The organism is Kocuria aegyptia (assembly GCF_039530085.1).
In the GTDB taxonomy this organism is placed as follows: domain Bacteria; phylum Actinomycetota; class Actinomycetes; order Actinomycetales; family Micrococcaceae; genus Kocuria; species Kocuria aegyptia.
On record NZ_BAAAOA010000005.1, the window covers coordinates 153,031 to 208,896 of the forward strand.

A 55,866-nucleotide genomic window follows, 5' to 3' on the forward strand; every position below is an offset into this window, starting at 1 on the left:
AGCGCCCGCCCGTGCCGCCGCCCCCGTTCCAGCCCGGTTCCCGCCTCGATGCCAGCACGACACCGAGCACCACCCCGTCCCGACCCGAGGAGCACCCACCATGGCCGACGCAGCACGCGCCGCCCGACTCGCAGACCGGATCAAGGTCGTCGTGGCCCAGGCGCTCGAGCGCCGGGTCAAGGACCCCCGGCTGGGCTTCGTGACCATCACGGACGCCCGCGTCACCAACGACCTCCAGCACGCCACCCTGTACTACACGGTGTTCGGCACCGCGGAGGAGCAGGAGAGCACCCGCGCCGCCCTGGAGTCCGCCAAGGGCGTCCTGCGCAGCGAGGTCGGCCGCAACATCACGGCCCGCCTGACCCCCACCCTGACCTTCGTCCCGGACGAGATCCCGGTCAACGCCTCCCACCTCGAGGAGGTGCTGCGCGCCGCCAGGGAGAAGGACGCCGAGGTCGCCGCCCAGGCCGCCGGCGCCAGCTGGGCCGCCGGGGAGGACCCCTACCGGAAGCCGGCCGAGGAGGACGACGAGTCCTCCCCGGACCGCTGAGCACGCGGAGGCACCGGGGACGTGACCCGCACGAATCCTGACGTCCCGAGCCCGGACCCGTCGCTGCCGACGCCGTCCGGGCTCGTGGTCGTGGACAAGCCCGCCGGCTGGACCAGCCACGACGTCGTCGCCCGCACCCGCCGTCTCGCGGGCACCCGCAAGGTCGGCCACGCCGGGACCCTGGACCCCATGGCCACGGGCGTGCTGGTCCTCGGCGTCGACCGGGCCACCCGCCTGCTGACCTGGGTCGTCGGGCAGCACAAGACGTACGCGGCGACGATCCGGCTCGGCGTGGCCACCGTGACCGACGACGCCGAGGGAGAGGTCCTCGACGTCGCCGACCCCGGGGCCGTCGCCGCGGTGGACGAGGACGCGGTGGCCGCCGGCGTCGCCCGGCTCACCGGGGACATCCAGCAGGTCCCCGCGAAGGTCAGCGCCATCAAGGTGGAGGGCCGCCGCGCCTACGCCCAGGTGCGCGCCGGGCAGGACGTGGAGCTCGCCGCGCGCCCCGTCACCGTCTCCGAGTTCGCCGTGCACCGGCTCGTGCGCACCGCCGACGACGCCGGGCGGGCGGTCCTCGACGCCGAGGTCACCGTGACCTGCAGCTCCGGCACCTATGTCCGGGCCCTGGCCCGGGACCTCGGCGCCGGCCTCGGCGTGGGCGGTCACCTGACGGCGCTGCGCCGCACCCGGGTGGGCGCGTGGACCCTCGAGGACGCCTCGACCCTCGACGAGCTCGCCGCTGCGGTGGCCGCCGGCCGGCCGCTGCCCGTGACGAGCCTCGAGGAGGCCGCCGCCGGGCTGTTCCCCGCCCGCCCGCTGAGCACCGCGGAGGCCGAGGACGTCGCCCACGGCCGCCGGATCGGGCCCAGCGCCGCGGACGCCGGCGAGGGTCCGCTCGACAACGACGCGGTCACGGCCGGCTTCGCCCCCGACGGGCGGCTCGTGGCCCTGCTGTGCGACCGCGGACACCGTGGCGAGCGCACCGCCAAGCCCGTCCTCGTCTTCCTGCCGGGGGAGCGGTTTCCCTCGCCGGAGGCCTCCCGGGAGGAGCACTGATGCTCTGGGGCTACGACGGCTGGTTCTGGGCCGCGGCGCTGCTGGGCGGCCTCTCCTTCCTCGTGTGCGCCGTGCAGGCCCTGCGCGGACGGCGGCCCGACGACTGGACTCAGGGCTCCGTGCTGCTGCTCGAGGCGTTCCTGCTGGTCTACGCCGTGGGCACGGTCGTGATGCAGGTGCTGGGCCCCGGTCCCACCGGATCGGCCCTGGAGTACTGGGGCTACCTGCTGACCGCCCTGCTCATCCCGGCCGGAACCTTCGTGTGGTCGCTCGTGGAGCGCTCGAGCTGGTCCAACTGGGTGCTCGCGGCCGCGGGACCCGTGGTCGCGATCATGGTGTACCGGATGAACTACATCTGGTACTACCAATGAGCCCCCGCACCCGCCCCCGGACCGCCACGACCCCGCAGGAGACGTCCCGATGACGCACCAGTCCCCGCAGAACGGCCCCACCCGGCTGCAGCAGCGCTTCGGGCCGCGCGCCGCCACGGCCCGCGGCGACCGCAAGTCCTCGGGCTTCGGCCGGCTGGTCGTCGTGGTCTACGCCGTCTTCTCCCTCTCGGCCGGGGTCCGCTCGCTCTACCAGATCGCGACCGACTTCGGGGCCGCGCCCCTGCCGTACCTGCTCTCCGCGTTCGCCGCGGCCGTCTACGTGGTGGCCACCGTGGCCCTGGCCCGGCCCGGCCCCCGCTGGCACCGGCTGGCCACGGCCGCCGTGGCCGTCGAGCTGCTCGGCGTGCTCGGCGTGGGCGCGCTGTCGGTGCTCGCCCCGGGGCTGTTCCCCGAGGCCAGCGTGTGGTCCCACTTCGGGCGGGACTACGGCTACGTCCCCCTGGTGCTGCCGGTGGTCGGCCTCGCCTGGCTGCGTCGGTCCCGGCCCCGGGGCGGGCACCCACCCGCCTGACCTGCCGCCGTCCGGCGCTGCGCCCCGGCACGCACCGGGTAGGCTCGGTCGCGGGCCGGAGCGCCCCGTGCCGCACGACTCCCGAAAGGATCCCCGCCGATGCCCGTACGCCCCGACGGCGCCGAGGACTACGACGTCCCCGTGCTCACCGACGGCACCGTGGTGCTGCGCCGGCTCGAGGAGCGCGACGTCCCGCAGCTGGCCCGCAACTGCGCGGACCCCGCGGCCGCGGAGTTCACCACCGTGCCCCTGGGCTACACGGAGGCCGATGCCCGCTGGTACGTCGAGGAGTTCGTCCCCACCGCCTGGCGCGCCGGCCGCGAGTACAACTGGGCGGTCGCGGACGCCCGGACCGACCGGCTGCACGGGACGGTGGGGCTCAACGCGCTGCGGGGGACCACCGCGGACGTGGGGCTCAACTTCGGCCCCCACGCCCGCGGCACCGGGACCGCGGAGGCCGCCTGCCGGCTGCTGCTCGAGCACGCCTTCGGGACCCTGGGCCTCACCTATGCTTACTGGATGGCGAAGGTCCCCAACTGGGCCAGCCGGAAGCTCGCCTGGCGGCTGGGCTTCCGCTCCCCGGTGCGGATCGACGGGTTCATGGAGCAGCGCGGGACCTCGGTGGACGCCTGGATCCTGACCCTCGGCGCGGAGGACCCCCGCTCCCCGCAGGCCCCGTGGGACGGCCCGCCGTCCCCGGCCGCCGCGCGCCCGGAGCACCCGGGCGGGCCGCCTCGGCCCGCCGCGCCCCGACCCTGACCTGCCTGTCCCGTTCCTGCGAGGAGAACCGTGTTCCGCTGGCGAGATCTCTCTGACGTCCCCCCGGGCTTCGGCCCGTCGGTGGTCACCATCGGCAATTTCGACGGTGTCCACCGGGGCCACCAGCGGGTGCTGTCCCAGCTCGTCGACTCCGCCCGCGAGCGGGGCTGGGCGTCGGTGGTCGTGACCTTCGACCCGCACCCGGCGCAGGTGCACCGCCCCGGGAGCCACCCGGGTCTGATCATGGGCACCGAGGACAAGCTGGACGCCCTCGAGCGGGCCGGCGCGGACGCCGCCCTCGTGCTGGAGTACACCCTCGAGCTCGCGGAGCAGTCCACCGAGCAGTTCGTGCTGGGCACCCTCGTGGGGCCGCTCGGGGCGGGCTGCCTGGTGGTGGGCGAGGACACGCGCCTGGGCAAGGACAACTCCGGCAACATCGACACGCTCCGGGAGCTCGGGCGGCGCCACGGGTTCGAGGTCCGGGTGGTCGACGACCTGCTGGACCCCCTGCACGAGGAGCACCCGGAGCACGCCCCGACCGCTGCCGGGGGGCGGCGGTGCTCCTCCACGTGGATCCGCGCCTGCCTGGAGGCCGGGGACGTGCACGCGGCGGCCCGGCTGCTCGGGCGCCACCACCGGATGCGCGGCGAGGTGGTCCACGGGGCCGCCCGCGGGCGGGAGCTCGGGTACCCCACGGCCAACCTGTCCCCGGACGCGGCCGGGTTCGTCCCCGCGGACGGGGTGTACGCCGGGTGGCTGGTCGACGCCCACGGCACGCGCTGGCCCACCGCGATCTCCGTGGGGTCCAACCCCACGTTCGAGAACGTGCCCCGGCAGGTCGAGGCGCACGTCATCGACCGCCCCGAGGAGCGGGTCGAGGACTTCGACCTCTACGGTCAGGAAGTGGTCGTGGAGTTCGTCGCCCGGCTGCGCGGGATGGTCGCCTACGAGGGCGTCGACAAGCTCGTGGCGCAGATGGACGACGACGTCGAGCAGACCCGGGAGATCCTGGCGGCCGAGGCCTGAGCCCCGGCCCGCCCGCTGCCTGCCCTCACATCTCCTGGTGCGTGTTCGGGTCGTAGCCGGACCCGCTGATCCCCGTGTGCAGCATCTGCATCCGGTGCATCTGCTCCTCGTCCAGCTCCCAGTCGAGGACGTCGAGGTTCTCGGCCATGCGCCGGGGGTCGGAGCTCTTCGGGACCGGCACGGTGTGCGACTGCAGGTGCCAGCGGAGCACGACCTGCGCCGGGGTGCGGCCGGTCCGCCGGGCGATCCGCGCGATCCAGTCGTGCTGGAGCAGGTCGGTCTTGCGGCCCAGCGGGGACCAGGCCTGGGTGATGATGCGGTGCTCCTCGTGGAACTCCCGCAGCCGCTCCTGCTGGTACTGCGGGTGCAGCTCCACCTGGTTGACCGCCGGCGTCCCGCCGGTCTCCTCGACCAGGCGCCGGATGTGGGCGGGCGTGAAGTTGGACACCCCCACCGAGCGGACGAGTCCCTCCTGCTGCAGCTCCAGCATCGTCCGCCAGGTCTCGACGTACCGGCCGACCGAGGGGTTCGGCCAGTGGATGAGGTAGAGGTCCACGTGGTCGGTGCCCAGGCGCCGGAGGGAGCCCTCCAGCGACCGGCGCACGGAGTCCGTGCCGTGGTCCCGGCCCGGCAGCTTGGTGGTGAGGAACAGCTCGTCGCGCGGCACGCCGGCCGCCGCGACCGCGCGCCCCACGCCGGTCTCGTTGCCGTAGTTCACCGCGGTGTCGACCATCCGGTACCCCAGCATCAGGGCCTCGGCGACGTTCACCTCGGCCTCGGCGTCGTCCATCGGGTAGGTGCCCAGCCCGATCGCGGGAATCCGCCGGCCGTCCCGCATCGTGTGCGTGCGGTCGGCGACCACCAGGCCCCGCCCGCCTTTCTCGTCCTTGCTCACGCGCTGCTCCTGCTCGTCTCGTGCTGCTCGTCTCGTCCTTCTGGTCCCGTCGCGGCCACCGGACGCCCGTGCGCCGGGCCCCCGCCGTCGTGCCCCTCCCATCTTGGCCCACGGACCGGGGGAGTCCCAGCGCAGCGCGCCGCGCCGCCAGGGGTGGGGCGGCGCGCCCGGGTCCGCTAGACTGGACGACGGTCCGACTGCAGTCCGTGGTTGTCGGGCCCCCGGGGCGCTCCCGGGACCCGGCGGCGAGCCCGTCGTCCGGGCCGCACGGTACTGACTCGAACGGAGTTACACGTGGCACTCGACGCCGCCATCAAGCAGGAGATCATCAAGGACTTCGCGACCCACGAGGGCGACACCGGTTCGCCCGAGGTGCAGATCGCGGTCCTGACCCGCCGGATCGCCGATCTGACGGAGCACCTGAAGCAGCACAAGCACGACCACCACACCCGCCGCGGCCTGATGGCCCTGGTGGGTCGCCGTCGCCGCATGCTGACCTACCTGCGCGACACCGACATCACGCGCTACCGCACGCTCATCGAGCGGCTCGGCCTGCGCCGCTAGTCGGCACCCGGCGGCGTCCGCCCGGCAACGGGAGGACGCCGCCGAGCACCACCCCCGCACGGCACAGCAGCCGGACGGGTTCGTCACACCACCACAGACAGCACCATCGAACACCAGACGGGGCCACCGCGCCGATCATTCGCGGTCCTCGGTAGTGATCTCCGGACACCGGACGGCCCCTGCGGCCCCGGCCCTTCCGTGGATCTCGATCGAAGACCGGGTGACGCGCGGACGGTCCCGCGGACACGAAACGGAGGTGACCCTTGGAGGGTCCCGAGATCCAGTACGCCGAAGCCGTCATCGACAACGGCTCCTACGGAAAGCGCGTCGTGCGCTTCGAGACCGGCCGCCTCGCCAAGCAGGCCGCCGGCTCCACCCTCGTCTCCATCGACGAGGACACCACCATGCTCGCGGCCACCACGGTCGGCAAGTCCCCCCGCGAGGGCTTCGACTTCTTCCCCCTGACGGTCGACGTCGAGGAGCGGATGTACGCCGCCGGGCGCATCCCGGGCTCGTTCTTCCGCCGCGAGGGCCGCCCCTCCACCGACGCGATCCTCACCTGCCGGCTCATCGACCGCCCGCTGCGCCCCGCCTTCGGCAAGGGCATCCGCAACGAGGTGCAGGTCGTCGTCACGATCCTGTCCATCAACCCGGACGAGATCTACAACACCGTGGCGATCAACGCCGCGTCGATGGCCACGACCCTGTCGGGGATGCCCTTCCAGGGTCCCGTCGGCGGCGTGCGCGTGGCCCTCATGGCCGGCGAGAACGGCCAGCACCAGTGGGTCGCCTTCCCGAAGCACTCGCAGCTCGAGAACGCCGTGTTCGACATGGCCGTGGCCGGCCGCGTCGTCACCGGCAAGGACGGCTCCGAGGACGTCGCGATCATGATGGTCGAGGCCGAGGCCACCGACAACTCCTGGAACCTGATCAAGAACAACGGCGCCGTGGCCCCCACCGAGGAGCTCGTGGCCCAGGGCCTCGAGGCCGCCAAGCCGGCCATCAAGGCCCTGTGCGACGCCCAGGCCGACCTCAAGGCCCGCGCCGGCAAGCCGGACCTGGAGCTGCCCCGCTTCGGCGGCTTCGGCGACGACGTCAAGGAGGCCGTCGCGGCCTCCGTCGGCACCAAGCTCGCCGAGGTGTACTCGATCGCCGCCAAGCAGGAGCGCGAGGTCGCGACCGACGAGCTGCACCAGAGCACCCTGGCCGAGCTGACCGGCGAGGGCAAGCCCTTCGCCGACCGCCGGGACGAGGTCAACGGCGCCTACCAGGCGCTGACCAAGCAGACCGTGCGCCAGCGGATCCTCACCGAGCAGGTGCGCATCGACGGCCGCGGCCTGACGGACATCCGCCAGCTCACCGCCGAGGTCGAGGTCCTGCCCCGCGTGCACGGCTCCGCGATCTTCGAGCGCGGCGAGACGCAGATCATGGGCGTGACCACGCTGAACATGCTGAAGATGGAGCAGCAGATCGACTCGCTGTCCCCCGTCAAGCACAAGCGCTACGTGCACCACTACAACTTCCCCCCGTACTCCACCGGCGAGACCGGCCGCGTGGGCTCACCGAAGCGCCGCGAAATCGGCCACGGCGCGCTGGCCGAGCGGGCCATCACCCCGGTGCTGCCCTCCCGCGAGGAGTTCCCCTACGCCATCCGCCAGGTCTCCGAGGCGCTGGGCTCCAACGGCTCCACGTCGATGGGCTCCGTGTGCGCCTCGACCCTGTCGCTGCTCAACGCCGGCGTGCCCCTGCGCGCACCGGTGGCCGGCATCGCCATGGGCCTGGTCTCGGACGAGGTGGACGGGGAGACCCGCTACGCCGCGCTGACCGACATCCTGGGCGCCGAGGACGCGCTGGGCGACATGGACTTCAAGGTGGCCGGCACCGCCGAGTTCGTGACCGCGATCCAGCTCGACACCAAGCTCGACGGGATCCCCTCCTCGGTGCTGGACGCCGCGCTGACGCAGGCCCGCGAGGCCCGGCTGCACATCCTCGGGGTGCTCAACGCGGCCATCGACCAGCCCGACGAGATGAGCGAGTTCGCGCCGCGCGTGATCTCCGTGACCGTCCCCGTCTCCAAGATCGGCGAGGTCATCGGCCCCAAGGGCAAGATGATCAACCAGATCCAGGAGGACACCGGCACCGACATCTCGATCGAGGACGACGGCACCGTCTACATCGGCGCCACCGACGGACCCTCGGCCGAGGCGGCCCGCGCGGCGATCAACGCGATCGCCAACCCGCAGGTCCCCGAGATCGGCGAGCGCTACCTGGGCACCGTGGTCAAGACCACGACCTTCGGCGCCTTCGTCTCCCTCACCCCCGGCAAGGACGGCCTCCTGCACATCTCGGAGCTGCGCAAGCTCAACGAGGGCAAGCGCGTCACCGACGTCGAGGACGTCCTCGGCGTGGGCCAGAAGGTCCAGGTGGAGATCACCAAGGTCGACGACCGCGGCAAGCTGTCCCTGGCGCCCGTGGTCGCCGAGGAGCCGAACGTCCCCGCCGAGGACGACGACGCCTCCGAGGCCTGAGCCGGGCCCGTCCCGCGCACGGCACCGCACGAGCACAGAAAGCAGCAGCACCGGATGACGGCAGTCGATCTGCCGCTGGAGGCGGGCGACCGCGGCCCGGGGAGCACCCCGGGCCCGGACGCCCGCCTCTCGGCGGTTCCCCGCAGTTCCCCCTCCGCCGCGGCCGCGGCCCTGACCACGGCCGCCGCGGGCTTCAGCCACACCCTTCACGAGGGCGCCGGCGGCAACGTGGTCCGCCGCACCGTGCTGCCGTGCGGCACCCGGGTGCTCACCGAGCGGATGCCCGCCCAGCGGGCCGTGACGGTCGGCTTCTGGGTCGGCGTCGGCTCCCGGGACGAGCAGCCGGGCCGGCTGGGCTCCACGCACTTCCTGGAGCACCTGCTGTTCAAGGGCACCGAGCGGCGCTCGGCGCTGCAGATCGCAGAGGCCTTCGACGAGGTGGGCGGGGAGTCCAACGCGGCCACGGCCAAGGAGCACACGTGCTACTACGCGCGGGTGCTCGCGGAGGACCTGCCGATGTCCATCGACGTCATCACCGACATGGTGACGTCGGCCGCCCTGGACCCCGATGAGCTCGAGCGGGAGCGGGGGGTGATCCTGGAGGAGCTCGCGATGGACAAGGACGACCCCGAGGACGTCGCCTTCGAGGAGTTCACCCAGCGGGTGCTGGGGACGCACCCCCTCGGCCGGCCCATCGGCGGCACCCCCGAGGAGATCCTCGCGGTGCCCCGTGACGCGGTGGTCGAGCACTACCGCCGCCACTACCGGCCCGAGGGCCTCGTGGTGACGGCCGCCGGCGGGCTGGAGCACGACGTCGTCGTCGCCCTCGTCGCCGAGGCCCTCGGGCGCGCGGGCTGGGACCCGGCCGTCCCCGCGGCCCCCGTCCCGCGGCGCGGGCGCACCCCGGCGCCCCTGGACCCGGACTGGGGCGAGCACTTCCTGGAGCGGCCCGTGGAGCAGACCAACGTGGTCGTCGGCCGGCCCGGGCTCGTGGCCGGGGACGACCGCCGGTTCGCGATGACCGTGCTCAACGCGGCCCTCGGCGGCGGGATGTCCTCCCGGCTGTTCCAGGAGATCCGCGAGAAGCGCGGCCTGGCCTACAGCACGTTCTCCTTCTCGGGGGCCTACTCGGACGCCGGCTACTTCGGGATGTACGCCGGGTGCTTGCCCGCGCGCACCGACGAGGTCGTGGCGCTCATGACCGGCGGGCTGGAGACGCTCGCCCAGGACGGCATCGGGGCGGACGAGCTGCGCAAGGTCGTGGGCCAGCTGGGCGGCGGCACCGTGCTCGCCCTCGAGGACACGGGCTCGCGGATGTCCCGGCTGGGCTCCGCGGAGCTGAAGTCGGGGGAGTTCCTCGACATCGACGAGTCCCTGGACCGGGTCCGCTCCGTGATCCCGGACCAGGTCCGTGAGCTCGCCGGGTGGCTGGCCGAGGGGCCCGTCGTGACCACCATCGTGGCGCCCACCCGCCGCTGACCGCGCGCCGCCGCCGGCCGTCCCGGCGGTGGCCCCACCCGTCCCGTGACCTAGAGTTGGAGCCATGACCGAGCGCACCGCCACCGAGACCACCACCGCCGCGGCGACCTCCGCCTCCGAGCTCAGGGTCGCCGTCCTCGGCGCCCGCGGCCGGATGGGCAGCGAGGCGGCGCAGGCCGTCCGGCGCGCCGACGGGCTGCAGCTCGTCGCGGAGCTGGACCACGAGGACTCCCTCGAGGTCCTGGTCGCGGCGGACGCGCAGGTCGTGATCGACTTCACCGTCCCCTCGGTCACGGAGCACAACGTGCGCTTCGCCGTGGAGCACGGCATCCACTGCGTGGTGGGCACCACCGGCTGGGACCACGAGGCCCTGGACCGGACCCGGGCGCTACTCGCCCGGCACCCGGGCGTGGGCGTGCTCATCGCCCCCAACTTCTCCATCGGCGCGGTCCTGGCCATGCGCTTCTCCGCTCAGGCCGCCCGGTTCTTCGAGTCCGTCGAGATCGTCGAGCTGCACCACCCGGACAAGGTGGACGCCCCCTCGGGCACGGCCGCGCGCACGGCCGCCCTCGTCGGCGAGGCGCGGCGGGCCGCGGGGGTGGGTCCGTCGCCCGACGCCACCGAGCAGGACCCGGACGGGGCCCGCGGCGCGCTCGTGGACGACGTCCGGGTGCACTCCGTGCGCCTGCGCGGACTGGTCGCCCACCAGGAGACGCTGCTCGGCAGCCTCGGCGAGCAGCTCACCATCCGGCACGACTCCTTCGACCGCGTCTCCTTCATGAGCGGCGTGGTGCTCGGCGTCCGGCAGGTCGTCTCCCACCCGGGGCTCACGCACGGGCTCGACGACTACCTCGACCTGGGCCTGTAGGGCCGATGGACTCGGTCCGCGCCTGGATCTGGGGCCTTCTCGCGGCGGCCCTGCTGACCCTGTGGCTGCTGCCGATCCCCGGCGGCTCGAAGCTGTGGATCCTCGCGGTGCTCGTCTTCGCGGGCGTCTTCACGCTCCTCGAGTCGACGAGCAAGGCGAAGCTGCTCGCCGCGGCCATGGTCACGCTGCTCGTCGTCTACCTGGGCCTGAGCCTGCACCGCGCGGTGCTCCTGCTGGGCACGGAGGGCTGGATGGCCAAGGCCTTCGGCGTCGCCATGCTGGTGCTGCCGGCCGTGGGCGTGTGGGCGCTGGTGCGCGAGATCCTGTTCGGGGTGCGGACGGAGCAGCTCGGCCGGGCCCTGCACGAGGAGGGCGGACTGCCGCCCGACGACCTCCCGCGCACCCCCGGCGGGCGCATCGTGCGGGAGGCCGCCGACGAGCGCTTCGGGACCTACCGGGCGCAGACCGAGGAGGACCCGGGCGACTGGCGCAACTGGTACCGGCTCTCCCTGGCCTACGCGGCCGCCGGGGACCGGACCCGCGCCCGCTCCGCGATGCGGGACGCCGTGGCCCTCTCGCGCGGGCGCCCCGCCCGCAACGTGGAGCCCGCCGACCCCCCGGGCGAGGGGCGGGCCTGACCGTCGCGGCCGAGTCCGTGGACGGCGCGGATCCCGCCCACCGCCCGGCCGGCCGGGAGCAGGTCACCGCGGCCGCGGCGGCCCGGTCCGGCCCTCCCGCCGGTGGCCCCGGCGTGGAGACGGTAACCTGGCACCCATGACTGCCAATGCCTCGCCCTCCTCCGCCGACCTCCCCGCGACCCGGTCCGAGCCCCTGTTCGGGACCCTGCTCACCGCGATGATCACCGTCTTCGCCGAGGACGGCGCCGTGGACCTGGACGCCACCGCGGCCGTGGCCGAGCAGCTCGTCGACGACGGCTGCGACGGCCTCGTGGTGTGCGGCACCACGGGGGAGTACTCCACCATGACGGACGAGGAGAACCTCTCCGTGTTCCGCGCGGTCAAGGACGCCGTCGGTTCCCGCGTGCCCCTGCTGGCGGGCACCGGCTCCAACGACACCGAGCACTCCCGCTACCTCTCCCGCGCGGCCGAGAAGCTCGGCATGGACGGGCTGCTCATCGTCACCCCGTACTACAACAAGCCCACGCAGGCGGGCGTCGAGGCCCACTTCCGCAGTCTCGCCGACTCCGTCGACCTGCCGATCATGCTCTACGACATCCCCGGCCGCGCCGGCATCCCGATCGCCACCGAGACCCTGATCTCCCTGTCCGGGCACCCCAACATCGTGGCCGTCAAGGACGCCAAGGCGGACCTGTTCGCCGCGACGCGCGTGCTGGCCGAGACGGACCTGCTCTACTACTCGGGCGACGACGGGCTGACCCTGCCCTGGATGGCCATCGGCGCCTCCGGGCTCATCGGCGTCACCACCCACGTGGCCACCGCCGAGTTCCGCCGGCTCATCGACGCCGTGCGCGCCCAGGACCTCACCACGGCCCAGCAGCTCCACCTGGAGCTCGAGCCCGTGGTCCGCGCCACCATGACCCGCGCCCCCGGCGCCGTCGCGGCCAAGACGATCCTCACGTGGCAGGGCCGGCTGCCGCACGGCACCGTGCGGCTGCCGCACGTCCCGCCCACGGAGGCCGAGGCCGCCCTGATCCGCGCAGACCTGAAGGGCTCGGTCATCGCCGACACCCTCCTCGAGACCATCGACTGACGAAAGGGGTCCCATGACCCAGTGGCACACCGACCTGTCGGCTCCCCCCGCCCTCGACCAAGACGTCCTGCGCGTCGTCCCGTTGGGCGGGCTGGGCGAGGTCGGACGGAACATGACGGTGTTCGAGATCAACGGGCAGCTGCTCGTGGTCGACTGCGGGGTGCTCTTCCCCGAGGAGACCCAGCCGGGCGTGGACCTCATCCTCCCGGACATCAACCACATCATCGACCGGCTCGACGACGTCGTGGCCGTGGTGCTGACCCACGGCCACGAGGACCACATCGGCGCCGTCCCGTACCTGCTCAAGCGCCGCCCCGACATCCCCGTGATCGGCTCGCGGCTGACGCTCGCGCTCATCGAGGCGAAGCTCCAGGAGCACCGGATCAAGCCCTACACCATGGCGGTGCGGGAGGGGCAGGTCGAGCGGCTCGGCGAGTTCGAGTGCGAGTTCGTGGCCGTCAACCACTCGATCCCCGACGCGCTCGCGGTGTTCCTGCGCACGAAGGCCGGCACGGTGCTGCACACCGGCGACTTCAAGATGGACCAGCTGCCGCTCGACGGCCGGATCACCGACCTGCGCCACTTCGCCCGGCTGGGGGAGGAGGGCGTGGACCTGTTCCTCACCGACTCCACCAACGCCGAGGTCCCCGGGTTCACCCCCACGGAGAAGCACATCGGCCCCGTCCTCGCGGACGTGATCGGGCGCGCGCCGAAGCGCGTGGTCGTGGCATCCTTCTCGTCGCACGTCCACCGCGTGCAGCAGGTGCTCGACGCCGCCGCCGAGCACGGGCGCAAGGTCGCGTTCATGGGCCGGTCCATGGTCCGCAACATGACCATCGCCGAGAAGCTGGGCTACCTCGAGGTCCCGCCGGACACCCTGGTCGACCAGAAGCGGATCGACGACCACGCGGACTCGCAGCTGGTCATCATGTGCACCGGCTCGCAGGGGGAGCCGATGGCCGCGCTGTCCCGGATGGCCAACGGGGACCACAAGGTCCAGCTCACCGAGGGCGACACCGTGATCCTCGCGTCGTCGCTCATCCCGGGCAACGAGAACTCCGTGTTCCGGATCATCAACGGGCTCCTGCGGCTCGGCGCGAACGTGGTGCACAAGAGCAACGCCAAGGTCCACGTCTCCGGGCACGCGGCCGCCGGCGAGCTGCTCTACTGCTACAACATCATCGAGCCCGAGTACGTCATGCCCGTGCACGGCGAGGTCCGCCACCTCATCGCCAACGGCAAGCTCGCCGAGGAGACCGGCGTCCCGACCGACCACGTGCTGCTCGCGGAGAACGGCACCGTGGTGGACATGGCCTCCGGCCAGGTCAGGATCACGGGCCAGGTCGAGTGCGGCGACGTCTACGTGGACGGGTCCTCCGTGGGCACCATCACCGACGCCGACCTCAAGGACCGCCTCGTGCTGGCCGAGGAGGGCTTCATCTCCGTCATCACCGTGGTGAACCGGGACACCGGCAAGGTCGTCTCCGGCCCGGACGTGCACGCGCGCGGCGTCGCCGAGGACGACAAGGTCTTCGACGACATCAAGCCGAAGATCACCGCCGCCCTCGAGGACGCCATCAACCACTCGGGCAAGAACCACACCACGCAGCAGCTCCAGCAGGTCGTGCGCCGCACGATCGGCTCGTGGGTCAGCCGCAAGCTGCGCCGCAAGCCCATGATCGTCCCGGTCGTCATCGAGGCCTGAGCGCCCGGCCTCCCCCCGTGCGGCACCGCGGACGGGGGGAGGCTGTGGTCTACCCTGGGAGCATGGCGACTCGTACTTCCCCTGCCCGCAAGGGCGCCTCGACGTCGCGTGGCAAGAACAGCACGTCTTCTGCGCGGTCGTCGGGAACCAGCCGGTCCACCCCCACCCGCCGTCCGTCGACCGCCGGACGTGGCTCCTCGGCGCCCGCCGGCAGCTCCGCCCGCGTGCTGCCCGGTCTGGGCGCCGCCCTGGCGTGGTGCGCCCGCGTCGTCGGCGGCGTCTGGATGGGCCTCGCGCACGTGGTCGGGGGCGCCGTGCGCCGCATGGGCACCCTGCGCACCGATGTGCCCGCGGAGGTGCTGCGGGACGGGGGCGCCCTGTTCCTGCTGCTGCTCGGCCTGCTCGCCGCGGCCGTCGAGTGGTGGAACCTGCCCGGTGCGTCCGCGCCGTGGCTGGCGATCCCCGCCATCGCCGTGCACGAGGTCCTCGCCGGGACCTTCGGCTGGACGGCCCTCGTGCTGCCGCTGCCGCTCGTGGGCTTCGCGCTGCGCCGCTTCCGCCACCCCGAGGACACCTCGGCCAACAACCGCATCGCGATCGGGCTGGGCGCCGCCGTCGTCGCGGGCTCCGGCCTCGCGCACGTGCTCCTGGGGCAGCCCTCCCCGAGCCAGGGCCAGGAGGCGCTCCGGAGCGCCGGCGGCTACGTGGGCTTCCTCGCCGCCGACCCGCTGAGCGCGCTCATCACCCCGGTCGGGGCCGGCGCCATCTTCGTCGCGGCCCTGTTCCTGTCGGTGCTCGTGGTCACCGCCACGCCCGTCAACCTCATCCTGCCGCGGCTGCGGCAGGGCTACTGGCGGCTCATGGGCCAGGACGGCCCGGTCTCCGCGACCGACGTCTCCGCGGCCCGGCACGACCGCTCCTACCTCGACGAGCACTCCGCGCGCGCCGAGGCCGCCAAGACCCGCCGCGAGAAGCGCCGCGAGCGCAAGGCGGCCGAGGCCGAGCGGCGCGCCCTCGACGGCTACCGCGGGGACGAGGCGTTCGAGCGCGCCGTCGTCGAGGAGGAGCCCGCCGACGGCCAGGCGCCCACCCGCGTCTTCGACGTCGACTCCGCCCGCGCCGCCCGCCGGCGGGCCGCCGCGGCCGGGACGGCGGCAGCGGCCGCGGCCGGACCCGCCGAGCCGGCCGAGCCGGCCGCCGGCGAGGGGGACGGGGACGACGCCCCGCGGCCGGGGCAGAAGCGGCCCACCCAGGAGCAGCTCGCCGCCCGCCGGCTCCGCCGGGAGCAGGGTCTCGAGCCGGCCGCGGACACCGCCGCGGGCTCCGGCTCCCCGGCGCTCGAGGACGTGGCCGCCGAACCCGCCGGCTCCACGTCGGTCACCGCCCGCACCCACACCCCCGAGTCGCCCATCCCCGCGCGCGCCGAGCAGCTCAAGCTGGAGGGGGACATCGCCTACTCCCTGCCCGTGCCCGGCGCGCTCGTGCAGGGGCCGCCGCCGAAGGAGCGCTCCGAGGCCAACGACGCCGTGGTCGCCGCCCTGACGAGCGTGCTGGAGCAGTTCAACGTGGACGCCGTGGTCACCGGCTTCTCCCGCGGGCCCACCGTCACCCGGTACGAGATCGAGCTGGGCTCCGGCACCAAGGTCGAGCGCGTCACGGCGCTGTCCAAGAACATCGCCTACGCCGTCGCCTCCGCGGACGTGCGCATCCTCTCGCCGATCCCCGGCCGGTCCGCGATCGGCATCGAGATCCCGAACACCGACCGCGAGACCGTGTCCCTGGGCGACGTCCTGCGCTCGCACAACGCCCGCAAGACCGAGCACCCCATGGTGATGGGCGTGGGCAAGGACGTCGAGGGCGGCTACGTCGTGGCCAACCTCGCGAAGATGCCGCACCTGCTCGTCGCCGGGGCCACCGGCGCGGGCAAGTCGAGCTTCGTGAACTCGATGATCGTCTCGCTCCTGATGCGCGCCACCCCCGACGAGGTGCGGATGGTCATGGTCGACCCGAAGCGGGTCGAGCTCACCGCCTACGAGGGCGTGCCCCACCTGATCACCCCCATCATCACCAACCCCAAGAAGGCCGCCGAGGCGCTGCAGTGGGTCGTGCGGGAGATGGACGCCCGCTACGACGACCTCTCGCACTACGGCTACAAGCACGTCGACGACTTCAACAAGGCGGTGCGCAACGGCAAGGTCCAGCCCGAGCCCGGCTCCAAGCGCGTGATCCGGCCGTACCCCTACCTGCTCGTGATCGTCGACGAGCTCGCGGACCTCATGATGGTGGCCCCGCGCGACGTCGAGGACGCGATCGTGCGGATCACCCAGCTCGCCCGCGCCGCCGGCATCCACCTGGTGCTGGCCACCCAGCGGCCCTCCGTGGACGTGGTCACCGGCCTGATCAAGGCCAACGTGCCCTCCCGGATGGCGTTCGCCACGTCCTCGGTCACCGACTCCCGCGTGGTCCTGGACCAGCCGGGCGCCGAGAAGCTCATCGGCCAGGGCGACGCCCTGTTCCTGCCCATGGGCGCCTCGAAGCCGATGCGCGTGCAGGGCGCGTGGGTCTCCGAGTCGGAGATCCACGAGGTGGTCGACCACGTCAAGGGCCAGATGAAGGCCCACTACCGCCAGGACGTGGTGCAGGAGGCCCCCAAGAAGGCCATCGACGAGGACATCGGGGACGACCTCGACGTCCTGCTGCAGGCCACCGAGCTCGTGGTGACCACCCAGTTCGGGTCCACCTCCATGCTCCAGCGCAAGCTGCGCGTCGGCTTCGCCAAGGCCGGCCGGCTCATGGACCTGCTCGAATCCCGCGGCGTCGTCGGCCCCTCGGAGGGGTCCAAGGCGCGCGACGTGCTGGTCAAGCCCGACGACCTCGCCGCGACCCTCGCCGTGATCCGGGGCGAGGAGCCGCCCGCGCCGCAGGGCGGGCCCGGCGGGTCGGTCGACTACGGTGAGGACCCGGTCGAGGCGTCGCTGGCCCGGACCGCGGCCGACCACGGCGACGGCGCCGAGGACCCCGAGGGCTCCGAGGACGCCTGGCAGCTGACCGGCCGCTGAACCGACCCCGCCCCACCCCACCAGGAAGCGAGCACCCGATGAGCCCCGCGGACCAGGCGTCCAACCTCAACCTGCCGAACGCGCTGACCGCTCTGCGCATCGTGCTCGTGCCCTTCTTCGTCTGGTTCCTGTGGGCGGGAGGCACCCAGGGCGAGGACTCCCTGGGCATGCGGTGGGCCGCCCTGGCGGTCTTCGCGGTCGCCATGTACACCGACAAGCTCGACGGCGACATCGCCCGGGCGCGCGGGCTGATCACGAGCTTCGGCAAGATCGCCGACCCCATCGCGGACAAGCTGCTGACCGGTGCCGCGTTCGTGGTGCTGTCGATGCTCGGCGAGCTGTGGTGGTGGGTGACCGTGGTGATCCTCGTCCGGGAGTGGGGGATCACGGCCCTGCGCTTCGTCGTCATCCGCTACGGGGTCATGGCCGCCTCGAAGGGCGGCAAGCTCAAGACCGTTCTGCAGACCGTGGCGCTCCTGCTCCTGCTGCTGCCGCTGGTGCCCCTGGTGGGCGCGTGGTGGCCGTGGCTGGGCTGGACCGTTATGGGGGCGGCCCTCGTGGTCACCGTCGTGACGGGTGCGGACTACGTCGTCAAGGCGGTGCAGCTGCGCCGCCGGGCGCTGGCCGAGCGGGACGCGGCGTGACGCAGCCGCAGCCGGCCGCCCGGGCGCTCGTCGAGGAGGCCGTCCGCCGGTCGCTCACGGTCGCGACCGCGGAGTCCCTCACCGGCGGGGCGCTGGCCGCCGCCGTCGTCGACGTTCCGGGGGCCTCGGCCTGCTTCGAGGGCGCGGTGGTGTCCTACTCGAACCGGGTCAAGACCGAGGTCCTCGGCGTCCCGGCCCGGCTGCTCGCCGAGCGGGGCTCCGTCGACCCGGACGTCGCGGTCGCTATGGCGGAGGGGGCCCGCCGCCGCCTCGGCACGGACTGGGCCGTCTCCACCACGGGCGTCGCCGGCCCCGAGCCGCACGACGGCAAGCCCGTGGGCACGGTCTTCCTGGGCGTCGCAGGACCGGACGGGTCCGCCGTCCACGAGCTGTCCGCCGCCGGGGACCGGGCCGGGATCCGGGCGGCCGCCGTGCGTGCCGCCCTGGAACGGCTCACCGCGGCGCTGGCGCTCCCAGCCAACTCCCAGTGAAAAATTGCCCCCTGCGGGGAAGAATGGAACCATCAGCGAGGTTAGCAATGATCGCAGGCTCGAGTTGAGCCGATCGAAGTCAAGATGTCGACCGGCCGGCGCCGGGGCACCGTCAGCAGCAGGCGGTGAAGCTGCCGTACACACGAGGAGACAAGCGATTCACATGACCAAGCAACCCGTGTCCGTCAATGGCGTCGTCCGTTGGAAGGACGTGGGAGTCGACGAGGACGCCAGCACCGAGACGAAGGACATGAAGATGGGTGTACTCCGCCAGGAGATCGGTGAGGTCCTGCGCAGCGTCCGCCAGCGCCAGGGCCGCACCCTGCGAGAGGTCTCCCACAGCGCCCGCGTCTCCCTCGGCTACCTCAGCGAGGTGGAGCGCGGCCAGAAGGAGGCCTCCTCCGAGCTGCTCGCGTCGATCTGCGCCGCTCTCGACATCCCGATGTCCCAGATGTTGCGCGAGGTCGCGGACCGGCTGGCCTACGCCGAGGGCCTGCTGGTCCCGGACACGGTGCCCAGCGATCTGACCGAGCAGTACTCGCGGGAGTTCGGCCGCGTCAACGGCGGCGAGGCCGCCGCGGCCGGCGCCCGCTGATCGACCGGGCGGCGCGCCGCCCGTCCACGACGTCCCGGAGGGCTCGTCGGTCCCAGGACCGCCGGGCCCTCCGGCCTGTGCCGGCCCGGATGGCAGGATGGACGGGCCCGGCTCCCGGCCGGCAGCACCACGAAGGAGGACGCGGATGAGGCTGAGCAGCTTCTGGCAGCTCATGGCCGACGAGTTCGGCGCGGGCTACAGCAAGGTCCTGGCCCGGGACCTGGTGCTCGGGGAGCTCGATCACCGCACGGCCGCCGAGGCCATCGAGGCCGGTGTCGACCCGCGGACCGTGTGGTTCGCCGTCTGCCGGGCCCAGGACGTCCCCGAGTCCCGCTGGTGGGGCGTGGACCGCCCGCCCCGGGACTGACGCGCACCGGGCTCCCGGCGCGCCCGTGGACCCGGGGCGACGTCGAAGGTATATTCGAACCCTCGGGGCGGCCTGCACAGCCCGGCCCGTCCCGGGCCGGTGGCCCCCGCTCCTCCCCAGGCCCCCGCGCGAAGCCTTACGGTGTCCGACCCCGGCGATACCGTGGAACACGAAACGACCAGCAGCAACGGTTCCTGCCGCACCGGCGGAACCCCCCGAACACGAGGTGAACCATGGCAGCCAAGGGCAACAAACAGAGCGCCGACCAGCAGTTCGGCAGCGACCGCGAGAAGGCTCTCGAGACCGTCCTCGCGCAGATCGACAAGAACTACGGCAAGGGCTCGGTCATGCGTCTGGGCGACCGCCCGGCGACCAAGATCGAGACCATCCCCACCGGCTCCATCGCGATGGACGTCGCGCTGGGCATCGGAGGGTTCCCCCGCGGGCGCGTCGTGGAGATCTACGGCCCGGAGTCCTCCGGCAAGACGACCGTGGCCCTGCACGCGGTGGCCAACGTCCAGAAGGCCGGCGGCATCGCCGCCTTCATCGACGCCGAGCACGCCCTCGACCCCTCCTACGCGGAGAAGCTCGGCGTGGACACCGACAGCCTGCTGGTCTCCCAGCCGGACACCGGTGAGCAGGCCCTGGAGATCATGGACATGCTCGTGGGCTCCGGGTCCATCGACATCATCGTCATCGACTCGGTGGCGGCCCTGGTGCCCAAGGCCGAGATCGAGGGCGAGATGGGCGACAGCCACGTGGGCCTGCAGGCCCGCCTGATGAGCCAGGCGCTGCGCAAGATCACCGGCCGGCTCTCCCACTCGAACACCACCGCGATCTTCATCAACCAGCTGCGCGAGAAGATCGGGGTGTTCTTCGGCAGCCCCGAGACCACCACCGGCGGCAAGGCGCTGAAGTTCTACGCCTCGGTCCGGGTGGACGTGCGCCGCATCGAGACCCTCAAGGACGGGGCCAACCCGGTGGGCAACCGGACCCGGGCCAAGATCGTCAAGAACAAGATGGCCCCGCCCTTCAAGCAGGCCGAGTTCGACATCCTCTACGGGGAGGGCATCTCCACCGAGGGCGGGCTCATCGACATGGGCGTGGAGCACGGCATCGTGAAGAAGTCCGGGGCGTGGTTCACCTACGAGGGCGACCAGCTCGGACAGGGCAAGGAGAACTCGCGCCGGTTCCTCAAGGACAACCCGGAACTGGCCGAGGAGATCGAGCGCCGGATCCTGGTGAAGCTCGGTGTCGTCGAGGAGACGGCCGAGGAGACCGCGGAGGAGCCGCCCGTGGCCGGGTTGCCCACCGAGGTCGCCGGCCCGGCCTTCTGAGCGGGTCCGTGACCGAGAGCCCGTACGCACGCCGGCGCCGCCGGTCCTCCGCCCGTCACCGCGGGCCGGAGGGCCCGGCGGCGTCGTCGTCCCCCGCGCAGGACCCCGAGTCGGACCCCCGGGAGGTGGCCCGGGCGATCGTCCTGCGCCAGCTCACCGCCTCGGCGAAGAGCCGCAAGCAGCTCGAGGACAAGCTCGCCGACCGCAACGTCCCCGAGGACGTCGCCCGGGAGGTGCTGGACCGGTTCGAGGAGGTCGACCTCGTCGACGACGCCCAGTACGCCGAGCTCTACGTCCGTTCCCGTGCGAGCTCCCGCAAGCTCTCCCGCTCCGCGATCCGGCGCGAGCTCGCCACCCGCGGGGTGACGGGGGAGATCGCCGAGTCGGCGCTCGAGCAGCGGACCGACGAGGACGAGCGGGAGGACGCCGCCGAGCTGGTGCGCCGCAAGCTCCCCGCCGGGCTGGACCTGACCGACCGCGCCGCGCGGGACAAGGTCGTGCGGCGGCTGGTCGGGATGCTCGGCCGGAAGGGCTACCCGCCGGGTCTGGCCTTCGCCGTGGTGAAGGAGGAGCTGGCGGAGCGCTCCGGCGCCGCGGTCCAGGACGAGGAGATCGGCCAGGAGCACCCGGAGAGCCCGTGACCGTGCGGGGGCGCCGCGCACGGCGTGCAGACCCGGTCACCTCGTGAGCCCGGGCCCGGGTGCACCCGATGCGTGCGGGCCGCGCCGTGCCCGCACGGCGCGGCCCGCGTGCCCGTGCCGGCCGCTCCGGCGCCGGTGCCCGACCGCTCGCGCGGGCGGACGGCCGCCGACGGGACGGGCGCGGCCGGCGGCCCGTACAATTGACCGGTGATGTCGACCCCCGCAGCCTTCGTCCCGGACCCCACCGCGTCCTCCGCCGCAGCCGCCCCGCGCTCCTACGAGGTGCGCACGTTCGGGTGCCAGATGAACGTCCACGACTCCGAGCGGATCACGGGCCTGCTCGAGGCCGCCGGCTACGTCCCTGCCGCCGGCGGCGAGCCGGACCTCGTGGTGTTCAACACCTGCGCCGTGCGCGAGAACGCCGACAACAAGCTCTACGGCAACCTCGGCCAGCTCGTGCCCGCCAAGAAGCGCAACAAGGAGTTGCAGATCGCCGTCGGCGGCTGCCTCGCGCAGAAGGACCAGGACACCATCCTGGCGAAGGCGCCGTGGGTCGACGTGGTCTTCGGCACGCACAACATCGGCTCCCTGCCCGCCCTGCTGGAGCGCTCGCGGCACAACGCCGAGGCGCAGCTGGAGATCCTCGACGCCCTGGAGGTCTTCCCTTCGACGCTGCCCACCAAGCGGGACAGCGTCTACTCCGGGTGGGTCTCGATCTCCGTGGGCTGCAACAACACCTGCACGTTCTGCATCGTGCCCTCCCTGCGCGGCAAGGAGAAGGACCGCCGGCCCGGGGAGGTGCTCGCCGAGGTGCAGGCGCTCGTCGACGACGGGGCGGTCGAGGTCACGCTCCTGGGCCAGAACGTGAACTCCTACGGCGTCGAGTTCGGGGACCGCGGTGCGTTCGCGAAGCTGCTGCGCGCGTGCGGGCAGATCGAGGGCCTGGAGCGGGTGCGCTTCACGAGCCCGCACCCGGCCGCGTTCACCGACGACGTCATCGACGCCATGGCCGAGACCCCGAACGTCATGCCGCAGCTGCACATGCCCCTGCAGTCCGGGTCCGACCGGATCCTGAAGGACATGCGGCGCTCCTACCGCTCCAAGCGCTTCCTCGGCATCCTGGACACCGTTCGCGAACGCATCCCGGAGGCCGCGATCACCACGGACATCATCGTGGGCTTCCCGGGGGAGACCGAGGAGGACTTCCAGGCCACCCTCGACGTCGTGGCCGCCTCCCGCTTCTCCTCGGCCTACACGTTCCAGTACTCCGTCCGGCCCGGGACCCCCGCCGGGGAGATGGCCGACCAGGTGCCGAAGGCCGTGGTGCAGGAGCGCTTCGAGCGGCTCGTGGCCCTGCAGGACCGGATCGCCGCGGAGGAGAACCGGGTGGTCGTCGGCCGGCAGGTCGAGCTGCTCGTCACCGCCGAGGCCGGCAAGAAGTCCGAGCAGACCCACCGGCTCTCGGGCCGCGCGCGGGACCAGCGGCTCGTGCACTTCTCCGTGCCGGAGGGCGCCGAGGTCCCACGGCCCGGAGACTTCGTGACCGTCGTCGTCACCGGCGCCGCCGCCTACCACCTCATCGCCGACCCCGCATCCCCGCAGGACTACGCGCTGCGGCGCTCGCGCGCCGGCGACGCCTGGGACCGCCGCCAGGCCGCGTCCTGCGGCGTCCCCGCCGCCCCGGGCGCCGCCGGGCCCGGGCCCGTGAGCCTGGGCATGCCGGGCCTGCCCGTCCGGTGACCCGCACGGAGCCGCCGGTCGTCGCCGTCGTCGGGCCCACGGGCACCGGCAAGACCGCGCTGGGCGTCGAACTCGCGCTGCGCCTGGGCGGGGAGGTGGTCAACGCCGACTCCATGCAGTTCTACCGCGGGATGGACATCGGCACTGCCAAGGCCACCGTGCAGGAGCGGCGCGGAGTGCCCCACCACCTCCTCGACGTCCTCGACGTCACCGAGGAGGCCTCGGTCGCGGACTTCCAGCGCGCCGCCCGGACGTGCTTCGCGCAGATCCGCTCCCGCGGCCGGATCCCCGTCCTGGTGGGTGGCTCGGGGCTCTACGTGCGCGCGGCCCTGGACGTGCTCGAGCTGCCCGGCACCGACCCCGCGGTGCGGGCCCGGATCGAGGGCGAGCTCGCGGAGCGGGGCCCCGGCGCCCTGCGGGAGCGGCTGCGGCAGGTGGACCCCGAGTCCGCCTCCCGGCTGCAGGACGAGCGGCGGCTGGTGCGCGCCCTGGAGGTGTGGGAGCTCACCGGCCGCCCGTTCACCTCCTTCATGCCCCGACGCGAGCACGTGGAGCCCACGGTGCAGATCGGCCTGGACGTGGAGCGCGCCGAGCTGCACGACCGGCTCGCCCGGCGGGTCGGGGCCATGGTCGAGGCCGGTCTGGAGGCCGAGGTGCGCGCACTGGCGGCCCGCGGGCTGCGCGAGGGGCGCACGGCCTCCCGGGCCCTGGGCTACGGGCAGTTCCTCGAGGTGGTGGACGGCCGCGCCACCGTGGCACAGGCGGCCGACGCCACCGTGGTGGCCACCCGGCGCTTCGCCCGCCGCCAGCTGACCTGGTTCCGCGCGGATCCCCGGGTGCACTGGCTGGGCTGGTCGGGCCCCGAGCTCGTCGAGCACGCCGCGCGACTCGTCGAGCGGTCCGCGGCCGACCCCCGCACCCTGTAGGCGTGCGGGCCTTCAACCCCGGCTGGGACGTCGCAGCCACCACCGGTCCGCGACGGCCGCCGGGACGATGAGCGCCCAGGTCCAGGTCGCGAGCACGGGGTCCCAGAAGGCCACCGGGATGCTCAGGGCGAAGACCGCCGGAGCCGGCAGGAGCGCCCGCAGCACGTAGTGGTACAGGGCCGCGTCGACCACGGATGCCATCAGCCCGGCGTGCCACGCGTGGACCCAGACCAGGTTCAGGGAGGCGTACACGGCCGCCGTCACCGCGGCGTACAGCGCCACCGGCCAGGGCGAGCTCCCTCCGCCGTAGTCGCTGAGCAGGCTCGTGGGCATCGGCAGCAGCGCGACGAAGAACAGCGACAACAGGTTCAGCCACTGCAGGCGCCGGTCGTAGCGCAGGATGACGGTGAACCGCCGGTGGTGGCTCATCCACGCTGTGCCGATGACCGCGAAGCTCAGCACGTAGGCGAGGAACGGCGGCAGGTGCGCCCGGAGCGCGGCGTCCAGCTGCGCGGGGTCCAGGTCCGCCGGGAGAATGAGCTCGAGCACCAACAGTGTCATCGCGATGGCGAAGACGGCGTCGCTGAAGAACACCGTCCGCTCGGTGGACTCGCCGGAGCCGAACAGCCGCCGGTACCGCTGGGCGGGCCCCTCGTGCCGTGCCGGGTCGGAGTGGTCCTCAGCAACCATCGGGCACCTCCCCCGAGTGCTCCGGGAGCGGGCCCTCCCGCACGTCGACGACAAGCAGGCCACCGTCCGTCTCGATGGCGTCACCGCCGCCGTTGCGGGCGTGGTAGCCCGTGGAGTAGTGCCGGAGGACGTCCACCCGGGCGCCCTGCGACCGCAGCGCGGTCACGACGAGATCGGGCTCCCCGTCGGTGTACTCGGCGATCCGGTGCGTGACCTGCAACGTGAACAGGGACAGGCCCACCCGCCCGTCGTAGCTCGCCGCGCCCACCAGGTCGACGACGAGGTCTCCGGGCAGCCGCCACTCCGGCGGGCAGGACCAGAACCGCATGTGGTGGCGCTGGGCGGGGCTGCCCGCCACCTCGCGCTCGAACGCCAGCGACTGCTTCTGCCCGAAGACGAAGAGCGGGCTCACGGGCGCCGCCGGAGAGCTGCGGCGCAGCAACGACGCCCGGACGATGCGCCAACCGGTCCCGGGGGTCAGCGGGTCCGCCGCCGTCCAACCGGCCCCGAGCATCGCGGCCGTCAACCGGGCCGGGGTGCCGACCGCCGCCACGTTGATCGGGTCCCCGAGCAGGCCGTCCGCCGTACGGGTCCGCCCGATGTAGTACCCGGGGACGTAGATCCCGGTGAGCACCCGGTTCAACCGGGGCAGCAGCACGTAGGCGGACAGCACCCAGATGGGCAGGAAGGCCCAGGCCAGGCGCTCGTCGTCGTCCACCTCCTCGCGGGCGAGGTGGTAGACGCCCCATCCGGCCAGCACACTGATCAGGAGGTGCGCGGACCGGTGCAGCCACAGGACCGCGGTGGCGCCCGGGTGCCGGCCGGCCCCCGGCGCACGGGCCTTCCCGGCCCGGTCCCTGCTCCGTGCGTCCACCCGGCGCTCCCCGTCCCCACGTCCTCCGCTCGGCGCCCCCGCCGGTGCCCCCAGGCTAGCGGCGGGGGCGGCGCCGGAGGAAGGATGTGATCACCTCCGCCGTACCACGCCGGGCAGGCCCGCGTATCATGAGCGGGTGACTTCTGCGCAGCCCCTGACCGCCCGCCCCGCTCACATCCCGGACGACGCCCTCGGCCCCTGGAGGGAGCTGCGAGGCCGGGCCTTCGCCAAGGGCCACGGGACGGGCAACGACTTCGTGCTGCTGACCGACCCGCACGCGGAGCTGGCCCTGGACGCCGAGCTGGTGACCCTGGTGTGCGACCGCCACCGCGGCATCGGGGGCGACGGGCTGATCCGCGCCGTGCGCTCCGAGGCGATCCCCGAGGGGCGGGCCGTCCTGGAGGCGGCGCCGGGCGCAGAGTGGTTCATGGACTACCGGAACAACGACGGCTCGGTCGCCGAGATGTGCGGCAACGGGGTCCGGGTGTTCGTCCACTACCTGGTCCAGCGGGGCCTCGCGGAGGTTCCCGAGGGCGACGTGCTGCGCATCGGCACCCGCGCCGGCGTGAAGACCGTGGCCCGCACCGACTCCGGCTATGCCGTGGACATGGGGCCGTGGACCTTCCTCGACGGAGAGGCGGCCCGAGCCCGCGGCTCGGACGCCGTCGTGACGGCCGAGGGACTGAAGGTGCCCCGTCCCGCGCTGTCGATCGGCATGGGCAACCCGCACACCGTGGTGGCGCTCGCCGAGGGGGAGAAGCTCGACCAGCTCGGGCTGCACGCCGCGCCCGCCGTCCGCCCGGAGCCCCAGGACGGGACCAACGTCGAGTTCGTGGTCCCCGCCGACGGCGACGACGACGGCGTGGGCCGGGTGCGGATGCGCGTGCACGAGCGCGGCGTGGGCGAGACGCAGTCCTGCGGGACCGGCGCGTGCGCCGCCGCGGCCGCGACCCGCTTCTGGGGCGGCGCCACGGCGCCCGACCAGTGGCTCGTGCAGGTTCCCGGCGGGATCGTCGCCGTGACGTTCGTCCCCGCGCCCGACGGCGCCGAGCACGTGGTGCTGGCCGGACCGGCCGTGCTGGTGGCCGACGGCACCTTCGTCTGAGCCCCACGGCCCGTCACGCGGTCACGGCCCCACGCCCGGTCCCCGGTCCTGGAGCAGGGCTCGGAACTCAGTCCCGCCGTTCGACGAGCAGCACCCGGAACCCCTTGCCGGTCGTGTGCCGGGAGATCCGGAAGCCACCGCCCAGTGCGGCGCCGAGCCACGTCTGCAGCGAGTCCGCGCCCAGGTTCTTCTGCACCACCAGCCACGCCGTCCCGCCGTCGGCCAGCCGCGGCAACCACTGCAGGAGCAGCTCGTGCAGTTGCGCCTTGCCGATCCGGATGGGCGGATTGGACCAGATGGTGTCGAACCGCCGTCCGGCGGGCACCTGGTCCGGCAACAGGGCCTCCACGTTGGCCAGGCCCAGCGCCGCGGCGTTGTCCCGGGTGAGCCCCAGCGAGCGCTCGTTGACGTCCACGGCCGTGACCCGGGCCCCCGGGGCGGCCGCGGCCAGGCTCAGGGCGAGCGGACCCCAGCCGCAGCCGATGTCCAGCAGCTCCGCACCGGCGGGGTCGGGAACATTTTCCAGCAGCACGGACGTTCCCTTGTCGAGACCACGCGGGCTGAAGACCCCGTTGGAGGTCTGCAGCACGACCTCCCGTCCCCGCAGGGTCACGGTCACGGACCGCCGCACCTCGGGTACCGAGGGGTCCTCGGAGAAGTAGTGCTCGGTGCCCGGGTTCGGGGTCGCCGGGCCGGCCACGGGATCGGGGGAGTCAGGACGCGGTGCCATAGCGACCCATGCTACCGACAGCGCCGGCCGGCCCCGCACCGGGGACCGTCGCCCCACCGCCCGGGAGGACCGGCTCCACCGCCGGGATGTCCGGATCCGCCACTAGAATGTACTGATCAGCATCTCGTCCGAAAGGAACCATGACCCACCCCCATGAAATCCCTGCCGAGCCCCGCGCCGCCGCGGAGCCCGAGAACGGTCTGAGCCGGCAGGACCTGGAGGACGTCGTCGAGCGCGTGCTGTCCCGGGCCCGGGCCCGGGAACAGGCCGCCGGGCAGGACACCGCCCCCGAGGACGACTCCACCACGCCGGGCCGGCTCTCCGGCCGGGCCCGCGAGCTCGCCGAGGCCGAGGACGGGCACACCGCCCACGACGGCGACCAGCAGGACCTCGAGGAACGCCGCGCCCTGCGCCGCGTCGCGGGCCTGTCCACCGAGCTCGAGGACGTCACCGAGCTCGAGTACCGCCAGTTGCGCCTGGAGCGGGTGGTGCTGGCCGGGCTGTGGACGGAAGGCACGCTCGCGGAGGCCGAGAACTCCCTGCGTGAACTCGCCGCGCTCGCCGAGACCGCGGGCTCCGAGGTGCTCGACGGGATCGTCCAGCGCCGGCTCAAGCCGGACCCGGCCACGTACCTGGGCTCGGGCAAGGCCAAGGAGCTGCGGGACATCGTCGCCGCGACCGGCGCGGACACCGTCGTCGTCGACTCCGAGCTCGCCCCGTCCCAGCGGCGCGGGCTGGAGGACGTCGTGAAGGTCAAGGTCATCGACCGCACGGGCCTGATCCTCGACATCTTCGCGCAGCACGCCAAGTCCAAGGAGGGCAAGGCCCAGGTCGAGCTCGCCCAGCTCGAGTACCTGCTCCCGCGCCTGCGCGGCTGGGGCGAGTCCCTGTCCCGCCAGGCCGGTGGCCGGGCCGCAGCCGGTGAGGGCATCGGCTCCCGAGGCCCCGGTGAGACCAAGATCGAGCTGGACCGCCGGCGCATCCGCACCCGCATGGCCAAGCTCCGGCGCGAGATCGCCGCCATGAAGCCGGCCCGCGAGACCAAGCGGCTCAACCGCCGCCGCCACTCCGTGCCGTCGGTGGCGATCGCCGGCTACACCAACGCGGGCAAGTCCTCGCTGCTGAACCGGCTCACGGACGCCGGGGTGCTCGTGGAGAACGCCCTGTTCGCCACCCTGGACCCCACGGTCCGCCGGGCGCAAACCCCGGACGGCATCGGCTACACGCTCTCGGACACGGTCGGCTTCGTCCGCTCGCTGCCCACGCAGCTCGTCGAGGCGTTCCGCTCCACCCTGGAGGAGGTCGCCGACTCCGACCTCATCCTGCACGTGGTGGACGCCTCCCACCCGGACCCGGAGGGGCAGATCCGTGCGGTGCGCCAGGTGTTCACGGACATCGACGCCCAGAACAACCCCGAGATCATCGTCCTGAACAAGGTGGACGCCGCCGACCCGTTCGTGGTCGAGCGGATCAAGCAGCGCGAGCGCAACGTCGTCGTGGTCTCGGCCCGCACGGGAGAGGGCATCGAGGAGCTCCGGCAGCGGATCAGCGAGTCCATCCCGCGCCCCGAGACGGTGCTGGAGCTGGTGGTCCCGTACCAGCGCGGCGACGTGGTCAGCCGGCTGCACGACTGGGACGCGGAGATCCTGCGCACCGAGCACCTGCCCGAGGGCACCCACCTGCTCGTGAAGGTCCGTGAGGACCTCGCGGCCGAGCTCGCGGAGTTCACCCCCGAGCACGCTCCCGGCTTCGGCGCCGAGAGCGCCTGAGCGCGTGGCCGCCGCATTCGTGGACGAGTCCGGGCAGGACGTCTCGGGCCTGCGCCCGGAGGCCCTGCCCGGTGCCCAGGACGCCCTGGCCCTGCTGGACACCGCCGTGACCGCGATGGGCGGGCAGGTCCGGGACGGCCAGCGGCTGATGACCGCGAAGGTCGCGGAGGCCCTGGACCGGGGCCGGCACCTGCTGGTGCAGGCGGGGACCGGCACCGGGAAGTCCCTCGCCTACCTGGCCCCGCTCGTCGAGCACGCCCAGCGCGCGGACAAGCCGGTGGTCGTGGCCACCGCCACGCTCGCGCTGCAGTCGCAGATCGTGGGCCGGGACGTGCCGCGCCTGCTCGCCGCGCTGGAGGGCGAGCTCGAGCGCGACGTGGACGTGGCCCTGCTCAAGGGCCGCAGCAACTACGCGTGCCTGCACAAGATCGAGGGCGGCTACCCGTCCGACGACGAGCCGGGCGCGCTCTTCGCACTGCCCGACGCCGCTCCGCACCCGGGCGCCCCGCAGCCCGAGACCGCCGAGCACCCCGGGCGGCTGGGCCAGGAGGTCCAGCGCCTGCGGGAGTGGGCGCGCGAGACCGGCACCGGGGACCGGGACGAGGTGCTCCCGGGGGTCAGCGACCGCGCCTGGCGCCAGGTGTCCGTCACGGCCAAGGAGTGCCTGGGCCGCAGCTGCCCCCTGGTCGAGGACTGCTTCGCCGAGCTCGCCAAGCAGCGGGCCGGCGAGGCCGACATCGTCATCACCAACCACGCCCTGCTCGCGATCAACGCGTTCGAGGGCATCACCGTGCTGCCCGAGCACGACGTCGTGGTCATCGACGAGGCCCACGAGCTCCAGGACCGGGTGACGGGCGCCGTCACGGGCCAGCTCTCCTCGGCCATGGTGCGCTCGGCCGCCGCGTCCGCGCGCAAGCACACCTCCGCGAACCCCGATTCCCTCACCGCCGGAGCTGCGAACCTCGAGGCGGCCCTGATGGGCGCTCCCGCCGAGCTGCTGCACCGCGGCCTCGGGGACGCCCAGGCGGCGGCCGTGGCCCAGATCCGGGACGCCGCCCGCACCGTCATGACCGAGTCCAAGGCCGGTGCCGGGGAGAAGGACGGGGACGCCGGCCGGCAGATGGCCCGCTCCCGGGTGAGCGACGTCCTCGACCTGGCCGAGCGGATCCTCGCCGCCGAGGAGCACCGAGAGGTGCTGTGGATCTCCCGGCAGGGCGGCTGGGAGCCCGGCCGCGGCTACGTGCCCGCGGAGGACACGGACCCCGCGACCCTGCACGTGGCGCCGCTCAGCGTGGCCGGCACGCTGCGGGAGGGGCTCTTCGACGGGCGCACCGTGGTCCTCACCTCGGCGACCCTGTCCGTCGGCTCGTCCTTCGACTCCGCCGCCGGCGCCCTCGGCCTGCGGGGGGAGGGCGCTCCGCGCTGGGAGGGCGTGGACGTGGGCAGCCCCTTCGACTACCCGCGACAGGGCATCCTCTACCTCGCCAAGCACCTGGAGAAGCCCGGCCGCCGGCTCACGGAGGCCCAGCTGGACGAGATGCTGGCCCTGCTGGAGGCCTCCCGGGGCGGGGCGCTGGGGCTGTTCTCCTCCCGCCGGGCGGCGGAGGAGGCGGCCGAGGCCCTGCGCGAGCGCACCGATCTGCCGATCCTGTGCCAGGGGGAGTCCTCGCTCGCGGGACTCGTCCAGGAGTTCACCGACGACCCCGCCACGAGCCTGTTCGGCACGATGAGCCTGTGGCAGGGCGTCGACGTCCCGGGGGCCTCGTGCCGGCTCGTGATGATCGACCGGATCCCCTTCCCGCGCCCGGACGACCCGCTGGCGAGCGCCCGCAGCCGCGCCGCGGAGCGGGCCGGCGGAAACGGGTTCATGTCCGTCTCCGCGACGCACGCGGCCGTGCGGCTGGCCCAGGGCGCCGGGCGGCTCATCCGCGCGGGCGGGGACCGCGGGGTCGTGGCGATCCTGGACTCCCGGATCGCCACCGCCCGCTACGGCGGGTTCCTCCGCGGGTCCCTGCCGCCGCTGTGGACCACCACGGACCGCTCGGTGGTGCTCGGGGCGCTGCAGCGGCTCGCCGTGGGCTGAGCACGCCCGGCCCCGGGCCCTGACCCGCTCGGGGCTCGGGCGAGGTGGACGCCGCGACGGCGCCGGGCCCGGACCACACCGGAGGGCCCCGGGCCCCGGCCGGCGGCGGAGAGCCCTGGGCACGGCGGCTCAGAGGCTGCGCAGCACCGAGACGACCTTGCCCATCACCGTGGCGTGGTCGCCCAGGATCGGCTCGTAGCGCGTGTTCTGCGGCAGCAGCCAGGTGTGGCCGTCGCGCTGGCGGAAGGTCTTGACCGTGGCCTCGTCGTCGAGCAGGGCCGCCACGATGTCGCCGTTGTCGGCGGCGCTCTGCCGGCGCACCACGACCCAGTCGCCGTCGCAGATCGCGGCGTCGATCATCGAGTCGCCCTTGACGCGCAGCATGAACAGCTCGCCGTGCCCGACCAGCTGGCGGGGCAGCGCCAGGACGTCCTCGACGGCCTGCTCGGCCGTGATCGGCCCGCCCGCGGCGATGTGGCCGACCAGGGGGACCATGGTCACGTCCGCCGAGGTCGACAGCTCGGCCACGGCGTCGTGGGCGGCGGGGCGCGCTGTGCGCCCGGTCGGCGCCGCGGCGTCCTCGCGCGACGATCCGTCGGCCTCCGCCCCGGCGGTTCCGCGCAGCTGCAGGGGAGTGAGCACCTCCATGGCCCGGGGGCGCTTGGGGTCGCGGCGCAGATACCCGAGCTTCTCGAGCTGGGAGAGCTGGTGGGTGACGCTGGAGAGCGAGGCCAGGCCCACGAGGTCCCCGATCTCGCGCATGGACGGCGGATAGCCGTGCTCGGCGATGGAGCGCTGGATGGCCTCGAGGATGGTGCGCTGGCGCACGCTGAGCCCGCGGCTGCGCGAGCGCGCCCCGGGGCGGGCGCCCCGGGTGCCGGGCTCCTCGGGGGTGGGGGGCTGGGCCATGGGAGCGTCGTCCTTTCCCGTCCGGCTGCTGGTGCCGCCGCCGGTCCGCGCGGTCCCGGTTCCGATGTCGGACCCGGGTGGTTCGATGGGTCCCGTCCGGAAGGCGCCGGGGGTCCGCAGCGCGCGCCGGCCGGAGGCCCGAACCTGTCCTCAGCCTAGGCGACACGCCGTGCGCGTTCAAACACATGTACGACCCGGTGTCGACAGCATTCGCAGACACGTGCTAGACATGGGTCATCGGTATTCGAAGGTATGTTCGATCGAATGGAGGTCCGGAGGGACCCTCGACCGGACCGGTGTTCGAGATCGCCCGCTCCGTGCGGGAACGTCAAGGAGTTCATGTCATGAGTGCCAGTGCCACCCTCAGCGCCGTCGCCGCCCGCCGGCGCGAGTCCGCAGGACCCGCCCGAGGCCTCGGCCGTGCGCTCCGGCGGGTCCGCCCCGCGCGCTCCGGATCCCGCACCCCGCTGACCCTCACCCGCCGCGGCCGCCTGGTGTTCCTGGGGCTGCCCGTCCTCGCCGGCTCGGCCGCCCTGGTCGTGCTGGCCGTGATCTTCCTCGTCCCCTCCACGGCCACGGCCACGAGCGAGCCCGTCCCGGGCTCCGGGACCGAGCAGACCACCGTGTTCCCGGGGCAGAGCCTGTGGGAGCTCGCCGTGGCCGCCGATCCGGAGCGCGACCCGCGGGACGTCATGGACGAGATCGTGGAGCTCAACGACCTGGACAGCTCCGTGCTCGTGGCCGGACAGCGCCTCGAGGTCCCCGCCGCCTGAACGACCCGCCCCGGGCGGAGCACTAAACTGTCCGGGTGACGCAGAACCTGGACCGACTCAACGCCCTCCCGCTCCGCGACGACCTGCGCGGCAGGGCGCCGTACGGCGCCCCGCAGCTCGACGTCGCCGTGGCGCTCAACACCAACGAGAACACCCATCCGGTCCCGGCGGACGTGCACGCGGCGATCGTCCAGGAGGTGACCGAGGCGGCCTGGGCGCTCAACCGGTATCCGGACCGCGAGTTCACCGCCCTCCGCGAGGAGCTCGCCGCGTACCTCGGACACGGTCTCGGCCCCGCGAACCTCTGGGCGGCCAACGGCTCCAACGAGATCCTGCAGCAGATCCTGCAGGCCTTCGGCGGCCCCGGGCGCACCCTGCTCACCTTCGTCCCCACCTACTCGATGTACCCGCTGCTGGCCTCCGGGACGCACACCCGCTTCGTCGCGGGGGAGCGGGCTCCCGACTTCGGTCTGTCCGCCGAGTCCGCGGCGGAGCAGGTGCGCCGGCACCGCCCGGACGTCGTCTTCCTCTGCTCGCCGAACAACCCGACGGGCACGGCGCTGGGCACGGACGTGGTCACGGCCGTGTACGAGGCGGGCGAGGAGTTCCGCACGGTCGTGGTGGTCGACGAGGCGTACGCCGAGTTCTCCCACGGCGGCACCCCCACCGCGCTCACGCTGCTCGAGGGCCGGCCCCGCCTGATCGTCTCCCGCACCATGAGCAAGGCCTTCGCGCTCGCCGGCGCCCGCCTGGGCTACTTCGCGGCGGCACCCGAGGTCGCCGACGCCGTGCGCCTCGTCCGGCTGCCGTACCACCTCTCCGCCGTCACCCAGGCCACGGCCCTGGCGGCGCTGCGCCACTCCGGGGCGCTGCTGGCCAACGTGGAGGACATCAAGAGGCAGCGCGACCGGATCGTCCACGAGCTCGAGCGGCTCGGCCTCGAGCCCGCCGAGTCGGACTCGAACTTCGTGTTCTTCGGCGGCATGGAGAACTCCCGGGCGATGTGGGAGGCGCTGCTCGAGGACGGGGTGCTCGTGCGGGACGTCGGGATCCCCGGCCACCTGCGCGTCACCGCCGGCACCGAGGCGGAGACCACCGCGTTCCTGACCAGCATGGAGCGGCTCGTCACCGGCGGCTGAGGAGCCCGGGGAGGGGGCCTCCCCGACCCGGATAGCATGGAAGCAGACCACCACCGGGCCAGCGGTGCCGCCGCGCGGCCCGGCCCGGACCACCCGCGGCCCGCCGACGGCCGTGCCGCGCCCGCGAGGAGTGCCCACCGAATGAGCGACCAGACCACCACCGGCGCCCGTGCGCCCCGCCGCGCCGCCCTGGAGCGGCGCACGAGCGAGTCCACCGTGTCCGTCGAGATCGACCTCGACGGCACCGGCGAGAACGACATCGACACCTCCGTGCCGTTCTACGACCACATGCTCACCGCGCTGTCGAAGCACTCGCTGATCGACATGCGGATCCGGGCGACCGGGGACACCCAGATCGACGTGCACCACACCGTCGAGGACACCGCCATCGTCCTCGGGGACGCCCTGCGCCAGGCGCTGGGCGAGAAGGCGGGGATCCGCCGTTTCGGCGAGGCCACCGTCCCGCTGGACGAGGCCCTGGCCAACGCCGTGGTCGACATCTCCGGCCGGCCCTACGTGGTGCACACCGGCGAGCCGGAGGGCCAGCAGTACCACCTCATCGGCGGGCACTTCACCGGCTCCATGGTCCAGCACGTCTTCGAGTCCCTGGCCCACCACGCCGGGATCTGCCTGCACGTCACGCTGCTGGCCGGCCGGGACCCGCACCACATCGCCGAGGCCCAGTTCAAGGCCGTGGCCCGTGCCCTCCGCCAGGCCGTGGAGCCCGACCCCCGGGTCCGCGGGATCCCGTCCACGAAGGGAGCCCTGTGAGCACCGACGACACCGCCACGACTGACACCGCCACGACCGACGGCGGCACCCGGCCCACCGTCACGGTCCTCGACTACGGCGCCGGCAACGTGCGCTCGGCCGTGCGCGCCCTCGAGGCCGCCGGCGCGGACGTGGTGCTCAGCGCCGACCCCGAGGCGGTGCTCGACGCCGACGGCCTCGTGGTCCCCGGCGTCGGCGCGTTCGCCGCCGTCATGGACGGACTGCGCTCCGTGGACGGGCTGCGCCTCATCGGCCGCCGCCTCGCCGGCGGCCGCCCCGTGCTGGGCATCTGCGTGGGCCTGCAGGTCCTCTTCGAGTCCGGGGTGGAGCACGGCCAGGAGACGGAGGGCATGGGCGAGTGGCCCGGGGTCGTCGAACGGCTGAAGGCCGACGTGGTCCCGCACATGGGCTGGAACACGGTCGAGCCCCCCGCGGGCAGCGTCCTGTTCCGGGGCATCGAGGACCAGCGGTTCTACTTCGTGCACTCCTACGGGGTGCAGGAGTGGGACTTCCCGCAGAGCATCCAGAAGATGCAGCCGCCGCAGGTCACCTGGTCCGACCACGGCGGGCGGTTCATCGCGGCCGTGGAGAACGGGGCCCTGTGCGCCACGCAGTTCCACCCGGAGAAGTCCTCCGAGGCCGGCATCCAACTGCTGCGCAACTGGCTCGGCACCCTGCCGCGCACGGGACGCCTTGACCACCTCAAGTCCGGTGACCCCCTGGGCGGGGACACCCTGGCCGGCCGGCCCACCCTGGAGAGCCAGGACGGCACCGCGTGAGCGCGGCCGTCATCGTCATGGTGCTCGGGGCCTTCGTCGCCGGCGGCGCCATCTCCTTCCACCGGCAGCACATGCCGCGCTGGACGGTCGTGCTCCTGGCCCTGACGGCCGCGGGCCTGATCGGCTTCGGCTGGTACGCCTGGTTCCAGGGCCGTTGAGCCCGCCCTTCCCGTCCGAGACCCCGAACCCCCAGGAGAGAGATCCCATGTCCCTGAGCGAGACCCCCCGCCTCCAGCTGCTGCCCGCCGTCGACGTCGCGGACGGCCAGGCCGTGCGCCTGGTCCAGGGCGAGGCCGGCTCCGAGACCGGCTACGGCGACCCGCTCGAGGCCGCCCTCGCGTGGCAGGAGGCCGGCGCCGAGTGGATCCACCTCGTGGACCTCGACGCCGCCTTCGGCCGCGGCGACAACATCGACGTGCTCCGCCGCGTCGCCGCCGAGCTCGAGCTGAAGGTCGAGATGTCCGGCGGCATCCGCGACGACGCCTCCCTGGAGCGGGCGCTGTCCCTGGACCCCGCCCGGATCAACCTGGGCACCGCGGCCCTCGAGAACCCCGAGTGGACGCAGAGGGTCATCGCCGAGCACGGCGACGTCATCGCGGTGGGCCTCGACGTGCGGGGCACCGTCCTCGCCGCCCGCGGCTGGACCGAGGAGGGCGGGGACCTCTGGGAGGTCCTGGACCGCCTCGAGGACCACGGCTGCGCCCGCTACGTGGTCACCGACGTCACCAAGGACGGCACCCTGAAGGGCCCCAACCTCGGGCTGCTGCAGGAGGTCGCGACGCGGACCGACAAGCCCGTGGTCGCCTCCGGCGGCATCTCCTCCCTCGACGACCTCGCGGCCCTGCGGACCCTCGTGCCCTCGGGCGTCGAGGGCGCCATCGTGGGCAAGGCCCTCTACGCGGGCCGGTTCACGCTCGAGGAGGCCCTCGACGTGGCGGGCCGTCCGGCGGCGCGGTGACCGAGCGCCGGCTCCCCGGCCACATCGCGGCCCAGCTCGCGAGCGCCGGCGGCACGGAGGACACCGGCGGCCAGGCCTGGGCGGGACGCAACCTGGGGGAGGGCACCAGCCACACCCACCGGTTCCCCGACGACGACGGCGCCGCCGCCGCGGCGGTCCTCGACGCGCTCGCCGGTCTGCGGGCCGGCACGGGGGACGAGGCGCAGGTGGTCGCCGCCCTGGCCGGCACCCGGGTGTTCGTGCCGGTCGTGGCCGAGGTCTCATCCTCGACCGTGACCGCCTCCGGGCACGTGGCCGACAAGGAGGCGGACATGGCGCTCGTGTCCCTGCGGGCGGCCGACGGCCGCCCGGTGCTACCCGTGTTCACGTCCACCGCGGCCCTGTCCGCCTGGCACCCCCAGGCCCGGCCCGTGGCCACCGACGTCCGCCGGGCGGCGGTGGCCGCGGTGAAGGACGGCACCCAGCTGCTCGTGCTGGACCCCGGCGCGGACCTGCCCTTCGTGGTGCGCCGGCCGGCGCTCTGGGCGCTGGCCCAGGGCCGGGCCTGGACGCCGTCCTACCGCAGCCCGGCCGTCGCCGACGCGGTGCGCCGCTGCGCCGAGGGGCTGCCCGGGGTGGCGTCGGCGGGGACCGCGCCCGGCCACGGCGTCGCGGCCCGGACCGCGGACGGCACGGTCGTCGACGGCGGGGGAGCCGGCCCGGAGCTGGCGGTCGTGCTCTCCCTGCGTGCCGGGCTGGACCGGACGCAGGTGGACGACGTGCTCGCCCGCTTCCAGGCCCGGCTCAGCGTCGAACCGGCGCTGGCCGAGGACGTGGACTCGATGCAGCTGCGCCTCACGACGGCGGGCTGACCCGGCGCACCGGATCAGCCCGCGTCGAGGTGGTGCTCGGGAGCCCGGTCAGTTCACCGGGCCCGTGAACCGCTCTCCGGGTCCCTGCCCGGGGGCGTCCGGGTAGAGGGAGGCCTCGCGGAAGGCCAGCTGGAGCGTGCGCAGGCCGTCGCGCAGCGGGGCGGCGTGCTGGGAGCCGATCTCCGGCGCGGCGGCCGTGACGAACCCGGCCAGCGCCGTGATGAGCTTGCGCGCCTCGTCCAGGTCCTTGAGCTCCTCGGCGTCCTCGCCGGCGGCCAGGCCGCACTTCACGGCGGCCGCGCTCATGAGGTGCACGGCCGCGGTCGTGATGACCTCGATGGCCGGGACCTCCGCGATGTCGCGCATCTGCTCGTCGACGGCGCTGACCGTCTCCGGCGGGATCTCCTGCGGCATCTCCTGGCCGGGCCGGGCGGCGTCGTCGTCGAAGCGGAAGGTGTGCTCGGAAGTCATGGCCCAACTCTGCCACACCGCCGTCCGCCGCCCCGACCGTGCTGCCGCCGTCGGGACTATCCTGCAGGGGAGGCCGGGGGCCGGCCGGAAGGAGGCGGGGACGCCGTGTGGATCGGGTGGATCGAGTTCGACGTGCTCCTCGGGGACGTCCACTCCCTGAAGGGCAAGCGCTCCGTGGTGCGGCCCCTCGTCGCGGAGCTGCGCCGCCGGTTCCCGGTGACCGCCGCCGAGGTCGGCCACCTCGGGCTCCACCGCCGGGCCCTGGTGGGCACCGCCGTGGTCGCGGCGGACGCCGCCCGCCTGGTCGAGGTCCTGGACGAGGTCGAGCGCTTCGTCGCCGCCCGGCCCGAGACGGAGCTGCTCTCGGCCCGCCGGGCCCTGCACAGCACCGAGGACGAGTGACACCCCGCGGCCCCGGTTCCCGAACCCGCGGCCCATGGGCTAGACTGGCCCGCAGTGTGCAAGTGGAGGAGACTCCCACCCGCGCCGGCCACGGTCCCGAGCCTCTCGGACGACCGGTTCACGGCCGCCGGGTCCGCGACGACATCGTCCGCACGACGGCACGGCCGGGACGCCCCGCGACCGCTCCGTCATGCAGCGCCACCCCCGGGTGCCGCACCGATGAGCCTCCGCTTGCCGACCGCAGCGGGGGCTTTTGTCGTTGCGGACCGGACCGAACCATGAGGTCCCCGGAAACCTCCGGGCGACCACGCAGAACATCAGGAGCACGGCATTAGCGATCCACGTATCAATGACAGAATCCGAGTCCCCGAAGTCCGTCTCGTCGGACCCGCAGGCGAGCAGGTCGGCATCGTCCGCGTCGAGGACGCACTGAGGCTGGCCCGCGAATCGGATCTCGATCTGGTCGAGGTGGCGCCCAACGCCAAGCCGCCGGTGGCCAAGCTCATGGACTTCGGCAAGTACAAGTACGAGGCCGCGGTCAAGGCCCGGGAGTCGCGCAAGAACCAGACGAACACGGTCCTCAAGGAGGTCCGGTTCCGGCTCAAGATCGACACCCACGACTACGAGACCAAGGTCGGCCACGCCAAGCGGTTCCTCGGAGCCGGCGACAAGGTCAAGGCCATGATCCAGTTCCGCGGCCGTGAGCAGCAGCGCCCCGAGATGGGCGTGCGCCTGCTCGAGCGCTTCGCGAACGACGTCGCGGAGGTCGGGGCGGTCGAGTCGAGCCCCCGGGTCGACGGCCGCAACATGGTGATGGTCGTGGGCCCGCTGAAGAACAAGGCCGAGGCCAAGGCCGAGGCGCGCCGCCAGAAGCAGCGCGACGAGGCCAGGGCCGAGAACGAGCGCAGGGCGAAGGACAAGGTCGACACGTCCTCCGCGGCGCCCGTGACCCAGACGATCGGGGACGCGTTCCCGGCCGAGCTGCGCGAGCGGGCCGGCCAGGCCGAGGAGCCGGTGCAGCCGCCGGCCCCGGAGCCCGAGGTCCAGGAGCCGGCACCGGCCAAGGAGGCGGCGCAGCCCGTCGCCCCCGAGGTCGCCGAGGCGGCGGAGCCCGCGGTCGCCGAGGCGGCGGAGCCCGCGGTCGCCGAGGCGGCGGAGCCCGCGGTCGCCGAGGCGGCGGAGCCCGCGGTCGCCGAGGCGGCGGAGCCCGCGGTCGCCGAGACCCCGGCGCCCGCGGTCGCCGAGGCACCGGCCCCCGAGGCCGCCCAGGCCCCGGCGCCGAAGGCCGCCCCGAAGCCGCCGGCTCCCCGGGCCCCGGCTCCTCAGGCACCGACGCCCAAGGCTGCGGCGCCGAAGGCGCCCCGGCCCGGCCCCAAGCCAGGTGCCAGGCCCGGGCCCCGGGCCTGAGCGTCGCACCACCTTCCGCGCGAGCGGAGCAGAACTGACAGCGCCCCGTGGCGCGCAGCCGGTCCCCGGCTGCGCCCAGGGGCACCGTGGAGGCGCGGCGGACGTCGTCGCGCCCTCCGGTGGCCACCACCGGACGAATCACAAGGAGAGCGGCCCACATGCCGAAGATGAAGACCCACAGCGGGGCGAAGAAGCGCTTCAAGCTCACCGGCACCGGCAAGGTGAAGCGCCAGCAGGCCAACCGCCGCCACTACCTGGAGCACAAGTCCTCCCGGCTGACCCGTCGGCTGGCCTCCGACCAGATCGTCGCCCCCGGCGACGCCAAGGTCATCAAGAAGATGCTGGGCAAGTAGTCCCCACCGCATCCGTCGGGGAGCCACCCTCCCCGCCCCGCACAGATTTGACCTCCCGGCCGAGCGGCCGGGACCGAAGTGAAGGAGTACACACGTGGCACGTGTGAAGCGGGCGGTCAACGCCCACAAGAAGCGCCGGGAAATCCTCGAGCAGGCCTCCGGCTACCGCGGCCAGCGCTCGCGCCTGTACCGCAAGGCGAAGGAGCAGGTCACCCACTCGTTCGTCTACAGCTACAACGACCGCCGCAAGCGCAAGGGCGACTTCCGCCGGCTGTGGATCCAGCGGATCAACGCCGCGGCCCGCGCCAACGGCCTGACCTACAACCGCTTCATCCAGGGCCTCAAGGCCGCCGAGGTGGAGGTCGACCGCCGCATGCTCGCCGAGCTGGCCGTGAACGACCAGCAGGCGTTCGCCGGCCTGGTCGAGATCGCGAAGAACGCCCTGCCGGAGGACACCTCCGCGCCGCGCGAAGCCGCCGCCTGAGCCCAGTCGGAGCAGTGAACCTCACGGAGCGCCTGGCCGCCCAGCCGATGTCCAACCCCCGAGCCGATCGGGTCAAGGACGTCGCGGGACTGGCCGGGCGCTCCGCGCGTTCCAAGCGCGGGCTGTTCCTCGCGGAGGGCCCGCAGAACGCCCGGGAGGCCCTCGCCCGGCACCTGGAGTCCCCGTGCGTGGACGCCGTCTACGTCACCGAGGACGCCCTGGGCCGCCATCCGGACATCACCGCCCTCCTCGAGCGCGTGGCCGAGGACCGCTCCGTGTTCGTCCGCCTGGTGACGCGGGAGGTCCTCGCCGCCATGAGCGACGCGGTGACCCCGCAGGGCGTCGTCGTCGTGTGCCGCCCCCTCGACACGGACCTGGGGAGCGTGCTCGCCGCCCGGCCCCGGCTCGTGGCCGTGCTGGCCCGGGTGCAGGACCCGGGCAACGCCGGCACCGTGCTGCGCGCGGCGGACGCCGCCGGCGCGGACGCCGTGGTGCTCACCGCCGGCAGCGTGGACGTCTACAACCCCAAGACCGTGCGCTCGACCGCCGGCTCCCTCTTCCACCTGCCCGTGGTCGTGGGCGCCGAGCTGCCCGCGCTGCTCGGGGCCGCCCGCGCCGCCGGGTGCGGTGTGCTGGCCGCCGACGGCCACGGGGACGTCGACCTCGACCGGCTCCAGGACGCCTCCGCCGCCCGCGCCGCCGGAGCGGGCGGCGTCGGCACCGGGTACGACCTGGCCCGGCCCACCGTGTGGCTCTTCGGCAACGAGGCCCGGGGGCTCTCGGAGGAGGAGAAGGCGCTGGCCGACCACCGCGTCGCCGTGCCGGTGCACGGCCGGGCGGAGTCCCTCAACGTGGGCACCGCCGCGACCGTGTGCCTCTACGCCTCGGCCCGCGCGCAGCGGCGCCCCGCAGCCGGGGAGCCGAGCCGATGACCGCCGCGTACCGCACCCAGGTGGTCGGCGCCGCCCTGCTCGACGACGCGCGCCGCCCCACGGCCTTCCTCGCCGCCCAGCGGACCTATCCCGAGGAGCTGCGGGGCCTGTGGGAGTTCCCCGGCGGCAAGCAGGAGCCGCACGAGAGCTGCGAGCAGGCCCTGGTGCGGGAGTGCGCCGAGGAGCTCGGCGTGGACGTCGAGCTCCTCACGGAGGTGCCCGGCCCGCACGCGCAGGGATGGCCGCTCAAGGACACCGCCGCCATGCGGGTCTGGACGGCCGTGGCGTCCTGCGGCGAGCCGCTGCCGGTGGTGGGGGAGGACCACCTGGCCGTGCGGTGGCTCCCGCTGGACGACCCCGCGGCCGCCCTCGCCCTGCCCTGGATCCCGGCCGACCTGCCGATCGTGCACGCCCTGCTCGACCACCTCGCCCGCTGACCCCCGGGCCGTGACCGGGACCCTGCCGGCTGATCCGCCCGGTCCCGCGTGAGCCGTTCACCCGTGGTCGTCCGGGCGGTGCCGGGTCGGCGGGGAACCACCGGGGCGGTCGTGCTGACGGGGACGGTATCCGCCGTCGGCGAGACCCGCCCGCACCTCGAAGGGGTTCTGCAGCGCCGGATGCCCGCAGCGCAGCATCGACCACGACGCGGCCACGAGGTAGGCGGGCAGGAACGGCAGGCCCAGGCACTTGGCCCACTGGCTCGCGTGGCGGGACTCGTGGGCCACGAGCCGGGGCCGGGCCGCGACGTCGGCGATCCCGGCGCGGAACAGGACCACGTTGCCCACCGTGAAGGCCCCGGCCCGCGGCAGCCGGGGCCGATAGCCGAACCCGAGGACGAGCCCCTCGGGGCCGCGGACCACCCTCGTCCGCGTGGCCGCGGCCACCAGGAGACCCAGGGGCGTGGACAGGTTCGCCATGTTCCACACCTGCCGCAGGCGCGCCGATCGGCTCAGCTTCCGCGTCATGCCACCAGCCTAGGCCGATCCGGTGCGTCCCGCCCAGCTTCGAGGAACGCCTCACGGCGATCACCAGGAGCAGGAGGAGACCGGATCCGGACGGGGCTCCTCCCGGGTGGACGCGCTGCCCCCGGACCGGACATGCCACGACGTGGCGCGGGAACGGTGGGCGGCCCGCAGGGCCCGTGCCCTGGCCCGTGGGACCCGTGTCATAGACTGGGACCCGCCCGCGATCCGTGCCGATCCGGGCTTCCCCGTGCTGCATGTCCCACGGACCGTGGAACAGCGTGCGCGGACGACGCCGTCCCCGAGCCGAAGAAGTCACCAGCTGATGTCTGAACTGCCACCCGAGACCGCGCCGAGCGGCGCGGTCGACCCGACCGACGAGGCCGCGGTCACCGCCGCGGTCGAGGCGGCCCTGGCCGCCGTCGAGAACGCGAAGGACCTGGACGAGCTCAAGGAGGTCCGGCTGGCCCACGCGGGGGAGCGGTCCCCCCTGGCGCTGGCCAACCGGCAGATCGGCTCCCTGGACAAGGCGCAGAAGGCCGCCTCCGGCAAGCTGGTGGGCCAGGCCCGCGGCCGGGTGAACCAGGCGATCGCCGCCCGCACCATGGTGCTCGAGGAGGAGCGGGACGCCCGGATCCTCGTCGAGGAGTCCGTGGACGTCACCGCGGCCGGCCGGCGCCGGCGGCTGGGCGGCCGGCACCCGCTGACCAACCTCATGGAGCGCGTGGGCGAGACGTTCGTGGCCATGGGCTGGGAGGTCGCCGACGGCCCCGAGGTCGAGTCCGAGTGGTACAACTTCGACTCCCTCAACTTCAAGCCGGACCACCCCGCCCGGGAGCTGCAGGACACGTTCTTCGTGGACCCGCCCGAGGCCCACCTGGTGCTGCGCACGCACACCTCGCCGGTGCAGATGCGCACGCTGCTGACGCGTGAGCTGCCGGTCTACGTCGTCGTCCCTGGGCGCACCTACCGCACCGACGAGCTCGACGCCACGCACACCCCGGTCTTCCACCAGGTCGAGGGCCTGGCCGTGGACCGGGGGCTGTCGATGGCCGACCTCAAGGGCACGCTCGAGCACTTCGCCCGGCAGATGTTCGGCCCGGAGGCGAGGATCCGGCTGCGCCCCAACTACTTCCCCTTCACCGAGCCGTCCGCCGAGCTGGACGTGTGGCACCCGAACGCGAAGGGCGGGCCGCAGTGGATCGAGTGGGGCGGCTGCGGCATGGTCCACCCGAACGTGCTGCGCGCGGCCGGCATCGACCCCGAGGTGCACTCGGGCTTCGCCTTCGGCATGGGCATCGAGCGGACCCTCATGTTCCGCAACAACGTCCCGGACATGCGCGACATGGTCGAGGGCGACGTCCGCTTCAGCGAGCACTTCGGGATGGAGATCTAAGACATGCGAGTTCCTTTGTCATGGCTGCGCGAGCACGCCCCCGTCCCGGAGGGCGCGACCGCCGAGGACGTCCTGGCCACCCTGGTGACGGTGGGCCTCGAGGAGGAGGACGTGCACCGGCCCACGGACCACCTGAAGGGCCCGATCGTGGTGGGCCAGGTGCTCACCAAGGAGCCGGAGACCCACTCCAACGGCAAGACCGTCAACTGGTGCACCGTCCGCGTGGTCCCCGAGGGCCGGGAGCAGACCCTGACCGGCAAGGGCATCGACCCGTCCGGGGTGCAGGGCGTGATCTGCGGGGCGCACAACTTCGAGGTCGGGGACAAGGTCGTGGTGACGCTGCCCGGCGCCGTGCTGCCCGGCAACTTCACGATCTCGGCGCGCAAGACCTACGGCCACACCTCCGCCGGGATGATCGCCTCGGTGCGCGAGCTCGGCATCGGCGAGGACCACGACGGCATCCTCGTGCTCTCGACCCTCGGCCTGGACCCGGAGCTCGGCGCGGACGCCCTGGAGCTGCTCGGCCTCTACGACGAGGCCGCCGAGATCAACGTGACCCCGGACCGCGGCTACGCGTTCTCGATCCGCGGTGTGGCCCGCGAGTACTGCCACGCCGTGCACGAGCCCTTCACGGACCCGGCCGGGACCGTGGCCCCCCGGGTGCCCGCGCCGACCGCGGACGGGTTCCCCGTGACCGTCGGCGACGCCGCCCCGATCCACGGCAACCCCGGGTGCACCCGGTTCGTCGCCCGCACCGTGACCGGCATCGACGCGAGCGCCCCCACGCCCCCGTGGATGTCGGCGCGACTGCGCCTGGCCGGGATCCGCTCGATCTCCCTGCCGGTGGACGTCTCGAACTACGTGATGCTCGAGCTGGGCCAGCCGCTGCACTTCTACGACCTCGGCAAGCTGACCGGCGGCATCGGGGTCCGCCGGGCGGCGCCGGGCGAGACCCTGACCACCCTGGACGGCCGGCAGCGCGCCCTGGACCCCGAGGACCTGCTGATCACCGACGGCTCCGGGCCGATCGGCCTGGCCGGGGTGATGGGCGGGGCGGCCACCGAGGTCTCGGACGGCACCGTGGACGTGCTCGTGGAGGCGGCACGCTTCGACGAGGTCTCGATCGCCCGCACCACCCGGCGGCACCGCCTGCCCTCGGAGGCGTCCAAGCGCTTCGAGCGCGGCGTGGACCCGCAGATCGCCCCGGTCGCCGCCCAGCGCGCCGTCGAGCTGCTCGTCGAGCTGGCCGGCGGCACGGCCGGCCCCGAGGTCACGGACGTGGACGAGACCCCCGTCCGCACGGCCATCGAGCTGCCCTGGGACCACCCCGGCCGCCGCACGGGCGTGGAGTACACGGCGGAGCAGGTCGTCGCGACCCTCACCGAGCTCGGCGCGCAGGTCGAGGCGACCGACGTCGGCTGGCGCGTCGTGCCCCCGACCTGGCGGACCGACCTGGTCGAGAAGGAGGACCTGGTCGAGGAGATCGCCCGCCTCGTGGGCTACGACACGATCCCCTCGCGGCTGCCCGTGGCGCCCCCCGGCCGCGGACTGACCGCTGAGCAGCAGGCCCGCAAGCGGGTGGCCGACGCCCTCGCGGCCGCCGGGCTGACCGAGGTGCTCGCCTACCCGTTCGTCTCGCAGGCGGACAACGAGCGGTGGGGCGCCCCGGAGCCCGGGGTCCCCGTGCCGTCGGTGAAGCTGGCCAACCCCATCAGCGAGGCCCAGGGGATGCTGCGCGTGTCCCTGTTGCCGGGCCTGCTGGAGGTGCTCCGGCGCAACACCTCCCGCGGCTTCCGGGACCTGGCCCTCTACGAGATCGGGCGGGTCTTCCGCCCCGGCGAGCAGCTCGGCAGCGCGAGCATCCCCCCGCTGGGGGCGCACCCGGGCCGGGCGGTCCTCGACGAGCTCGAGGCCGGCATCCCCGCCCAGCCGCGGCACCTCGCCACGGTCCTGACCGGCAGGGACGCGGCCGAGGCCCCGTGGACCGCGCCGCGGGCCTTCGACTGGCAGGACGCCCTCGACGCCGCCCGGCTGGCCGCCGAGGTCCTGGGGGTCGAGCTGACCGTCCGCCAGGGCACGCACCAGGCGTTCCACCCCGGCCGCACCGCGGTGCTCGCCACCGCCGACGGCACCCCGCTGGGCTACGCGGGCGAGCTGCATCCCCAGCTGGTGGCCGCGCACGACCTGCCCGAGCGGACCGTGGCGATGGAGCTGAACCTCAGCTCGCTCATCGACGCCGAGGTCGAGGTCGTGCAGGCCCGCCCGATCTCCGGCTACCCGGCCGCCACCCAGGACGTCGCGCTCGTGGTGGACGCCGCCGTCCCGGCCGCCGAGCTGCGTGCCGCGCTCGAGGAGGGCGCCGGGGAGCTGCTCGAGGACGTCCGTGTCTTCGACGTCTACCAGGGCCCCGGCATCGAGGCCGGCCGCAAGTCGGTCGCCTTCGCGCTGCGCTTCCGGGCCCCGGACCGCACGCTGACCGCGGACGAGGCCTCCGCGGCCCGCGAGGCCGCCGTCGCCGTGGCCGCCGAGCGCCACGGCGCCGTGCTCCGGGGCTGACCACCCCGGGGGTCGGCCCGCTCCCGTCCCCGGGGGCGGGCCGCCCGCCGTCCCGCTGCGGCAGCCACCCCTGCGGTAACACTCGCGAACGCCGCGGCGCTCGCCGTCATCTTCGGTACTGTGGCACCGGGTCCCCGGCCGCGACCCCGGCGATCGCGACCGACCCCCTTCCCCGACCCCGTTCCAGGAGCTCAGCATGACCGAGGAGACCACCGACCGCCAGGACGCCTTCTTCGCCTTCGACGACGAGCAGGACGAGCGCGACGGCGGGCGCGCCCGCCGGCCGATCGCCTGGAAGCCGACGGCCGTGGGTCTGCTGGGGCTGCTCCTCGGGCTCGTCCTGGCGGTCAGTGCGGCCCTCGCGTGGGACGACTCCCGGCGGCTGGCCGGCTACGCGGACCGGTCCTGGGTGATCTCCGGGCAGTACCAGGACCTCACCAACGACCTGCAGACCAAGACCTGGAACCCCATCTACCGCGGGGTGCTGCCGGCGGACGAGGCCGTCACCGAGCAGCCCTTCGACTCGGGCCTGGCCGATCCGCGCGTCCCGGAGGCGGGGGAGGAGATCGTCTTCCGCGGCACGCAGACGGGTTCCCGCGAGGGCGACTTCCACGCGGAGGCCGACGCCCTGCTCGCCGTCGAGGAGGGCACCCTCCAGGTGGTCGAGACCGCCGCGGCGGGGGAGTTCGGGGACGGCGTGACCGCGGGCACCGTCACCTGGCAGCGCGTCCAGGCCGCTCTGCTGCTGCTCGCCGGCCTCGGCGCGGCCGGAGGCGGCGTCTGGTTCGCCCGCCGGCTCTACCGCCGGGAGCACTGACCCCCGCCGCACGCGCGGCGCCGCGGGCCCCTGCCGGACGCGTCCTGTCCGGCAGGGGCCCGTCGGGCCCGGTGCGGGTCAGGGCAGGGCGGGCAGCTCCCGCCGCAGCAGCCAGGCGTCGAGCAGGCCGTCGGCCTCCGCCCACCGGTGCTGGGGCACGAAGCCGCGCAGGTGCTCCCGGAAGCCCGCCGTGCTCACCCAGCCGTCCCGGTTGGCGGTGGCCCAGCCGCGCAGCAGGGCGCGGAAGGCGTCCTCGCCCACGGTCTCCCGGATCGCGTGGACGGTGAGGGCGCCCCGGACGTAGACCACGTCGTCGAAGAGCCGCACCTGTCCGGGGTCCCCGATGACGAGGTCCTGGCGCATCTTGGACAGGGTCCGGTGGGCCTTCTCCGCGTGCCAGCGGGCCGGCCGGTCGCCGGAGGCCTCGGACCAGATCCACTCCGCGTAGGACGCGAACCCCTCGTTGAGCCAGATGTCCTGCCACGAGGCGAGGACCAGGCTGTTGCCGAACCACTGGTGGGCCAGCTCGTGCGCCACCAGCCGCTGCTCCTCCCATTCGGTGCCCAGCTGGTTCTTGCCGAACACGGAGCACGCGTAGCACTCGAACGGGTCCTCCAGCGACTCGTCGACGACCACCACCGTGTAGCTCGGGAAGGGGTACGGCCCGAACCAGTCGCTGAACACGTCGATCATCCGGCCCTGCTCCGCGAACGTCTTCTCCGCCTTCTTGCGCCGCTTCCTGGAGCAGACCAGGTGCTGCGGGACGCGGGAGCCGGTCAGCTCCCGCCGCTCGTACGGGCCGATCTGCACGGTCGCGAGGTAGGGCGGCAGCGGCACCCGGGACGTGTACACCCAGTGGCGCTCGCCGTCGCGCTCCACCACGGACTCCAGCTCGCCGTGCACCACCACCTCGTAGTCGGCGTCGGCGTGGACGGCGACCCGGTAGGTCGCCCTGTGGGAGGGGTGGTCGACGCAGGGGAACCAGGTGGAGGAACCGGTGGGCTGGCCGGCGACGAGCACGCCGTCGTCGAGCTCGGCCCAGCCGATCTCGCCCCAGGGTCCGTCGAGGGACTCGGGGTACCCCTCGTAGGCCACGGTGAGCGTGAACGCCTCCCCGGCGGCGACGGTGCGCGGCAGGGTCAGCACGAGGCGGCTGCCGCGGTGGTCCGCGCGGACCCGGCGGCCGCCGAGCAGACCGCCCAGCCCGCCGGTGCCGAATTTGACGTCGGTCACGGCGAGCTCGGTGAGGTCCAGCTCGATCCGGTCCGTGTCGTGCAGCGCCCGGCAGGTCAGGGTGGCGCGCGCCTCGAGGCCGTTGTCCTCGACGTCGTAGTCGAGGTCCAGGTCGTAGTGCTCCACGGTGGCCGCACAGCACCCGACGAACGGGGTGTACGGATCCCGCGCGCCGTCCGCGCCGAGGAAGCGGTGCATCGGTGCCGGGCTCACGGGACCAGCAGCAGCTTGCCCTGGGCGGCGCGGGACTGGAGCAGCTCGTGGGCCTGCCGTGCCCGGGCGAGCGGGAACGTCTCGGCGACGCGGATGCTCAGCGACCCGTCGAGCACCGCGTCGAAGAGCTCGCCCGCACGCCAGTTCCGCTCCTTCTCGTCGAGCAGGTAGTCGTTGAGCGTGGGCCGGGTGAGGTACAGGGAGCCGTGCTGGGCGAGCCGCTGCGGGTCGAGCGGGGGGACCTGGCCGGAGGAGCCGCCGAAGAGCGCCAGGGTCCCGCGCTTGCGCAGGGCCCGGAGCGACTCGTCGAAGGTGTCCTTGCCCACCGAGTCGTAGACGACGTCGGCGCCGCGGCCGTCCGTCAGCTCCCGGACGTGCTCGGCGAAGCCCTCGTAGCCCACCAGGGCGACGTCGGCGCCGAGCGAGCGCGCGGTCTCCGCCTTCTCCGGCGAGCCCACCAGGGCGACCACCGTGGCCCCGAGCGACCGCAGCATCTGCACGGCGAGGCCGCCGACCCCGCCCGCGCCCGCGGTGACGACGGCGACGTCGCCCTCCTGCACGGGATAGGTCGAGCGGACCAGGTAGTGCGCGGTGAGGCCCTGCAGCGGCACGGCCGCCGCGACCTCGTCGGGCACCCCGGTGGGCACGCGCAGGGCCTTGTCGGCGTCCACCAGGAAGGCGTCGGCGTAGGTGCGGGAGGCCTGTGACGTGGTGATCCGGTCGCCCAGGGCGAAGTGCTCCACCTCGGAGCCCACGCCCGTGACCACGCCCATGCCCTCGGAGCCCGGGGTGAAGGGGTGCTCCACGGGGTAGACGCCCTCGCGCTGGTAGACCTCGATGAAGTTCACCCCCGCGGCGCGGGTCTCGACGAGCAGCTGGCGCGGGCCCGGTTCGAGGTCCGGGCGCTCGCCGAGGGTCAGGACCTCGGGGCCTCCGGCTCGCTCGACCATGACGCAACGGACCATGACGGGTACCTCCTGGACATCGCGGACGGGAACTCTGCCATGGTAGGCGGCAAGCCCCGCCGCACTCTCCCCGAGGGGGTCGCCGAGGGGTAGCGTGTGCACAAGAGGGGGCACGGAAATGCCCCCGTAATCATCGAGATTTGCAGACGGGAAGCGTAGATTCGGGTGCAGAGCCGTTCCGGGGGGGACACGGGAGCGGCCGTGGCCGATCCGAACCGGGGGAACCCTGACGTGCTCCGACGAAGGTGCACCCGGCTCCGGCGGCCCCCTCCCGTAGCGTGCATAAATATTGAAGACGATGCATAACTTTGAGCTAGAGTGGGCCTTATGACGTTCAGCGCAGCAGTTTCGGGGGCCTCCGGCTACGCCGGTGGTGAGGTCCTGAGGATCCTCGCCGGTCACCCGCAGATCGAGATCGGGGCCGTGGGGGCCCACTCCAACGCGGGTCAGCGGCTGGGGGAGCTGCAGCCGCACCTGCACTCCCTGGCCGACCGCGTGCTCGTCGACACCACGGTCGAGAACCTCGCCGGCCACGACGTCGTCTTCCTCGCACTTCCGCACGGCGCCTCGGCGGCGATCGCCGCGCAGCTGCCCCCGGAGACCGTGGTGATCGACGCCGGGGCCGACCACCGGCTCGACTCGGCCGAGGCGTGGGACCAGTTCTACGGGTCCGCGCACGCCGGGACCTGGCCGTACGGGCTGCCGGAGCTGATCGTCGACGAGCAGGGCGCCCGCCAGCGCGAGCAGCTCCGCGGCGCCACGCGCATCGCGGTGCCGGGCTGCTACCCGACCAGTGCCCTGCTCGCCCTGGCCCCCGGCTTCGCGGCCGGGCTCCTCGAGCCCGAGGACGTCGTGATCGTCGCGGCCTCGGGCACGTCCGGGGCCGGCAAGGCCGTGAAGGCGCACCTGCTGGGCTCGGAGGTGATGGGCTCGATGTCGCCCTACGGGGTCGGCGGGGCCCACCGGCACACCCCCGAGATCGAGCAGGGCCTGTCCCTGGCCGCGGGCGAGCGCGTGCGGATCTCCTTCACCCCCACCCTGGCGCCCATGCCGAGGGGCATTCTCACGACCGCCACCGCGCGGGTCGCCGAGGGCGTGAGCACCGCCCAGCTGCGAGAGGCCTGGGAGAGCGCCTACGTGGCGGAGCAGTTCGTCACCGTCCTGCCCGAGGGCCGGTGGCCGGCCACGAAGTCGGTGGCCGGCTCCAACCACGTCCAGCTCCAGCTGGCCCACGACGCCCGGGCGGGGCGCGTCATCGTCACCTGCGTGGTCGACAACCTCGTCAAGGGCACTGCCGGCGGTGCCGTCCAGTCCATGAACCTCGCCCTCGGCCTGCCGGAGGACACCGGCTTGAACCTCCAAGGAGTCGCACCGTGAGAACGTACCCCTCCCAGCAACCGGCCGGCACCCTGCAGGTCGACACCGCCCGCGGCGTGACCGCCGCCCAGGGCTTCCGCGCGGCCGGCACCACGGCGGGCTTCAAGGACTCCGGCGGACCGGACCTCGCCCTCGTCGTCAACGACGGGCCCCAGCACCACGTGGGGGCCGTGTACACGACCAACCGGATCAGCGCCGCGCCCGTCCAGTGGTCCAAGGCCGCGACCGCGGACGGCAGGGCCGCCGCCGTGGTCCTGAACTCCGGCGGGGCCAACGCCTGCACCGGACCGCAGGGGTTCCAGGCCTCCCACCGGACCGCCGAGCTCGTCGGCGAGGCGCTCGGGGTCGGGGCCGGCGACGTCGTGGTGTGCTCCACCGGGCTCATCGGCGTCCAGCTGCCCATGGACGTCATGGAGCGCGGCCTCCCCGGGGTCGTGGCGGCCCTCGGGGACGACGACGCCGCCGGGGCCGCCGCGGCCCGGGCCATCATGACCACCGACTCCGTCTCCAAGCAGGCCGCCTACGTCCGCGACGGGTGGACGGTCGGCGGCATGGCCAAGGGCGCGGGCATGCTCGCCCCCGGCCTGGCCACGATGCTCGTGGTGCTCACGACCGACGCCGAGCTCTCCTCCGACGCCCTGCAGTGGGCGCTCGAGGACGCGGTGAAGGTCACGTTCAACCGCACCGACTCCGACGGCTGCATGTCGACCAACGACACCGTGGTCCTGCTCGGCTCGGGCGCCTCCGGGGTCACCCCGGACGAGTTCGAGTTCAGCCAGGCCGTGACCGCCGTGTGCCACTCGCTGGCCCAGCAGCTCATCACGGACGCCGAGGGCGCGTCCCACGACATCGAGGTCACCACGGTCAACGCCGCGACCGAGAAGCAGGCCGAGGACGTGAGCCGCTCCGTGGCACGGTCCAACCTCTTCAAGGCCGCGATCTTCGGCAACGACCCCAACTGGGGCCGCGTCCTGTCCGCGGTCGGCACCACGGACGCCGCGTTCGACCCCGACCGGCTCGACGTCGCCATCAACGGGGTCGTGGTCTGCCGCAACGGCATGATCGGGGACCCGCGCGAAGGCGTGGACCTGGCCGCCGACCGCAGGGTCACCGTCCTGATCGACCTCAAGGCCGGGGACGCCGACGCGACCGTCTGGACCAACGACCTCACCCACGACTACGTCGAGGAGAACAGCGCCTACTCCAGCTGACCAGCCCGCCCACCAGCACAGCACCGACCCACGGCGCAGGAGAACGATGACCGACCACAGTGACCCGACCCGCTACGAGACCGCCCAGCTGAAGGCGGGCACCCTGATGGAGGCCCTGCCCTGGATCCAGCGCTACGCCGGCTCCGTGATGGTCTTCAAGTACGGCGGCAACGCCATGGTGTCCGAGCCCCTGCGGCAGGCCTTCGCGGAGGACATGGTGTTCCTGCGCCACGTCGGGATCAAGCCCGTCGTGGTGCACGGCGGCGGGCCCCAGATCAACCGCATGCTGGAGCGGCTGGGCATCGAGTCGGAGTTCCGCGGCGGGCTGCGGGTCACCTCCCGGGAGGCCGTCGACGCCATCCGCATGGTGCTGACCGGGCAGGTGCAGCGGGAGCTGGTCTCCCTGCTCAACGCCACCGGCCCGTACGCCGTCGGGCTCTCGGGGGAGGACGCCGAGCTGTTCCGCGCGGTCCGGCGGGGCACGGTCGTGGACGGCGAGGAGGTGGACCTCGGCCACGTGGGCGAGGTCGTCGGCGTCAATCCCGACCCCGTCACCCAGCTCCTCGAGGCCGGACGGATCCCCGTCATCTCCTCGGTCGCGCCGGAGGTCGACGCGCGCGGGCGACCCACGGGGGAGATCCTCAACGTCAACGCTGACACCGCCGCCGCCGCCGTGGCCGTGGCCCTGCGCGCCGAGAAGTTCGTGGCCCTCACGGACGTCGAGGGCCTCTACGCGGACTGGCCCGACAAGGACTCGCTCATCGCGTCCCTCTCCGCCTCGGAGCTGCGCGCGATGCTCCCCGGTCTGCAGGCCGGGATGATCCCCAAGATGGAGGCGGCGCTGCGGGCCGTGGAGGGCGGGGCGCGCCGGGCGTCCATCGTCGACGGCCGCAGCCCGCACACGTGCCTGCTCGAGATCTTCACCGACACCGGCATCGGAACCCAGCTCGTCCCCGACCAGGGAGCATCGTCATGACCGCCCAGCACACCGCCGCCCAGCACACCGCTTCCCGGTACTCCGCCCAGGCCGCCCTGCTCGGCGAGTACGCCGACTCGCTGCTCGGCGTCTTCGGCAGCCCGTCGCTCGTGCTCACCCACGGCAAGGGGGCCGTGGTCACCGACGCCGACGGCCGGGACTACCTCGACCTGCTCGCGGGAATCGCCGTCAACGCCCTCGGTCACGCCCACCCGCGCTGGGTGGAGATCGTCTCCCGCCAGCTGGCGACCCTCGGCCACGTCTCCAACTTCTTCACCTCCCCGCAGCAGATCGCCCTCGCCGGGAAACTGCTGTCCCTGGCCGGCGCGCCCACGGGCTCCCACGTCTTCTTCGCCAACTCCGGGGCGGAGGCCAACGAGGCCGCGTTCAAGCTCGCCCGCCGCCACGGCCACGAGCACCCCGGCCCGGACGGCCGCCCCCGGGGCACCGTCCTCGCCCTCGAGTCCGCCTTCCACGGCCGCACCATGGGCGCTCTCGCCCTGACCGCCAAGGAGGCGTACCGGGCGCCCTTCGAGCCCCTGCCGGGCGGGGTGCAGCACATCCCCGCGACCGTCGAGGCCCTCGAGGAGCACCTCGACGGGACCGTCGCCGCGCTCATCGTGGAGCCCGTCCAGGGCGAGGCCGGCGTGCGCGAGCTGCCCGAGGGCTACCTCCGGCGCGCCCGGGAGCTGACCCGCCGGCACGGCGCGCTGCTGGTCGTGGACGAGGTGCAGACCGGGGTGGGCCGCACCGGCCGCTGGTTCGCCTCCGCCGCCGAGCTCACCGGCGCCGAGCTGCCGGACGCGATCACCCTGGCCAAGGGGCTCGGCGGCGGCTTCCCGATCGGGGCGATGCTGACGGTCGGCCCGGAGGTCTCCGCGCTGCTCGGAGCCGGCCAGCACGGCACGACCTTCGGCGGCAACCCGCCGGCCACCGCCGCGGGCCTCGCGACCGTCACCGTGATCGAGGAGGACGGTCTGCTCGAGCACGCCCGCGCCGTGGGCGCCGAGCTCGGCGAGGGGCTGCGCGCGATCCCCGGGATCGGCGCCGTGCGCCAGCGCGGCCTGCTGATCGGCGCCGACCTCGAGGTCCCCGAAGGAGCCGCCGCCCCGTTCGGCCCGGCCGTGGTCGAGGCCGCCCGGGACGCCGGGTTCATCGTCAACGCCACCGGCCCCGGGACCCTGCGCCTGGCCCCGCCCCTGATCCTGACCCAGGAGCAGGCACGCACCTTCCTCGACGCCCTCCCCGCGATCCTGCGCACCGCCACCGCCGCCGTCACGGCCCCCGCCGCGCCCGCGCCCGACACCCCGCCGAAAGAAGCATGAACCCGCCCATGATCCCCCGCCACTTCCTCGTCGACACCGACCTGTCCCAGCAGGAGCAGATCGAGGTGCTCGAGCTCGCCGCCCGCCTCAAGGCCGACCGCTGGGCCCACCGGCCCTACGCGGGGCCGCAGACCGTGGCCGTGATCTTCGACAAGACGTCGACCCGCACCCGGGTCTCCTTCTCCGCCGGGATCGCCGACCTCGGCGGCAATCCGCTGATGATCGACCCGGGGGAGTCGCAGCTGGGCAAGGAGAGCGTGGCGGACACCGCGCGGGTCTTCTCGCGGATGGTCTCGACCATCGTGTGGCGCACCTACGCCCAGTCCGGTCTGGAGGAGATGGCCGCGGCCTCGACCGTGCCCGTCGTCAACGGGCTCTCCGACGACTACCACCCGTGCCAGATCCTCGCGGACCTGCTCACGGTCCGGGAGCACCGGGGGGACCTCGCCGGGCTCACCTTCGCCTATCTCGGGGACGCCGCCAACAACATGGCCCACTCCTACCTGCTGGGCGGAGCCACCGCCGGCATGCACGTGCGCGTGTCCGGCCCGCAGAGCCACCTTCCCGACCCGGCCGTGGTGCGGGCCGCGCAGGAGCGCGCCGGGCGGACCGGAGGATCCGTGCGCGTGACGACCGACCCGGCGGAGGCGCTTACCGGGGCGGACGTCGTCTGCACCGACACCTGGGTGTCCATGGGGCAGGAGGCGGAGACCGAGGCGCGGGCACAGGTCTTCCGGGAGTACTCCGTGGACGCCGCGGCGATGGCCCGGGCGGCGCCCGGGGCACTGTTCCTGCACTGCCTGCCCGCGTTCCGCGGCTCGGAGGTCGCGGCCGAGGTCATCGATGGCCCGCAGTCCGTCGTGTGGGACGAGGCGGAGAACCGGCTGCACGCCCAGAAGGCCCTCCTCGTGTGGCTCATGGCCCGTTCGGGGCGGTACGACCTGGACGCCGCCGATGCCCCTGCCGTGCCGGCATGAGCATCCCCGCGACCAAGACGGCGCGGCAGGCCCGGATCGTGGCCCTCGTGACCGGCGGGGCGATCCACTCGCAGGCCGAGCTGGCCGCCCGGCTGGCTGTGGACGGCGTGCAGGTCACCCAGGCCACGCTCTCCCGCGACCTCGTGGAGCTGGGGGCCGTCCGGGTGCGCGACGGCTCCGGCGCCCTCGTCTACGCCGTCCCGCAGGCCGGGGCCGACCGCTCGCCCGCCGCGGGCATCACCCAGGAGGTGCTCGACGCGCGCCTGGCCAGCCTGTGCCGCGAGCTGCTGGTCACCGCCGAGGCGAGCGCGAACCTCGTGGTGCTGCGCACCCCGCCGGGCGCCGCCCAGTACTTCGCGTCCGCCATCGACACCTCCGTGCTGCCCGCCGTGCTCGGCACCATTGCCGGTGACGACACGATCATGGTGGTGTGCCGGGAGGCCGACGGCGGCCACGCCGTGGCCCGCCGGTTCCTCGAACTGGCCGAGTGAGGACCGGGACCGGGCCCACG

56 protein-coding genes are annotated in these 55,866 nt (G+C 73.8%); 47 read left to right on the forward strand and 9 right to left on the reverse strand.

The features are described from left to right. Positions 1–100: 100 nt before the first annotated feature. The 6 genes from rbfA to ABD220_RS01480 all read left to right on the forward strand — a co-directional run bounded on the left by rbfA (position 101) and on the right by ABD220_RS01480 (position 4,297). Positions 101–550, forward strand: coding sequence for a 30S ribosome-binding factor RbfA (rbfA, locus tag ABD220_RS01455; protein ID WP_344119171.1), 450 nt, complete (start codon positions 101–103; stop codon positions 548–550). Between the two features lie 21 nt (positions 551–571). Further along, the gene (truB, locus tag ABD220_RS01460; protein WP_344119172.1) at positions 572–1,609 is read left to right on the forward strand and encodes a tRNA pseudouridine(55) synthase TruB; all 1,038 of its coding nucleotides are present in this window, start codon (positions 572–574) and stop codon (positions 1,607–1,609) included. After that, the gene (locus ABD220_RS01465; protein ID WP_344119174.1) at positions 1,609–1,980 is read left to right on the forward strand and encodes a hypothetical protein; all 372 of its coding nucleotides are present in this window, start codon (positions 1,609–1,611) and stop codon (positions 1,978–1,980) included. The genes truB and ABD220_RS01465 overlap by 1 nt, the downstream gene beginning before the upstream one ends. Positions 1,981–2,029: 49 nt before the next feature. Then, a complete protein-coding gene (locus ABD220_RS01470) occupies positions 2,030–2,512 on the forward strand; it encodes a hypothetical protein (protein WP_344119175.1) in 483 nt (160 codons plus the stop codon). A 99-nt stretch (positions 2,513–2,611) separates the two neighbouring features. After that, positions 2,612–3,271, forward strand: a complete 660-nt coding sequence (locus ABD220_RS01475; protein WP_344119177.1) for a GNAT family N-acetyltransferase — start codon at positions 2,612–2,614, stop codon at positions 3,269–3,271. A 30-nt stretch (positions 3,272–3,301) separates the two neighbouring features. Beyond that, entirely contained in the window at positions 3,302–4,297 is a 996-nt protein-coding gene (locus ABD220_RS01480; RefSeq protein WP_344119178.1) for a bifunctional riboflavin kinase/FAD synthetase, read from the forward strand. 25 nt (positions 4,298–4,322) lie between these two features. On the opposite strand, the gene ABD220_RS01485 is transcribed toward ABD220_RS01480, so the two are convergent. Then, entirely contained in the window at positions 4,323–5,135 is an 813-nt protein-coding gene (locus tag ABD220_RS01485) for an aldo/keto reductase (protein WP_425552491.1), read from the reverse strand. A 351-nt stretch (positions 5,136–5,486) separates the two neighbouring features. On the opposite strand from ABD220_RS01485, the gene rpsO reads away from it, so the two are divergent. The 16 genes from rpsO (at position 5,487) to miaA (ending at position 23,867) form a co-directional block, all read left to right on the forward strand. After that, positions 5,487–5,756 (forward strand): 30S ribosomal protein S15, encoded by a 270-nt coding sequence (rpsO, locus tag ABD220_RS01490; RefSeq protein ID WP_017832923.1) that lies wholly within the window; start codon positions 5,487–5,489, stop codon positions 5,754–5,756. A 263-nt stretch (positions 5,757–6,019) separates the two neighbouring features. Then, positions 6,020–8,284 carry a polyribonucleotide nucleotidyltransferase gene (locus tag ABD220_RS01495; protein WP_344119188.1) on the forward strand — a complete coding sequence of 755 codons (2,265 nt, stop codon included), beginning with the start codon at positions 6,020–6,022 and terminating at the stop codon, positions 8,282–8,284. 54 nt (positions 8,285–8,338) lie between these two features. After that, on the forward strand, positions 8,339–9,763 hold the full coding sequence (locus ABD220_RS01500) for a M16 family metallopeptidase (RefSeq protein WP_344119190.1): 1,425 nt from the start codon (positions 8,339–8,341) through the stop codon (positions 9,761–9,763). 64 nt (positions 9,764–9,827) lie between these two features. After that, positions 9,828–10,631 (forward strand): 4-hydroxy-tetrahydrodipicolinate reductase, encoded by an 804-nt coding sequence (dapB, locus tag ABD220_RS01505; protein WP_344119192.1) that lies wholly within the window; start codon positions 9,828–9,830, stop codon positions 10,629–10,631. 5 nt (positions 10,632–10,636) lie between these two features. Then, on the forward strand, positions 10,637–11,269 hold the full coding sequence (locus tag ABD220_RS01510; protein WP_344119194.1) for a tetratricopeptide repeat protein: 633 nt from the start codon (positions 10,637–10,639) through the stop codon (positions 11,267–11,269). A gap of 136 nt (positions 11,270–11,405) precedes the next feature. Then, positions 11,406–12,362 carry a 4-hydroxy-tetrahydrodipicolinate synthase gene (dapA, locus tag ABD220_RS01515; protein WP_344119196.1) on the forward strand — a complete coding sequence of 319 codons (957 nt, stop codon included), beginning with the start codon at positions 11,406–11,408 and terminating at the stop codon, positions 12,360–12,362. Positions 12,363–12,375: 13 nt separating this feature from the next. Beyond that, positions 12,376–14,067, forward strand: coding sequence for a ribonuclease J (locus ABD220_RS01520; RefSeq protein ID WP_344119197.1), 1,692 nt, complete (start codon positions 12,376–12,378; stop codon positions 14,065–14,067). Between the two features lie 62 nt (positions 14,068–14,129). Continuing rightward, entirely contained in the window at positions 14,130–17,126 is a 2,997-nt protein-coding gene (locus tag ABD220_RS01525; protein ID WP_344119199.1) for an FtsK/SpoIIIE family DNA translocase, read from the forward strand. A gap of 38 nt (positions 17,127–17,164) precedes the next feature. Next, positions 17,165–17,770, forward strand: coding sequence for a CDP-diacylglycerol--glycerol-3-phosphate 3-phosphatidyltransferase (gene pgsA / locus ABD220_RS01530; protein ID WP_344119200.1), 606 nt, complete (start codon positions 17,165–17,167; stop codon positions 17,768–17,770). Beyond that, on the forward strand, positions 17,767–18,261 hold the full coding sequence (locus ABD220_RS01535) for a CinA family protein (RefSeq protein WP_344119201.1): 495 nt from the start codon (positions 17,767–17,769) through the stop codon (positions 18,259–18,261). The genes pgsA and ABD220_RS01535 overlap by 4 nt, the downstream gene beginning before the upstream one ends. Positions 18,262–18,424: 163 nt before the next feature. After that, a complete protein-coding gene (locus ABD220_RS01540) occupies positions 18,425–18,856 on the forward strand; it encodes a helix-turn-helix domain-containing protein (protein WP_344119202.1) in 432 nt (143 codons plus the stop codon). Between the two features lie 145 nt (positions 18,857–19,001). After that, positions 19,002–19,223: a DUF3046 domain-containing protein gene (locus ABD220_RS01545; protein ID WP_344119204.1), complete on the forward strand. Its 222-nt coding sequence runs from the start codon at positions 19,002–19,004 to the stop codon at positions 19,221–19,223. A 233-nt stretch (positions 19,224–19,456) separates the two neighbouring features. Continuing rightward, positions 19,457–20,560, forward strand: coding sequence for a recombinase RecA (gene recA / locus ABD220_RS01550; RefSeq protein ID WP_344119206.1), 1,104 nt, complete (start codon positions 19,457–19,459; stop codon positions 20,558–20,560). A gap of 8 nt (positions 20,561–20,568) precedes the next feature. Continuing rightward, the gene (locus ABD220_RS01555; protein WP_344119207.1) at positions 20,569–21,201 is read left to right on the forward strand and encodes a regulatory protein RecX; all 633 of its coding nucleotides are present in this window, start codon (positions 20,569–20,571) and stop codon (positions 21,199–21,201) included. A 210-nt stretch (positions 21,202–21,411) separates the two neighbouring features. After that, positions 21,412–22,941 carry a tRNA (N6-isopentenyl adenosine(37)-C2)-methylthiotransferase MiaB gene (gene miaB / locus ABD220_RS01560; RefSeq protein WP_344119209.1) on the forward strand — a complete coding sequence of 510 codons (1,530 nt, stop codon included), beginning with the start codon at positions 21,412–21,414 and terminating at the stop codon, positions 22,939–22,941. Further along, positions 22,938–23,867 carry a tRNA (adenosine(37)-N6)-dimethylallyltransferase MiaA gene (gene miaA, locus ABD220_RS01565; protein WP_344119210.1) on the forward strand — a complete coding sequence of 310 codons (930 nt, stop codon included), beginning with the start codon at positions 22,938–22,940 and terminating at the stop codon, positions 23,865–23,867. Before miaB ends, miaA begins: the two co-directional genes overlap by 4 nt. Before the next feature lie 12 nt (positions 23,868–23,879). Here miaA and ABD220_RS01570 read toward each other — a convergent pair whose 3' ends face one another. Then, complete coding sequence (locus ABD220_RS01570; RefSeq protein ID WP_344119212.1) at positions 23,880–24,557, reverse strand: TMEM175 family protein; 678 nt, start codon at positions 24,555–24,557, stop codon at positions 23,880–23,882. Beyond that, positions 24,547–25,431, reverse strand: a complete 885-nt coding sequence (locus tag ABD220_RS01575; protein ID WP_344119214.1) for an LssY C-terminal domain-containing protein — start codon at positions 25,429–25,431, stop codon at positions 24,547–24,549. Before ABD220_RS01575 ends, ABD220_RS01570 begins: the two co-directional genes overlap by 11 nt. Before the next feature lie 175 nt (positions 25,432–25,606). Here ABD220_RS01575 and dapF point away from each other — a divergent pair, with 175 nt between their 5' ends. Then, a complete protein-coding gene (dapF, locus tag ABD220_RS01580; protein WP_344119288.1) occupies positions 25,607–26,536 on the forward strand; it encodes a diaminopimelate epimerase in 930 nt (309 codons plus the stop codon). A 67-nt stretch (positions 26,537–26,603) separates the two neighbouring features. Here dapF and ABD220_RS01585 read toward each other — a convergent pair whose 3' ends face one another. Beyond that, positions 26,604–27,266: a class I SAM-dependent methyltransferase gene (locus ABD220_RS01585; protein WP_344119216.1), complete on the reverse strand. Its 663-nt coding sequence runs from the start codon at positions 27,264–27,266 to the stop codon at positions 26,604–26,606. A 140-nt stretch (positions 27,267–27,406) separates the two neighbouring features. Here ABD220_RS01585 and hflX point away from each other — a divergent pair, with 140 nt between their 5' ends. After that, on the forward strand, positions 27,407–29,035 hold the full coding sequence (gene hflX, locus ABD220_RS01590) for a GTPase HflX (protein WP_344119217.1): 1,629 nt from the start codon (positions 27,407–27,409) through the stop codon (positions 29,033–29,035). A gap of 4 nt (positions 29,036–29,039) precedes the next feature. Beyond that, positions 29,040–31,118, forward strand: a complete 2,079-nt coding sequence (locus ABD220_RS01595) for an ATP-dependent DNA helicase (RefSeq protein ID WP_344119219.1) — start codon at positions 29,040–29,042, stop codon at positions 31,116–31,118. A 129-nt stretch (positions 31,119–31,247) separates the two neighbouring features. Here ABD220_RS01595 and lexA read toward each other — a convergent pair whose 3' ends face one another. Then, complete coding sequence (gene lexA / locus ABD220_RS01600) at positions 31,248–32,027, reverse strand: transcriptional repressor LexA (protein ID WP_344119221.1); 780 nt, start codon at positions 32,025–32,027, stop codon at positions 31,248–31,250. 344 nt (positions 32,028–32,371) lie between these two features. Between lexA and ABD220_RS01605 the strand changes: the two genes are divergently transcribed. From ABD220_RS01605 to ABD220_RS01635, 7 genes are all read left to right on the forward strand, one after another. After that, positions 32,372–32,800 (forward strand): LysM peptidoglycan-binding domain-containing protein, encoded by a 429-nt coding sequence (locus tag ABD220_RS01605; RefSeq protein WP_344119223.1) that lies wholly within the window; start codon positions 32,372–32,374, stop codon positions 32,798–32,800. A gap of 35 nt (positions 32,801–32,835) precedes the next feature. Beyond that, the gene (locus ABD220_RS01610) at positions 32,836–33,939 is read left to right on the forward strand and encodes a histidinol-phosphate transaminase (RefSeq protein ID WP_344119225.1); all 1,104 of its coding nucleotides are present in this window, start codon (positions 32,836–32,838) and stop codon (positions 33,937–33,939) included. A gap of 141 nt (positions 33,940–34,080) precedes the next feature. Next, positions 34,081–34,710, forward strand: coding sequence for an imidazoleglycerol-phosphate dehydratase HisB (gene hisB, locus ABD220_RS01615; protein WP_344119227.1), 630 nt, complete (start codon positions 34,081–34,083; stop codon positions 34,708–34,710). Next, complete coding sequence (hisH, locus tag ABD220_RS01620) at positions 34,707–35,489, forward strand: imidazole glycerol phosphate synthase subunit HisH (protein WP_344119229.1); 783 nt, start codon at positions 34,707–34,709, stop codon at positions 35,487–35,489. The genes hisB and hisH overlap by 4 nt, the downstream gene beginning before the upstream one ends. Then, on the forward strand, positions 35,486–35,647 hold the full coding sequence (locus ABD220_RS01625; protein WP_344119231.1) for a hypothetical protein: 162 nt from the start codon (positions 35,486–35,488) through the stop codon (positions 35,645–35,647). The genes hisH and ABD220_RS01625 overlap by 4 nt, the downstream gene beginning before the upstream one ends. Positions 35,648–35,694: 47 nt before the next feature. Further along, complete coding sequence (priA, locus tag ABD220_RS01630) at positions 35,695–36,447, forward strand: bifunctional 1-(5-phosphoribosyl)-5-((5-phosphoribosylamino)methylideneamino)imidazole-4-carboxamide isomerase/phosphoribosylanthranilate isomerase PriA (RefSeq protein ID WP_344119232.1); 753 nt, start codon at positions 35,695–35,697, stop codon at positions 36,445–36,447. After that, entirely contained in the window at positions 36,444–37,298 is an 855-nt protein-coding gene (locus tag ABD220_RS01635) for an SseB family protein (RefSeq protein ID WP_344119234.1), read from the forward strand. Before priA ends, ABD220_RS01635 begins: the two co-directional genes overlap by 4 nt. Positions 37,299–37,346: 48 nt before the next feature. Here the strand turns inward: ABD220_RS01635 and ABD220_RS01640 are convergent, their stop codons facing one another. After that, positions 37,347–37,712 (reverse strand): DUF1844 domain-containing protein, encoded by a 366-nt coding sequence (locus ABD220_RS01640; protein ID WP_344119290.1) that lies wholly within the window; start codon positions 37,710–37,712, stop codon positions 37,347–37,349. A gap of 162 nt (positions 37,713–37,874) precedes the next feature. Between ABD220_RS01640 and ABD220_RS01645 the strand changes: the two genes are divergently transcribed. The 6 genes from ABD220_RS01645 to ABD220_RS01670 all read left to right on the forward strand — a co-directional run bounded on the left by ABD220_RS01645 (position 37,875) and on the right by ABD220_RS01670 (position 41,784). Further along, entirely contained in the window at positions 37,875–38,171 is a 297-nt protein-coding gene (locus tag ABD220_RS01645) for a DUF503 domain-containing protein (protein WP_344119236.1), read from the forward strand. Between the two features lie 357 nt (positions 38,172–38,528). Beyond that, the gene (gene infC / locus ABD220_RS01650) at positions 38,529–39,578 is read left to right on the forward strand and encodes a translation initiation factor IF-3 (protein WP_425552492.1); all 1,050 of its coding nucleotides are present in this window, start codon (positions 38,529–38,531) and stop codon (positions 39,576–39,578) included. A 158-nt stretch (positions 39,579–39,736) separates the two neighbouring features. Beyond that, on the forward strand, positions 39,737–39,931 hold the full coding sequence (gene rpmI / locus ABD220_RS01655) for a 50S ribosomal protein L35 (protein ID WP_017832891.1): 195 nt from the start codon (positions 39,737–39,739) through the stop codon (positions 39,929–39,931). Positions 39,932–40,025: 94 nt separating this feature from the next. Continuing rightward, a complete protein-coding gene (rplT, locus tag ABD220_RS01660) occupies positions 40,026–40,415 on the forward strand; it encodes a 50S ribosomal protein L20 (protein WP_031282709.1) in 390 nt (129 codons plus the stop codon). 14 nt (positions 40,416–40,429) lie between these two features. Continuing rightward, positions 40,430–41,347 (forward strand): TrmH family RNA methyltransferase, encoded by a 918-nt coding sequence (locus ABD220_RS01665; protein WP_344119239.1) that lies wholly within the window; start codon positions 40,430–40,432, stop codon positions 41,345–41,347. Continuing rightward, positions 41,344–41,784: a (deoxy)nucleoside triphosphate pyrophosphohydrolase gene (locus ABD220_RS01670; protein WP_344119241.1), complete on the forward strand. Its 441-nt coding sequence runs from the start codon at positions 41,344–41,346 to the stop codon at positions 41,782–41,784. Before ABD220_RS01665 ends, ABD220_RS01670 begins: the two co-directional genes overlap by 4 nt. 57 nt (positions 41,785–41,841) lie before the next feature. On the opposite strand, the gene ABD220_RS01675 is transcribed toward ABD220_RS01670, so the two are convergent. Then, positions 41,842–42,312 (reverse strand): hypothetical protein, encoded by a 471-nt coding sequence (locus ABD220_RS01675; RefSeq protein WP_344119243.1) that lies wholly within the window; start codon positions 42,310–42,312, stop codon positions 41,842–41,844. A gap of 322 nt (positions 42,313–42,634) precedes the next feature. On the opposite strand from ABD220_RS01675, the gene pheS reads away from it, so the two are divergent. The 3 genes from pheS (at position 42,635) to ABD220_RS01690 (ending at position 47,078) form a co-directional block, all read left to right on the forward strand. Continuing rightward, positions 42,635–43,705, forward strand: coding sequence for a phenylalanine--tRNA ligase subunit alpha (gene pheS / locus ABD220_RS01680; RefSeq protein WP_344119245.1), 1,071 nt, complete (start codon positions 42,635–42,637; stop codon positions 43,703–43,705). 3 nt (positions 43,706–43,708) lie between these two features. Beyond that, a complete protein-coding gene (gene pheT, locus ABD220_RS01685) occupies positions 43,709–46,261 on the forward strand; it encodes a phenylalanine--tRNA ligase subunit beta (protein WP_344119247.1) in 2,553 nt (850 codons plus the stop codon). A 196-nt stretch (positions 46,262–46,457) separates the two neighbouring features. After that, complete coding sequence (locus ABD220_RS01690) at positions 46,458–47,078, forward strand: hypothetical protein (RefSeq protein ID WP_344119249.1); 621 nt, start codon at positions 46,458–46,460, stop codon at positions 47,076–47,078. Positions 47,079–47,156: 78 nt separating this feature from the next. Here the strand turns inward: ABD220_RS01690 and ABD220_RS01695 are convergent, their stop codons facing one another. Together ABD220_RS01695 and ABD220_RS01700 are read right to left on the reverse strand one after the other, a co-directional pair. Beyond that, entirely contained in the window at positions 47,157–48,524 is a 1,368-nt protein-coding gene (locus ABD220_RS01695) for a M1 family metallopeptidase (RefSeq protein ID WP_344119251.1), read from the reverse strand. Next, the gene (locus ABD220_RS01700) at positions 48,521–49,489 is read right to left on the reverse strand and encodes a quinone oxidoreductase family protein (RefSeq protein WP_344119252.1); all 969 of its coding nucleotides are present in this window, start codon (positions 49,487–49,489) and stop codon (positions 48,521–48,523) included. The genes ABD220_RS01695 and ABD220_RS01700 overlap by 4 nt, the downstream gene beginning before the upstream one ends. A gap of 327 nt (positions 49,490–49,816) precedes the next feature. Here ABD220_RS01700 and argC point away from each other — a divergent pair, with 327 nt between their 5' ends. Genes argC through ABD220_RS01730 form a run of 6 tightly spaced genes read left to right on the forward strand, consistent with a single transcriptional unit; the run spans position 49,817 to position 55,846 of the window. Beyond that, on the forward strand, positions 49,817–50,866 hold the full coding sequence (gene argC / locus ABD220_RS01705) for an N-acetyl-gamma-glutamyl-phosphate reductase (RefSeq protein WP_344119254.1): 1,050 nt from the start codon (positions 49,817–49,819) through the stop codon (positions 50,864–50,866). Continuing rightward, entirely contained in the window at positions 50,863–52,077 is a 1,215-nt protein-coding gene (gene argJ, locus ABD220_RS01710; protein ID WP_344119256.1) for a bifunctional glutamate N-acetyltransferase/amino-acid acetyltransferase ArgJ, read from the forward strand. The genes argC and argJ overlap by 4 nt, the downstream gene beginning before the upstream one ends. A gap of 46 nt (positions 52,078–52,123) precedes the next feature. Continuing rightward, positions 52,124–53,053 carry an acetylglutamate kinase gene (gene argB, locus ABD220_RS01715; RefSeq protein ID WP_344119258.1) on the forward strand — a complete coding sequence of 310 codons (930 nt, stop codon included), beginning with the start codon at positions 52,124–52,126 and terminating at the stop codon, positions 53,051–53,053. Further along, a complete protein-coding gene (locus ABD220_RS01720) occupies positions 53,050–54,378 on the forward strand; it encodes an acetylornithine transaminase (protein ID WP_344119259.1) in 1,329 nt (442 codons plus the stop codon). The genes argB and ABD220_RS01720 overlap by 4 nt, the downstream gene beginning before the upstream one ends. Then, on the forward strand, positions 54,375–55,355 hold the full coding sequence (gene argF, locus ABD220_RS01725; RefSeq protein ID WP_344119261.1) for an ornithine carbamoyltransferase: 981 nt from the start codon (positions 54,375–54,377) through the stop codon (positions 55,353–55,355). The genes ABD220_RS01720 and argF overlap by 4 nt, the downstream gene beginning before the upstream one ends. Next, positions 55,352–55,846, forward strand: coding sequence for an arginine repressor (locus tag ABD220_RS01730; RefSeq protein ID WP_344119263.1), 495 nt, complete (start codon positions 55,352–55,354; stop codon positions 55,844–55,846). Before argF ends, ABD220_RS01730 begins: the two co-directional genes overlap by 4 nt. Positions 55,847–55,866 lie beyond the last annotated feature (20 nt).

Excerpts from the sequence above, each read along its gene's own strand:
- ABD220_RS01545 (WP_344119204.1), top strand. The coding sequence starts at position 19,002 with ATGAGGCTGAGCAGCTTCTGGCAGCTCATGGCCGACGAGTTCGGCGCG.
- ABD220_RS01640 (WP_344119290.1), bottom strand. The coding sequence starts at position 37,712 with ATGCCGCAGGAGATCCCGCCGGAGACGGTCAGCGCCGTCGACGAGCAG.
- ABD220_RS01720 (WP_344119259.1), top strand. The coding sequence starts at position 53,050 with ATGACCGCCCAGCACACCGCCGCCCAGCACACCGCTTCCCGGTACTCC.
- ABD220_RS01525 (WP_344119199.1), top strand. The coding sequence starts at position 14,130 with ATGGCGACTCGTACTTCCCCTGCCCGCAAGGGCGCCTCGACGTCGCGT.
- ABD220_RS01675 (WP_344119243.1), bottom strand. The coding sequence starts at position 42,312 with ATGACGCGGAAGCTGAGCCGATCGGCGCGCCTGCGGCAGGTGTGGAAC.
- rbfA (WP_344119171.1), top strand. The coding sequence starts at position 101 with ATGGCCGACGCAGCACGCGCCGCCCGACTCGCAGACCGGATCAAGGTC.
- ABD220_RS01510 (WP_344119194.1), top strand. The coding sequence starts at position 10,637 with ATGGACTCGGTCCGCGCCTGGATCTGGGGCCTTCTCGCGGCGGCCCTG.
- ABD220_RS01520 (WP_344119197.1), top strand. The coding sequence starts at position 12,376 with ATGACCCAGTGGCACACCGACCTGTCGGCTCCCCCCGCCCTCGACCAA.
- pgsA (WP_344119200.1), top strand. The coding sequence starts at position 17,165 with ATGAGCCCCGCGGACCAGGCGTCCAACCTCAACCTGCCGAACGCGCTG.
- ABD220_RS01670 (WP_344119241.1), top strand. The coding sequence starts at position 41,344 with ATGACCGCCGCGTACCGCACCCAGGTGGTCGGCGCCGCCCTGCTCGAC.
- pheT (WP_344119247.1), top strand. The coding sequence starts at position 43,709 with ATGCGAGTTCCTTTGTCATGGCTGCGCGAGCACGCCCCCGTCCCGGAG.
- ABD220_RS01465 (WP_344119174.1), top strand. The coding sequence starts at position 1,609 with ATGCTCTGGGGCTACGACGGCTGGTTCTGGGCCGCGGCGCTGCTGGGC.
- hflX (WP_344119217.1), top strand. The coding sequence starts at position 27,407 with ATGACCCACCCCCATGAAATCCCTGCCGAGCCCCGCGCCGCCGCGGAG.
- ABD220_RS01485 (WP_425552491.1), bottom strand. The coding sequence starts at position 5,135 with ATGCGGGACGGCCGGCGGATTCCCGCGATCGGGCTGGGCACCTACCCG.
- dapA (WP_344119196.1), top strand. The coding sequence starts at position 11,406 with ATGACTGCCAATGCCTCGCCCTCCTCCGCCGACCTCCCCGCGACCCGG.
- pheS (WP_344119245.1), top strand. The coding sequence starts at position 42,635 with ATGTCTGAACTGCCACCCGAGACCGCGCCGAGCGGCGCGGTCGACCCG.
- miaB (WP_344119209.1), top strand. The coding sequence starts at position 21,412 with ATGTCGACCCCCGCAGCCTTCGTCCCGGACCCCACCGCGTCCTCCGCC.
- priA (WP_344119232.1), top strand. The coding sequence starts at position 35,695 with ATGTCCCTGAGCGAGACCCCCCGCCTCCAGCTGCTGCCCGCCGTCGAC.
- ABD220_RS01500 (WP_344119190.1), top strand. The coding sequence starts at position 8,339 with ATGACGGCAGTCGATCTGCCGCTGGAGGCGGGCGACCGCGGCCCGGGG.
- lexA (WP_344119221.1), bottom strand. The coding sequence starts at position 32,027 with ATGGCCCAGCCCCCCACCCCCGAGGAGCCCGGCACCCGGGGCGCCCGC.
- ABD220_RS01470 (WP_344119175.1), top strand. The coding sequence starts at position 2,030 with ATGACGCACCAGTCCCCGCAGAACGGCCCCACCCGGCTGCAGCAGCGC.
- dapB (WP_344119192.1), top strand. The coding sequence starts at position 9,828 with ATGACCGAGCGCACCGCCACCGAGACCACCACCGCCGCGGCGACCTCC.
- ABD220_RS01570 (WP_344119212.1), bottom strand. The coding sequence starts at position 24,557 with ATGGTTGCTGAGGACCACTCCGACCCGGCACGGCACGAGGGGCCCGCC.
- argC (WP_344119254.1), top strand. The coding sequence starts at position 49,817 with ATGACGTTCAGCGCAGCAGTTTCGGGGGCCTCCGGCTACGCCGGTGGT.
- ABD220_RS01475 (WP_344119177.1), top strand. The coding sequence starts at position 2,612 with ATGCCCGTACGCCCCGACGGCGCCGAGGACTACGACGTCCCCGTGCTC.
- argB (WP_344119258.1), top strand. The coding sequence starts at position 52,124 with ATGACCGACCACAGTGACCCGACCCGCTACGAGACCGCCCAGCTGAAG.
- ABD220_RS01730 (WP_344119263.1), top strand. The coding sequence starts at position 55,352 with ATGAGCATCCCCGCGACCAAGACGGCGCGGCAGGCCCGGATCGTGGCC.
- ABD220_RS01605 (WP_344119223.1), top strand. The coding sequence starts at position 32,372 with ATGAGTGCCAGTGCCACCCTCAGCGCCGTCGCCGCCCGCCGGCGCGAG.
- argF (WP_344119261.1), top strand. The coding sequence starts at position 54,375 with ATGAACCCGCCCATGATCCCCCGCCACTTCCTCGTCGACACCGACCTG.
- recA (WP_344119206.1), top strand. The coding sequence starts at position 19,457 with ATGGCAGCCAAGGGCAACAAACAGAGCGCCGACCAGCAGTTCGGCAGC.
- rpmI (WP_017832891.1), top strand. The coding sequence starts at position 39,737 with ATGCCGAAGATGAAGACCCACAGCGGGGCGAAGAAGCGCTTCAAGCTC.
- hisB (WP_344119227.1), top strand. The coding sequence starts at position 34,081 with ATGAGCGACCAGACCACCACCGGCGCCCGTGCGCCCCGCCGCGCCGCC.
- ABD220_RS01540 (WP_344119202.1), top strand. The coding sequence starts at position 18,425 with ATGACCAAGCAACCCGTGTCCGTCAATGGCGTCGTCCGTTGGAAGGAC.
- ABD220_RS01690 (WP_344119249.1), top strand. The coding sequence starts at position 46,458 with ATGACCGAGGAGACCACCGACCGCCAGGACGCCTTCTTCGCCTTCGAC.
- ABD220_RS01700 (WP_344119252.1), bottom strand. The coding sequence starts at position 49,489 with ATGGTCCGTTGCGTCATGGTCGAGCGAGCCGGAGGCCCCGAGGTCCTG.
- ABD220_RS01585 (WP_344119216.1), bottom strand. The coding sequence starts at position 27,266 with ATGGCACCGCGTCCTGACTCCCCCGATCCCGTGGCCGGCCCGGCGACC.